The following is a 57,671-nucleotide window of genomic DNA, read 5'->3' on the forward strand; positions in this document are numbered from 1 at the left end:
TGTCCATTTTGCAATAGCTTTTCAATAAATGGAGAAGTAATATCATAATTTATTTCAAATATATATTCATTAGTATTTTCTTCTAAATTAATATCTAATATAAAACTACAATTATCATAACTATTAGATGTATTTGTTAATATAGGATATGGAAAATTTGCATCTTTCTTGTAAATCATATTACACCTCCACGTAGTACATAAATTTTAAAGCTTTATTATAGTTTTCTTTTAGCTTTAATTCTATTTGTACATTACCTTTAACTACTTTTACATCTTTAATTAAATTATCTTCTATTTTACATTTACGTCCTGTAGCTTTATCTATTACATATTCATAATTATCCTTCATATTAAACTCGTTATCATACTCTTGTCCCATTCCATCAATAACTGATAGTGCTATATCACAAAGCTTTACTTTCTTCATTTCATCAGTATATGTAAAATCAAATTTTACATATTCTTTATCTCTTATAATTAATCTCTCTACTCTATCAGGATGCACACTATAAGTTGTTAACTTTTCTGGACTTACTTCATTTACTTCTTGTTCAGTATCATTTTCATCATTTCTTGGTTTCTTTTTTACCTTTTTTAAAGGCTTCTTTTTCTCTTTATTCTTTTTCTTCTTATCTTTAGGATCTTTTTTCTTTGGAATATCCTGTTCAACCTTAACTACAGTTTTATCTTTATTTCCATTACTTAATTTTACCGTTCCAAGTGAATCTGCTAACTCTTGCTTAAATTGACTTTCTACATAATATAATACATCCTCAGTATTCATAACCCCATCTGTGGGATTACTCTTTTTAATTTCATCTTCAATGATTTTTGCCATTACTTTAGATATATTATTTATAAATCTCTTAGCATTTCTTTGTAATCTTTGATCTTTTATATGCTCAAAAGAAAGTTGTGTATGTGATTCATTTTCAAGAGATTTTAAAAATGCATCTTCTTTAGTTGAATCTGGTATTAAGACTGCATTAAAAGGTTTGTTTACATTTCCCTTAACCTTTTTATCTTCAATTTTCATACCTATAGTTCTAATTATGGCTACACGTCCTTTTGGAATAGACTCATCATAATTAAAATATAAATTGAAATTGTATTTCTCTTTTATATCTTCTATTGTAATTTGCATAGGTTTTTTCTTCATATATGTACTTAAATATAATGGAGTAAATTCTTCTTTCATTTCTGCTACATCTTGAACATAATACTTTTTATTTTCTATATACTTTTTAATAGTTTTACTGTTTATATTTTTATCATTTACTATAACTTCTAATTTATTTTCAAGTATTGCAATGAAAAAACTATCGCATATGCTCTTTATAATATCTACTTCATTATTAAATTGTTCTCTTAAAAATGGTATTATTATTTTTAAACCTCTAGTATCCTTTTTAAATATTTCACTAAAAGTATTTTCATAAGGATAAAATCTTTCTTCATGATTTTCAATTTTCTTTATATCTGTAAAGTAACCTGTAGAACGATAATACTTATCTTTATACTTATGCTCTACTAGTTGTACCGTTCCCCCTAAATGTTTATTTCCTTCTTCATCGCAGTTAGCAAAATACATCATATGTAACTCTGAAGCAGCATTAGAAGCTATTTTTCCTATCCCATGTGATCCACCTCTAGCTTTCTCTAAAGTACTATCTTCTTCCTCTGAATGAACACCTTTGTTATATGCATAAATCCCCCATGTATCTTCAGGTCTATAGCTTTGTCCATTTTTAGCCCCTCTTAAGCCTTTTGTGTTATAATCCTCAAAGGATATATAATCAACTTCCTCTTGATTCATTTTATTTTGCATATGTTCTATCGTCTCTTTAGTATAACTATTATGCCCTACAAGACACTCTATTCTTTCTTTTATATTATCTAATCCTGGTATATCACTTTTATTTACTTTTCCTGTTTTTATTGTCACTATAACAGGCTTAGTTTCTCCTGGTATTTTCCCATCCAATGAATTTTGTATATTTTCTCTAACAAGACCAGCTATTCCTAAGTCATAAAATCTTTCTAGTACTTTGTTAAATGTAGATTCTTCTATACCTGGAATAGCTGAAAATTTCCAAAGAGTTTCATTATTCTTCTTAAATATATTTATCATATTTTTCTCCTTATCTATTCCCCATTCAATGCTTTATAATTATGTATACTATAAATTCAGATAATTTATTTATATTTTTATTATCTTTTATTATATAATATTGAGCTTTCTGCTTTTGTCGAATATTGTTATATAAACTCATGTATATTATTGAAATATATCTATTTAATTCCAATAAATTCATTTGTTATTTAAAATTATTAAAAGCACCTACATTTAAGTAAGTGCTTCATACAAAATATTAAAATCCATATTAATTTATGTATTATCCAATAAACACTAATTATTTAATAAACCTACACTTAGGAAACCCACTACATCCAATAAACTCACCATGTTTCCCCTGCCTTTTAACAAGAGCCTTACCACATCTAGGACATATATTATTATTAATATTATTTTCCCTTTCCCTTAAATTCTTTCTTATACTATGTACATGTTCTTTCCTTGTATCCTTAGAATCAATATTGCTCATAAGTAAATCATAATATATTCTCTTTACATCATCTTCCGAAATTAACTTATTATTATAACCTCTAATATAACTTACTACATTACTGTCATACATAACTGGTGTTTTAGTATTTACCCTTAAGGATGCCCTGTTAGTAAAAGCAATTATAGATACAATTAATAAATCTTTCTCTAAATTTAACCTTTCTTTTAATGCAGCTACATGACCATAATTTTGTTTAATAGGATTTCTAAATCTTTCACTTCTTTTATAAATAACTTGTTTCCAATTATCATCATACTCATTTCCAAATATCAATCCCTTATAATTTTTAGTTTCAATTACAAAAATTCCATAAATAGATATAACAACATGGTCAATTTGAGTAGTTCCTCTATCTGTTCTAATCATTACGTTATTAATTACTTTATATTCATTATTGTCTAAAGTATTTAACGCCTTTGATACTTTTCTTTCGCCAATACTTCCTTTAATATTTGGGCTTTTAAACTTAACTATTAATACAATAACTACTAATACTATTATTAATTCCACAGTTATTCCTCCATTTTAAATTATTTTATCTATCAAATAGTATTATAAAGTATTAATATATTTTTATTTGTCGAATTTAGTAGGTAACTCTCTGTAAAAAAATAAAGGCCCTACAAAACGTAAAGCCTTTATTCTTTATAGTTATTTATAAAAAACTTTCAATATTACTTCTTACCTTTTAATGTAACTCCACCAACAGCTGTTACAACTGCTCCAATACATAATGTAAATATTCCACTCATTGCACCTGTTTGTGGTAACTTAGATCCATTGTTGTTTGGTTTTGAAGTTACAGATTCATCCTTTTTATCAGTATCAGAAGAAGTTCCTCCATTACTTTCATCCTTATCCCCTTCCTTATCTCCATTATCTTCAATAACTCCATCATTCTCATCTTCAGTCTTTACTTCACTATTATAAAGACCTTCAACTTCCTTATCAGACAATGCTGTATTGAAAACTGTAATATTATCAAATTTAGCATTTGATATATCCATATCTCCCCAAATGTTACCACTTCCAACTCTAACATCTGTCATTAAAGCTAAGAAATTATCCTTAAAACAAACTGATATATCCTTATTATCTCTACCTACTTCATCTCCATTAACATATACAACAATTCCATCAGGCTTGACAGTATAAGTTACATATTCCCACTTATTGCTTTCTAATGGATTAGATATGCTTGTTACATCTGACCATGCCCCATTAGCATTAATTCTTCCAAATAAATTTGCACTTATTCTTGTAATAGGATAAGTTGGTGTTCCATTTTCCTTTGTCATACTAGCTTCAAACAATGCACTATGCTCAAAGTAATTTGGATCATCTTTATCTACATTAACCCACATGCTAACTGTATACCCCTCTTCAGTAACACTTTCAAAAGTATTATTTGGTAAGGCTAAATAATTAGCTTTTAAAGCACCTTTTTCATTAATTATTTCTAATACATTACCTCTTGTTTCATCTTTAATTACTGTTGCATAACCTACTAATGTTGCACTTCCATCATTACTTCCACTATTAGCAACTAACTTATCTTCTACATTTTCAAAATCATATTTATAAATTGGTTCTACTCCAACCTCTACAGCATTTCCCTTAACAATAACTTTAAAATCTTTTGTCCTAGTTACTTCTCCTTTTGTTAAAGTTGCAGTTAAAATAACTTCTGTATTTTCTTCACCACGTGTAACTTTACCTGTTGAGCTTAATACTTTCTCATTATTAGATTTCCATGTAATTTTAATATCATTTTTACCTTCTGTAGGTAAGTTTATATTTACTTTTGTTTGACTTGGTATTACTTTTTCTAAGTTCTTTTCTTCATATTTTACAAGCATTTCATCAGTTAATTCTACCTTGCTTCCCCAAATTGATTCATTATTATCTCCAATTAATGAAAAAGTCATTGTTTCATTATGCTCTTCTGATTCATCTAATTGCTTAAAGAATACACCCTTATAAGTTACATTATCAATTTCCATTGTACAGTAATAATTTCCATTACCTTGTGACCATGTTCCTTCATAATCACCACTTATTGTTCCATCTTCATTTAAAGTTACATTATAAGTAGTTAGCATTGTACTATAAGTAGTTTCTGCTTCTAATCCATGATTAATAAATTCATAGTCACCTAAAATTTCATCCATTGAATAACCATCTTTTGATATTTCACTACCTAAATATTCATAAACAGCTGTTACTGGCCATCCATCTTCATTTAAGAATTGTTGATGTACTCTAACTTCATGAGTTTCATTTGGATTATTAAAACGAGTATGATAAATAAGATAACGTGATCCATCATCATCAATTAATGCAGAGTTATGTCCACCACATTTATAGCCATTAGAACTAAATTCATTTTCTCCAACTAAATCTAATGATGAGAATTTATAATTTCCAAATAACTTAATTCCCATATCTGTTTGATCTGGATTTAGCCCTGTGTTAATTGATGAATTTCCTTTGGCATCAACATATGGACCTGTAATATCTTTAGATCTAAATAATCTAATTTGATAATTACTAAAACTGTCTGTACCATTTAATCCACAGTAAGATTCATAAAGATAATAATAATCAGATTCTTCATCATAAACAATATATGATCCTTCTCCAGTACCTCCATATCCACCAGAAATTAATAATCCTAAATACTCATCACCAACACCTCTTTCAGTAGGGTAAGTATAACTATAATCTCTAAGGCCTGTTTCATTATCTAACTTCATTAAAAATATACCACCAAACCAAGATCCATAAGACATCCATAGTTGTCCATCTTCATCATATACTACACATGGATCAATTGCATTTGGTCCATAAGTATAATTCCATCCATCATTTAATAAGTATCTATCTGCAACATCATTTGTTCCAGTAACTTTAGAAAAATCTGTTTCAGAGGCTTCTTCACTATTAGTAAATCCTGAATAAACTACTGTACCTTCATAAGTGTATGGTCCATTAATATCATCTGCAGTTGCCAATGCTATTGATGAGTAATAGTTTTGTCCATTTACACTCATATACATACACCATTTACCCATTGCTTCATTATATATAATATCTGGAGCCCATAAGTTCCCTTTTGTTTCATAGTCATCACTTCCATGAGATGCCCATTTAACTCCATCCTTAAAAATATATTCATAATCTGTATTTACTGTAGTAGTATAACTATCCCAATTTCTTAAATCTAAACTTTTAGCATTAGTTAAATGTGTTCCAAAAAGGTAATAATCATCCCCATCTTTTACTATTGATGGATCATGTACTGATATACGTTTTGTAAGACTTTCCTCAGCATTTACTATGTTAATGTTAGAAAAACTTACAGTTGAAACTAACATACTTGCTAAAGTAAATGCCACCACCCTTTTAATCAATTTTGTTTTCATAAAACTCTTATCCCCCTTATACCTTATCTTACTTTTAATCTTGAAGCCTATCCCCTGATTTTAGAATATATATTAATATTAATCCTATTGGTAAATGTTTACAAATCCTCTTTTACTTATCTCAACTTCTTACAGAATTCCACCTTTATTTTCCTCTCTTATTCTCTTTATCTCTTATTTTTTTAGAATAGTACAAGAATATTAGAATAATATTTTTTATAGCCTTTAACTATTTATTTATAAATTTTTTAATATAAAATAAATCAGTTACAAAATAATATTCTGTAACTGATTTATACTACTATACCTATCATATTAAATATTATAATTACCATTATATCTATTCTATATACCTAAACACTATATCCATATTACTTAGCTTTTTATTAACTCTAACCTTATACTTAAAATTCTTACTTTCTATAAATATTAAAGTCATAACTTCCCATAGTAATACAGTTCCTCCTGAATTCAATAATGATGTAAGTAAAGATTCGCCTTTAGCATTTTTAATAAAATACCAACAAGATAAAAGAATTGCTGCGGCAATCATATAATAACAAATTCTTCTTACACCCATAAAGCTTAATTTCTTTTCTCTTGCTAAAAACTCTTTATATGAATTTATTATACTTATTTTAGATACTTCCTCTTTTTCTTCATCTCTAACCTTTGCTGGCATATTTACTATTAGTTCTACGTCAAATTTTTTTAATTTATATGGTACTCTTAAAATATATTCTTGAATCCATCCATCTAAATCAGCATTAATGCTTCGCTCTTTAACATCCCTATAATCAAATTCTCTAAATAACTCTTCATAAGAATCAACTTTAATTGGTATTGTACATTTAATTTTTTCTTTAAGATTATCACTCATAATTTTTACTCCTAACTATCATCTTCCCCTATTACATTTTTTCTTATTAGTATCACTTTTTATTCATTTTCTTTTTATTATCTAACGCAAGACCAATAGCAACGCCTAAACATAATCCTATGGCTAACTGATCAAATATTATCCCAAAGACAAGTCCCATTCCAGTAAAAAGTGGAAAATAGTAATTATTATTATCATTCTTTTTATCATTGTTTTCACTCATAAATTTCACCCCTTATAAATTAACAACTATTATCTTATTATACATAATTTATATATTATAATTACAATTATTATGTAATAAAATAGGATTTATAAAAAATAAAGTAGTTGTAAAACAAACTTTTACAACTACTTTATATTATAATACTTATTATTCTAAATATATTAATTACCTACACAAAAAAATAAACTTAAATATCAAAACTGCTAACATATATATAGCTGTAGTAACTAACATACATGTTCTTAAAATTCTATTCTCCTCTTCAACATCTCTTGCCTCTAATTTATATTCACCTTTAACTAACCTTTTCTTCACTGTAGTTCCTATTATTATTTCAGATAATAAATACCCTATAAGTGGAGCAATTAATCCTCCCATAACAAATTTATAATTATCCTGTGATCTATGGCTGAAAAATAAAATAATTATTGTTAAAACACAACTAATATAATGTGTTATTAGTTGAAATTTAATATTATCATATTCTCTTGCCCAACTTTCATCTGCAAATGAAGCTGAAATACTATTTTTTCAATATCCTCATAAGGAATTATTATTTGCTTTTTTAACTTATTATGATTTATTAATGTCTACTATACTATTTGTACTCATATCCCCACCCCTTATGATAATTATATAATTTTCGTTACTATTTTGTAAATATTTATCTATACAGTTATAATATTGCTGAAAAATATTATTAAATGTAAAAGTATAATTTTAAAACTAAAATGTGTTAATATATAATAAATCACAAAAACTTATATTAAAATATTCAAATATAAATTAATTGGTTAAACAAAATATAGGAGAATTTAAATGAACATTAATAATCTAAAAATACGTAATGCAAAAATAAATGACATAGAAAAAATATTAGAAATTGAACATAATTCCTTTGATAAAAATATCTGTGAAGATAAACAAGTATTTATTGATAGGATTGAGACTTTTAATAAAGGTTTCTTAGTGGCTGAATATAAAGGCGAAATAATTGGATATATTTGTTCTGAAATATGGCTATATAATGAAAACCTTAAGGAAAGTGACTTTTTATTAAATCATTCTATTAAAGAAAGCCATAAAGCTAATGGTGATGAATTATATATATCATCTTTTGCTATTTCATCTAAAGCAAGAAAATATGGTATAGGTAAAATACTGTTTAATTACTTAATTGATAATGTAGATAAATTAATTGCAAACCCTAAATCTCTTTTATTAGTAGTTGCTGAAAATTGGACATCAGCTAGAAATATATATCTTAAGAAGGGATTTCTTGAAGTCTGTATATTGACAGATTTTTTTGATTATGGTAATGTTGAGCCATTTAAAGCAGATGGCATAGTAATGAGAAAGTTATTATAGTGTATAATTTAATAATAAAAAAAGAAAAACTTGAGGTGAAAATAAAATGAAAAATAAAACTTTAAAAAAGCTTGGTTTTATATTACTAGGTTTAATTATTGTTGCTCTTATATTTATAGTTGCATTTTTTACAACTTCTTATGGTCCAAGCACTCAAGCTATGGCTAATTTAGAAGATTCTACATTAGTAGATGTAACTGAAAATAACTTTATAAGTTTTACTCCAGAAAATACAACTGCAACAACAGGCCTAATAATATATCCTGGAGCTAAAGTAGAACCTGAAGCATATGCCCCACTTGCCAATAAAATTGCTCAAGCTGGCTATGAAGTTATTATAACTCCTATGCCATTAAACTTTGCTATATTTGATAGTAATGCTGCTGACGAAGTAATATCAAAATTCACTAATATTAAAAATTGGGTAATTTCTGGCCATTCATTAGGTGGAGTAATGGCTGCCAAATATGCTAGTGAAAATAGTAATATTAAAGGTGTTATTTTTTATGCTTCATATCCTCAGGGGGATGAACTTAAAGATTCTAATATTGAAGTTACTTCAATTTATGGCTCTTTAGATGGTGTTGCAGATTTAGAAAAAATTATTGGTTCTAAAGATCTTTTACCAACTTCTACGACCTTTGTTGAAATAACTGGTGGAAATCATGCACAATTTGGTAGCTATGGTGAACAATCTGGAGACAACCCTGCAGAAATATCTGCTGATGAACAAATAGAAAAAGCTGCTAATGCTTCAATTGAATTATTAGATAAAATTTCTAAGTAATATAATAAACCAGTTGTGAAATATTTCTTTGCAACTGGTTTTTTAACATTAATATATTTCTTTTAGACTTATTTTTAAATCACTAAAAACAGTACTTACATACTCATCATCATTTTTATATACATCTGCAATAACATATTGGTTATCCACTAAAGAATACTGTATAATTTTTCCACTCTGTTCTACAATATTATATTCCTCTACCTTAAACTTTTGATATACTGCAAGTTTAGTTATATAATCATGAGATGCTGTACTTTTAGAAACTACCTCAAATATAATTTTAGGAATTGAAGTAAAACTTTCACCTTTTCTAGTAGCATTCTCACACATAACAAAAATGTCCGGTTTATATTTATATAATTCATCCGTATTTTGAAATATTACTTCTATTTGTTCATCAAAAGGCTCACATTTTGATCCATTAAAGAAACTATCTAATTTAGCTAATATTTTTCTCTTTATTCTATTATGTTCAATAGATGTACTTAAAGTTAGAAATATTGACCCATTATCAAACTCTGCTTTACCATTAAAGTTTTTTTGAATTTCTTCAAAGTCTTCTTCAGAGTATATATAATCCTTAATAATATCCATTTTACCTCTCCTTATTACCTTTCTTCATTTCTTTTATTATAACCTAAAGATCTATTTTCTTAAACATATAATTAATTACTAGTATTAAATAAAACTTCTAAATAAATAAAAAAACAAAACAGTTGCAAAATATCTATTGGCAACTGTTTTGTTTTTTTAACTAAAAGTTATACAACATTTATATTATCTAATATAAAATTCATAATCTCCTCTTCAGACTCAATTTCACTTTTCACAGGGTAACTCTTCTTTACTTTTTCAAACTCTCCTAATACTTTATCTGCTTTTTTCTTATCCTTTAATACAATTAAATTATAAACATACATAAGCCTTTTTCTTGAAATATAACAATCAGTTACTTTTATATAGTTTTGTAACTCTCTTGTATAAAGCTCATCCACCTTTTCCATATTTCCATTTAATATTTCATAAAATAATAATTCACACTTTATTTCGTTTTCATATAATTTTACAATATGGGGAGTTGTATCTAATATATTTTCATAACATTCTTTTGTAATATCAAAATTCAACTTATCCTGATAGTAATTAGCTTCCATGATCCTTAAGCATGTTACCATAGGATTATTTAAATCAATTCCATCCTCTATATTAAACCACTCTATTGGCATATCCTTAATTCTAATTCCCTTGTATACAAGTCCATTTACCTTAAGTTGAATATAAAAACAATATTTTATAAACTTATCTCTTGAAATAGCTATTGTATTATATCCATCGTTAGAAATTCCACCGAACTTCATTGGAATTCCATTAGTTATAATGCATAAAACACCTACAAAAATTAAAGTAAATAATATAACTTTTATATATTTATTAGTATCTACTGACATTAATACTATTAAACTTATAATAGAAGTTATAGCATTCATTAATATTCCACCTAAATTATATAAAATATACCTTAGCTCTTCATAATTATTAGTTTTAGGCATCATTAAACATTGACCACCAGTGCCTTTAATTTTAAATTTTTTTAATTTAAATTTCCCTTCATCTTTTACAATAGTGATACTACCAACTCTAAAAGATATAAATTCATATCCAGAAATTAAGCCAAAAATTAAATGACCTGCCTCATGTATTACAACTTGTATAATAAATGAAAAGTAAAAGATTAAAATACATAATAGAATTGTAAATATAGATATTTCAAAGGATAATCCATATTGATCCATTCTTTCTCCTAATAAAAATCCTCCGAAAAAACCCAGTAATAGTAGTGCTAAACTAAAGCAAATAGTAAGTATGCTCTTTTTTCTCTTTTTTCCCATGTTTCCCTCCTAAATCCCCATACATATTATACCATATTCTACTAAACAAATAAAATGTAAGTTACAATATTTTATTCTAAAAATAATACATAAATTAATTTAATTTTACTTTATGATCCTAATGTGTTAACAATAAAGCAGCTACAAAACATTATTTTTGTAGCTGCTTTATTATCTTCTTTTAACTATATCTCTACTTTTAGTTCTTCTACTTCTTTTTCAATTTCTTCTAATCTCTCGTATATAGCTTCACATCTATATTCCGCATATTTTAAATTCCCAACATACTCTTTAAACTCTTCTTTAGAATATCTCTTGAAATCATATTCTAAATCTGCCTCTGCTAAACTAACAGCCTCATAAAATCCAGCAGTACAAGGAGCTATTCCTCTCATTTCAAGCTCAAATATTGAACTTATTTTATTAATTGGATACTCTTTTATCCCCTCAAAATCATCATCTACTTCAATTACTTCTCCACCATTTTTTATACTTATTGATCTTAGAGGGTTTGTCCCTAATATTTCAGCCTCTTCTCTAAATTCCTTAATTAAATCTACTGCTTCATTTGATAATTTCATTAGTTTCTCTAACTTGTTCATTTTTATTCCTCTTCTTGATATTATTTATAATTGTAATTTGTTTCATTCTCAACTGTAATTTGTTCTATTTTATCTCTTTTTATAAATTATAGCAAATTTTTCTTGTTTTTGTTGTCGAAATCAGTCATTGGATATAATTTTTTTATTATTTCTCTCATGAAATATAAGTAATAAACTAATATAATTTTATTGATTAAAATAAAGACCAGCTATTACTGGTCTTTAAACTTATTTAATTAATTATTTAACATTTCTTTATATTTATCATACCATTGAATATTCCATCCTTTTTTAAAACATAAACTATATAATTGCTCCTCATCATTTACAGCTTCACTGGTTATTATATTATGAGTTTCCTTATTAACTATAAGTCCATTCCATATAAACTCTGAAAATTCTGGATACATAGTAACACTTCTTATATGAGAAAACTCTGCTCTTTTTTCATCTAGTTTTTCATTTGTAAGTTCATCTTTTAATATTTTTAAATTCTTTATTCTTTGTTTTTTTAACTTCTTAATATTTTTCTCCTGTAATTCCTTTGCTTTATCTTGTAATACTCTAACATCATTAGAATTATTTATCTCATTTAATATGCTTAAAACAAGCTTTAAATAATCATTTTTAGGATTTTCCTCAATTCTTTTACCTACTATGGCTAATAAACTTGACCATCTAACATATGTTCTACTATTATAATCAACCTTATATTTGTTATCAATTTTCTCTAATATATATGCAGCATCATTTTTAGTTTTAACTCTTAGTATAGTGTGCAACCTATTGCAATCAAACCATATAAATCCCTTACTATCAACTATTCCATCTCCGATTGCATTTGATATACTCTTGATTGTTCTTTTATTTAACTCTTCAGCTTTTTTAGGCATTTCATACCTTATATTCTTTATATAAGAACTTATAATTATTAATTGTTTATTTTTATTCATGATTTACCATCTTATTATAAATGCTTGTCAATTCAGCCATGGCCTCTTGTGCCTTTTCTGAGTTACAAATATCAGGATGAATATTTTTAGCTATATTCATATACCATTCTCTTGCAGCATCTTTGTTTATATATAAAGATCTATATATTTTTAACTGCTTCATTCTTTCTTCTCCACTTAATTCTAATAAACAGAAAATATATTTATCAGCTTTACTTTTAAAGTAGCTTGAATTATCTTCATCAGCCTGTACACCATTATTAAATACATTAATTATTTTCTTTAAAGATAGTATTTTATCGTATTGTCCTCTCCAACTATTACTTCCCATTTTTATAAATCCATCTAAATTCTTTTTTCCTGTTAATTTTCTTATATCTTTATTAATCTCCATTTTAACTGTTCTTAAAGATCCTATTTCTCTTAATTCTTCAATACTATTTGCTTCATACCATTTCATTTTAACCACACTCCTTAATATAAATATATTAAGAATTTTTATTAAATATAAAAACTTTTTAATCATATATTATTGTTTATAATCTGTAAATTATATCTATCTAAAAATAAAATATTAGAATAAAAAAAGCTACTTCAAAAATAACAGAAATATTTTTCTTTTACCTTGAAGTAACTAATTTTAAAATCTAGAAGGCTCCTGAGTCTCCTCCACCTCCACCAGTGAAATCTCCTCCACTGAAGAAATCATTTCCACCACTACTACCGCTATCGCCACTATCACCACTACCACTATTAAATTCAATTGAAGGTCTTTGTCGATTTGCTATATGTAGTGCATCATTAGCAATATTATTAAACATTGCTAGATATAATAAGTAATTATTCATATAAATATATTCTGTATTACTAAAAGAATTAATATTTTCACTAACATTAGATGTTATTGAATCTATAATCCCTTTTAATTTATCTTTACCTACCTGTAATGCAGAAGCATAAATCACAGTTAATTCAATTAATGAAGTATTATTTACACCATTAAACTTATATCTATTTTTTAAATACTTCTTATAAGCAATCCATTTACATTTTTCATTATACCAAGTATTTTCAAGAATATTTTTATTTCTTATTTTAGTATAAAATCCTATATTTTCCCCATCATTTCTAACTTTTATTAGCCAATAATTTAAATTATCTATAAATACTTTAGCTCTTCTACTTGAAGAAAGTGAACTCTTTATTTCTTCAATAGAGAAACTACCTCTAACTTCATAATTCTTAAACCACTCTAATATGAAATTTAAATGACTATATTCACTTTCCTTATTATAATCAGTTCTAATAAATACTAAATCATTATTATCTTTAGTTGTTTTTTCTTCTATAGTATAATATCCCTTATTAACTAAATAAAATAATGTTATATTTAACATCTCTTTAGATACTGCTTTTTCATTCATTAATAGATTTACTAATGCTGGTGGCAAATCTGATGGTGGTTCCATAATAAATTCTTCTTTAGTAAATTTACATTTTCCTCTATATTCATTCACTTCTTTATTAAAGTTTCTTCTGTCTACTGCAAGTGCCGCCAAAACCACACCTATTATTACAAACAATGTTATGGCAAAGCCAACATCATTACTATTTGCCTCTTTTCCATAGTAATTTAAGTCTTCCATAATATAATCATCTTCATGTGATATCTCATCAGCCATTGATAAATATTCTTTCTGGAATTTTAAGTCTATCCCTATTAAAGTAGTTAAATTTCTAAATTTAATATCTATAGAGTCTTCTGTATTAGATGCTGTAATATCTCCATCTCCATATATATCATAACTTAAATTATCTATAGAAAAACTTGTATCTTTTAATGTAATTTTAAGAGTACCTTCTTTAACAGAATCAATATTTTTAACATTATAAAAGCTCCAATATAACTCTGAATAATCAGTGTACTTTTTAGCTGCACCTTTTATAGTGTAATTTAAATTAATCTTTTTGCTTTCATTGCTACTTTTACAAAAGAGCTTAATTTGTGTTTCATCATAATCTTCATTTATCTCATATGTATTATTTTCTTCATTATATCCTTCTGTAGCTTCTATAATATTTCCTAAAGAATCAATTATTGAAACACTATTAATTAAATATTGATCTGTTCCATTTAATTTTAAATTTCTATAAATTCCATTAAACTCTCCCTGAAATCTATACTGTAATATTTCATTTACTACTACATCCCCATTTGCAAGTATTTGTGCATCAATATTTAGATTATCAATAAAGTATTCTCTACTATCTGCTAATACACTTTTGGGTAATATTAAAACAAAGATAATAGTTAAAATTGTAAGTAGTTTTTTCATCTTTATCCCCCTCTTTCTCATTTTTAATTATACCATATTTAACCTTTTTATATTTTAAATAAACAATTTCAGCTATTATTTATCAATTTTATTAAAGTTATTCATATAATAAAAGCAGATATGAAATTTAATTCATACCTGCTTTTATTCTTAATTTTTTTATTACTAGTTTAACCATTAAAAATTAACATTCTTTGATTCATCTGCTTCATATTGAAAGAAATCAAAATCTGCATAGTGTTTATGTTTTACACGATCTGCACAAGTAAGTCCTACAAATGTACCTGTAAATTCGCCATACTTACAATATTCATCTGAAAACTTAGTTGTATCAAATACTTTTCCTATTTTATTGTAATTCTCTCCATCATAGCTCCATTCAAAATAAGACTGACGCCCTTCTATTTTTAAACGAAGATATATTGGAGAATCTTCTATAGGTATTCTGGTATTTAAAAACTCAGTTTTTTCACCATTTTCAAGATGAATTACAGATAAAGCACTTTGACCTAGTGTTTCACTATAATACTTTCTTAAATAAATATAATTCATATTATCATAATACATAATAAGTCCTGCACTATGTTGATGTACCTCTGGTTTAAATTCCATTTTTGTTGTAACTGTTGTATAAACTGATGTTAATTTCCTCGCTAAAATACTCACCTTATTTAAAGAACATCTAGATTCTTGCCCCCTAATTCTTACATATCCTGGTCTAGCTTTAATGTCTGCAAATGATGATGGCATAATTCTTGGTGAGTAATATTGAATTCCTAATTCTTCTCCATCAAAATCATCAAAATTAGGTATTTGAGGTACTTTATATTCTGGTAGTTTACTTTCTTCTATATATTCCTTAGCTAAATTTGAATCATCATACATTCTTAGCCATCCATCATCTGTCCATTTCATTTTTTGAATTGCAGTTTCACGTCCAAGTGTACATCTTAATTCTGGTACAAATGGTCTTGCCGTTAAATGTACCATATAAACTTCACCTAATTGTGTTTCCACATAACTTCCATGACCCGATTTCTGAAGTAATGATTCTGGATTAAAATACTTAGTCTTTAGATGATCAGGATCATGTCTTTCATAAAAATCACCTGGTATAGATGTTAGTATTGGATTTGTAGGATCTCCTTTATAAGGTCCCCAAACCTCTTTAGCTCTTCCCATAGTTACACTATGTCCATATCCAGTTCCACCTTCTGCACACATTATATAATAATAATCTCCACGTTTAGTTAAATGTGGTGCTTCTATGCATCCCCTATTTGTTCCCCCAGACCATATTCTCTTTGGATATCCTACTATTTCCTTCTTTTCTGGAGAATATTCAACCATACATATAGCTCCTGGTTTTTCATATCCTTCTCTTGTTTCCCATTCTAATGAAACAATATATTTTTTTCCATCATCATCATGTAATATTGATGCATCAAATCCTGATGAATGAATATAAACTGGTTCACTCCAAGGTCCTTTAATATCTTTTGCTGTAATTAAGTAGTTGTCCACATCAAAATATCTGGCATTCATAGAATTCATTACACCATAAACTACATAAAATAAATCTTCTTCTTCACAATATGTTAAACAAGGAGCCCAAATCCCCTTGGCTGATGGTAACTTTTTTAGATCTACAACTGTATCGTCAGTTAATACATGGGTATAAAGTTCCCAATTTTTCAAATCCTTTGAATGATAAATTGGAATTCCCGGAAACCATTCAAAAGATGATACCGCCATATAATAATCATTACCCCTTCTACAAATGCATGGGTCTGGATTAAAGCCTGGTAATATTGGATTTCTAATCATAATAAATTCTCCTCCTCTTTATCCTATACTTTTATACTCTATATTAATCACCTGCTAATTTTCTTTTTATTGTTCTTCAAGTATTTTTACATCCCAATCATGTATTGATATAATATCTCCTTTTTTATAACTCTTACCTGTTAATATATCTTTTACATTATCATAAGGACATTTTAATATACTATTTTCTTCACTATAATGAAGCACATAATGTAACTTATTTCCCTTGGAATTTTCTCCACTTCTTATAATTACAGGCCATGAAGCTTCTGGTATCTCCTTTAATAAATCAGCAGCTTTAAATGCATTTATATATATTTCTTTAATAATTTCTTTATTGGTATAACATCCAATATAATATGCATATCCTTGTCCGTATTTATTTTTAGTTATAGCTGAATATTTACTCCAATACTTATGCTCATAACTATATAGACTTTCTGCTCCTTCTAAGTTTATCAATTCAGCCCAGTACTCTACCTTATTTCCATCAATTGTTGCTTTTCCTGGTTCAGTAAACTGATTATAAGTAATTCCAAAACATTCGTTTAATATGTGTGGCTGTTTATCATGGTAAACACTTAAATGTTCATCCGATACAAAAGATTTAAATGAACTTAATAGTACTCCTCCATTTTTTACAAATGATTTTAATTTATATATAAATTCTTCATCTATACTATAAAGTGCTGGAGTTATTATTACTTTATACTTTTCAATATCTAAATCTTTAGCAAATACGACATCACATTCTATATTAATTTCGTATAAAGAGTCATACATCCACCTAACTACATCGTTATAACTTAAATCCTTATCTATTGGAAACCACTTAAAAGCTGTTAATGATTCATTATCAACAATAAATGCTACTTTATTTTTCTTTTTTAAACTTATTAAATCTTTGCTAAGTTCTTTTAACTCTTTTCCTAATACACATGCTTCTTCATAAGTAGGATTGCTTTGTAAATCATGACTTAATAATCCCTTCCAATAAGTTTCATATCCATTATGAATTGAATGCCAATTCCAATATATTATTCCATTAGCCCCACTTGCTAAATGGCTATAAGCATGTAATCTAAGTTGTCCTGGATATGGAGTCCAATATTTAAATGCTTGTGCTTGGCATTCAAGTACAAAATAATTATCATTCTTTAAGGCTCTTATTTCATCTCCACAAAATGCTATTTCTGCACCTGTTAAATTATCCTGTGTTGGATGGTATATATCTGTTCCTGCAATAGTAACTGCCTTCGCTGCTTCATTATGACTTATATCTGGCTGTACACCATAAGAATATCCATCTTGTGCAATATCAGCTCCAAACTTCTTCCATTGAAAATCAAAATTATGTGTTATAAATTGATCTTCTCTTTTATACTCTTTTATAATTTCTGCTTGCCAAATTAAATATTTAGCTGCTAACCTTCTTTGGAATTTTTCAAATTCACTAGCAAGCCCTCCATTTATACATCCTCTCATATCAGGTAAGTCATCCCATCTTTCAATAGAATTACTCCAATATGCTAACCCAAATACTTTATTGAGTTTTTCTGTTGTTTCAAATTTTTCTATTAAATAATCTTTAAATAACTTTTGGACATATTCATTTGCTATACCATAATGCTTAGTTTCATTATCTATTTGAAATCCTATAACACAGCTTCTATGCGCAATATGCTGTATTAACTTTCTAATTATACGTTCTGAATAAAATCTAAAGGTCTTGTTTACAATATTCATTAACTGTCTATGACCATATTTAGCTTGTCCATCTTTAGTTGTAACCATAATATCATTATCTTCATTAACAAGCCATGAAGGGATTGCATAAGTGGGTGTACCTATAATTGCTTTCATTCCCTCTTTTTCTAACATATCTAAAACTCTATCTATATATGTAAAATTATATTTTCCATTACTAGGTTCTAAAGTACTCCATGTAGATTCTGCAATTCTTACTATATTCATTCCCGCATCCTTCATCATTTTTATATCTTCTTTTAATCTATCATAAGGCATATATTCCAAATAATATGCACTTCCGAATAAAATATCTGAACCCATAATCCTTACCTCGTTCTTTTATTTTTTATAAAAGATGCCAGAAAATTTATCTGACACCTTTTTAATAATTTTATTTATTAAATAGTATCTTTATACTTACCAGCATCTAAATCAGCTACCACTTTGTCATACTTTTTATCTAAGTCATAGAAGAAAATACATACTACTCCAATGAACATTGTTATTGCAGGTATCCATGCAAATGATACCCCTATTGCAGTTATTGCAGCTGATGATTGTTCTGCTAATGTTGCATTAAATTTACCAACTGAAAGAATCCATCCTAATGCTGCCGTACCAATACCAGATCCAACTTTCATACAAAAAGAAGAGGCTGCATTACCCATTCCTGAACTACCATATCCATTTTGCCATTGTCCATAAGTAATGCTATCTTGTAACATTCCAAACATTACAGCTGCTGAGCATCCAAATCCAACACCTTTTATAATAGAAGCAGTAATTTGAACCGGTAAGCCAATACCTGCAACTCCTGTTAAAAAGAAACCAACTGTTGCAACTATTGTCCCAATTAACATTGTATTTCTTTTTCCCAATTTTTTCATAACGAATGGTGTAATAAACATAGTAACAATCTGTGAAACAGATAAAGCATTAGATAATGGTGCATAATAACTAATATCACCCATTACGTATTGTGCATAATATGCAGCAGAACCAAAGAAGCAAGACATCATAAAATACATAACAAACATTACTATAACTATTAATACCCAATATTTATTTGTTATAAGTCCTTTTATTGATTTTATAAAAGAAACTTTTTCTTTTTTCTTTTCATCTTCTGTATGACTTTCAACAACACGCTCCTTACAAGTGGCAAACATAAATAAGTTTAATATAACAGTTGCAATTCCTATTATTATAAAAGCTTTAGTCCAACCAGCACGATTATATTGACTTCCATCACCTAAAGCAACAACCATTTTTAATACAAATGTATTTACTGTCATTGTTCCTGCAGTTGCTAATAACATACGAAAATTTCCTAATAACCCACGTTCATATTGATTAGTTGTCATAAGACCATTCATAGCAGCATATGGTACATTAATACCAGTAAAAAATACCGTTGATACTAAGTTATAAGTTAGAAACATGTAGATAAACATATACTTTCCACTTAAACTTTCTGGTACTGAAAACATAAGCACTGATGATATTGCAAAAGGAACACATAATCGTAATATCCATGGTCTTGCTTTACCATATTTAGATTTAGTATTATCAACAATTCTCCCCATTATAAGATCTGAAATACCATCAAATACTTTTGATATAGCAATTATTGCTGCTGCCATTGCTGCATCTGCATTAATAACGTTTGTGTAATAAAGTAATAAAAATGCACTAATTGAAGAATATATTAAATTTCCTGAATAATCTCCTATCCCATATCCCAGACGTTCTTTAAAAGAAAGCTTTGCATTTGGATTCATTTTCCCATCTACGCTACTATTTAATTTTACTTCCATAATTATAACCTCTCACTTTCATCTCTTAATTGTTCTTAGAATAACTAATTATCTTTCAACCGGAAACCATCCTTGTGCTACACATTTTCCTAAATCCCAGCTATCCCAACCACTCCATCCTGGTTCATTAACTGTATCTAATAATAATTTGTAATTCCAATAAAAATATCCACTACCTTTTTTCCATGCATTAAGCTGTGCTTCTGCTATTGAAGAATATAATTTCTTTTTTTCCTCTGCTGATAATACTTCTTCCATTGCCTCTACTCCATTTAAAGGAGATTGTCCACCTTGCGTATCTATTCCAGTTCCATAAGAATTAAATAAGCTCCATTCTCCACAAATAACTGGGAAATACTCTTGCATTTCTGCAATATCCCTTTCATAATTTTCTTTGATATATTTTAAATATCCTTCAATACTTTTTTCACATCCAAAAGCTTCTGCTACCATTAAATATTGATGAGTATCTAAAACTACATTTTTAAACTCCTCTTCTCTCATAAAATCTTTCCACGCTTTTAATTCAAATGCATCATGAAAAACAATAGCTTTATCTTCTGGCATATGTTTACGCATTATTCTATATGCATCAATATAGAATTCACGTAAAAATTCTAAAGAAATAGGTTTACTTCCTTCTGCTAATTCTGGCTCTACAGGCTTGTATCTATTTTGTACATTAAATGTATCCCACATTTTTTCTGTAACAGGTTCATTTAGTATTTGAATTCCCCAAAGTCCCTTTCTTTTACCATATCTTTGCGCTAATCTTTCTAATACACTTAAAGCAAATTTAATACTTTCTGGCTGTTGTGCCCATTTACAAACTCCTGAAATTCCACCATTATCAAATCCATTTTGACTTCCTGGCACAGTATGAAGATCAATTAAAATACTTAAATCATACTTTTCTGCCCAACTAAATGCCTTATCTAACTCTTCTACACATCCTATAAAAGGTTCGCAATCACCAAAAATGAAATATGGTACAGGTATACGTACTGAATTTAATCCCATAGACTTTATTGTTGCAAAATCTCTTTCCGTTATATATTCACTACGATGAATTTTAATACGAGATTCATAAACATCTCTTGGCAATCTTCTTGGAAGATAGTATTCATCTTCTGCATCTGTTCCAAAGAATAATGTGGGACTCATCCATTTTTCTAGTACTAACCAATTCCCTAAATTTACACCTTTTAAATACATAATTATTACCTCACCTTTCATTACTTAAAATATGACTATTTTATATTTTCAGGAATCTACAAATATATATTCTTTTGCTTAATATTTCTTGTAACCGTTGTAAATTCTTTATCTACACTCATTGTATACAATTACATCGATTTAATTAAGTATCTTTATTATCTAATTTATATGTCAATATTATCTTTTTTTAAATTGATTTATAAATAAATGTATTTTATAATTCTGTAAAAGGAGTGAGAATTTTGAATAAAGAGAATTTTATGCATGAGATAATACAACCAACTGAAAATTTAGATGCAGTTTTAAAACTGTTCAATGATCCTGGAAGTTATACAGCTAGTCATTGGCATAATTCAATAGAAATTTTATATATAACATCTGGTAGTTTGCAGGTTGATATTGGAAAATACTCTTATAGTTTAGAAGAAGATGATTGTATATTAATTAATTCAGGAAGAGTTCATTCAACTCATTGTATTAATGGAAATACATCTATTTTGCTACAAATACCACCTGAATTATTAAAACGTTATATACCAAATTATAAAAACTATTATTTTGATTTAAATATTAATTCAAGTGATAATGAATCAAAAAAGAATTTAAATATAATAAAAAATATTTTAAAAAGTATGAGAGATTTAGAAAATAATCCTTGTGGTGTTTCTCATTTACGCTTTGCAAGTCTTTTATTTGAATTTCTTTATCAGTTATATACAAACTTCAGTATTTCAATAACTAATAATAAATTACAACACTCTCATTTATCTTTTTCTAATCTAGAACCTGTATTAGAGTTCACTAAAGAAAATTATTATAGACATATTTCTATTAAGGAAATTTCAGAAATAGCTCACCTGCAACCAGAATATTTTTGTAGAAAATTTAAACAATATATGGGACAAACCTATTTAGATTATTTAAATGAACTAAGACTTTCTCATATCTATATGGATTTGCTTAATAGTAATGAATTAATATCTAATATTATGGAAAGACATGGCTTTAGCAACTATAAGTTGTTTTATAAAACCTTTAAGAAAAAATTTAACTGTACTCCTAAAGAAGTACGTAAAATTAATAAATCTATTTAATTTAAGTATTAATTTTTTATTTATATATAATCTTCGAAATTGAACAAAAATACCGCATATTTCCAAACTGAAATGCGGTATTTTAAAAAAATCTTAATTTACTATTCTATAAATCATCTGTTTTTAATCAAATGTAATTTCATATTCTATAGGCTTAATTCCCAATAATTCAATACTTCTATTATCTGGCTGTGATATACCTACATATAACTTGTACCTTTTACTATCAATTAATCTATTACCTTTGTTATCAACAACTTCAAAAGATTTTTTATCAATTTTTAATGTAACTTTCTTAGTTTCACCAACTTTTAAAGAAACTCGTTTAAAAGCAACTAAACTATGATTCTTAACAGCATATTTTGATTCCAAATTCTTGATGTAACATTGTATAACCTCTTCAATATCATATCTCCCTATATTTTTAATATCTACTGTTACAAAAATTTCATCAAAATAATTTGTATCTTTTTTCACAGTTAAGTTAGTTAATTCAACATTAGAATAAGTTAATCCATATCCAAATGAATATAAGCTTTCATCATTCATATATCTATAAGTTCTATTTATCATTGAATAATCTTCAAAATCCGGTAAATTTTCTATTCCTTTATAAAAAGTAATTGGTAATTTTCCGCTTGGTGAATATTTACCAAATATTATATCTGATACAGCTCTTCCGCCATGACTCCCTGGATACCATACATTTAAAATGGCATCACATTTTTCTTCAAGTCCATTAAATGTTAAAGCACTTCCAGTCCCTAGTACCACTATAACTGGAGTTCCAGTTTTAATTACAGCTTCTAATAACTCTTGTTGTTTTCCTGGTAAACTTAAATCATTCTTATCTCCCGCTGCTTGACTATTTCCTGTATCACCTTGTTCTCCTTCAATAGTAGAATCTAATCCTAAGCATAAAATAGCAACATCTGATCTCTTTGCCACTGAAACTGCCTCAGATATTCTATCTCCTGGCAATGCTAAATCTTCTACTTTATCTTTATATAAATGACATCCTTCTGAATAATATACTCTGATTTCTTCGCCTACTTCATCATGTATGCCTTCTAATATAGTAGTATATTTAGATGCTGTTCCATGATAATTACCTGAAAGCATTATTTTACTATCTGCATTTGGTCCTATTACTGCTATTGATTTAATCTTGGATTTATTTAAAGGTAATACTCCATTATTCTTTAATAAAACCATAGATTTTCTTGCTGCTTCTAATGATAATTTATTATGTTCCATACAATCATTTTTTTCATATGGTATTTTATCATATATACAATCATCATCAAACATTCCTAATCTTATTCTTGTAGCCATTAGCCTTTCTGTAGCACATGTTATATCATCTTCACTCACTAAACCTTCTTTATATGCCAACATCATTTGTAAATATACATTTCCACAATTTAAATCACATCCATTCTTTATTGCAAGAGCTGCTGATTGCGTTGCAGTACTTGTCACTCTATGATTATTATGAAAGTCTGCTATTGCCCAACAGTCTGAAACAACATGCCCCTTAAATCCCCATTTTCCTCTTAATATATCTACTAATAATGACTTACTTCCACAACAAGGTTCTCCATTTGTTCTATTATATGCTCCCATAACAGACTCAACATCAGCTTCTTTTACACATGCTTCAAATGCAGGTAAGTAAGTTTCATATAGATCCTTATCATTAACAATTGCATTAAACTCATGCCTTAATCCTTCTGGTCCACTATGAACTGCAAAATGCTTAGCACATGCTGCAAGCTTCAAATATTTCTCATTTCCCTGTAATCCCTTTATAAAGGATACACCTAATCTTGAAGTTAAATATGGATCTTCTCCATAAGTTTCTTGCCCTCTTCCCCACCTAGGATCTCTGAATATGTTTACATTAGGTGACCAAAATGTTAGCCCCTTATATATATCCCTATCCTCATTTTTTGAGTATTCATTATACTTTGCACGCCCCTCTGTTGAAATTACTTCAGCAACTCTTTCTATAAAATCTTCATCAAATATGGCTGCTAGTCCTATAGCTTGTGGAAAAACTGTTGCTGTTCCTGCTCTTGCTATCCCATGTAATCCTTCATTCCACCAATTATATCTTGGAATATTCAATCTTTCATTAGCTGCTGCATTATATGTTAATTGTTCTGCCTTTTCTTGAAGTGTCATCTTTGAAACTAATTTTTTAGCTCTTTCTAAAGCTTCTTCATGACTTATCATTTTTCCTCTCCCCTTCTTTTACCTTTAACTCATTTTTATTTAATTAATAAAATATAATTCTTTATATTGATATTTAAATACTACCCACTACAAACCTTCTATTAGCCCTTTATTTTAACTATTAACCTCTCTAAACTCTTTTGGTGTTAAACCTGTTTGCTTTTTAAAAGTCAATGAAAAATAATTAGTATCTTTATATCCAACTACATCTGCTATTTTTCCAACCTTCATTGTAGTAGTCTTTAATAACTCTTTAGCTTTTTCAATTTTTTTCCTTACAATATAATTATTACATCCTTCTCCAGTTGAATTCTTAAATAATCTTGAGAAATATGTAGGATTAACATATAGTCTTTCTGCTATATTGCATACAGATATTGACTTATCCAAATTATCCTTTATATATCTTTTTGCCTCAATTATAATTTCTCTATTTTCTCCTTCTTCTAGACCATACATTTGAATAATAAAGTTTCTAATAACCTTTATAGCATCTTCTTTCTTTAGTCCTTGCAAAGATACTGCTAAAGAATTTATACTATCATCATTCTTACTTTCAAATTCAGAAATATAATCAAAGTATATTGTAGTTACTATATCAAAACAATATTTTCTGACTAATCCAATTGATAAATTATAGGAATCTATTAATTCGATAAACTTATCATATTCCTTTATTACTAAATCTAAATTATTAATATTTTCTGAAATAAATTGCTTTATATTATATATACTACAATTAAATTCTTTCATTTTTTTCTCATATTCACTGCTACTATTAATATCATTATTATTTATCTTCCTATATCCATCATTATACGAAATATCTATTTTTCTTATATTATTAACTATACTACCTAAAACATATTTTTGTTTTATATCATATTCTTCTTTTAAATACTGGATTAAAAATTTAATTTTATTTTTATAACTACTATCATTACGAATAAAAATTATAATAACAATATTTTTATTTATATCTTCAAATGTTATTCCATCATTATTACAATCAAATATTTCTATACAAACCTTCTTTATAGATAAGTTTAGTAACTTAAAGTGATTTTTCCATGATAAATTATCATCTAAAATTGGCGATAAAATCATAACTCTATATTTATATTCAATACATAAGTTATATTCACTTAATATCTTATTAATATCCTCATATGAACTTTTATTACAAATAATACTTTGCATAATACTTTCGAGCTTTATCTGTTCTTCTGTACCTTCTACTCTTAAAATCTTTTTTTGATTCTGAAGTTTTTCTCTCTCTTCATCTAATTCTTTTATTAAATTTCTAATAACATCTGTTAATTCATCTTCATCAATAGGCTTTAATAAAAAATCATTAACTTTCATTTTACAGCATTTTTGAGCATATTCAAAATTATCAAACCCTGTTAATACTATTATCTTTAACTCTGAATTAATATCATTAACTTCTTTAACTAATGATAATCCATCTTTTTCTGGCATACAAATATCAGTTATCATAATATCAAAATTATTACTTTTCATTATATTTATAGCATCATTTACTGATGATGCTGTAATAACTTCACTTACCCCTAATGACTTCCATGGTATTACATTTTTTATTCCATTTCTAATCATTTCTTCGTCATCTACGACAATTACCTTATACACTTATATCTACACTCCTTGGCAATGTAATATCTACTGTAGTTTGATTTTCTTTATTTCTTTTATAAAGTAAGCCATATTCTTTTCCAAAAATTATTTCTATCCTTCTATTTACATTTCTAATTCCATACCCACTATTTTCATCAAATATAGAAATAGAACTATTTATTTTATCTATATCTGCCTGAGTCATTATAATACCTGTATTACTTAATGAGATAATTATTCTATTATCATCACATATAATTTTCAGAAATATTTCACCCTTTAATCCATTTTTAACTTTTATTCCATGATATATTGCATTTTCTACTAATGGCTGCAAAGTCATCTTAGGTATTAAAATATTTTCATATTTTTTATCTACATCGACATTAAATTTAACAATATCACTATATCTCATATTTTGTATAATTAAATAATTTTCTACAAGTTTAATTTCATCTGATAATCTAATAAGACTTTTTCCTGAACTTAATGAAACTCTATAAAAATTAGCTAAAGCTTTTACCATTCTTGATGCTTTCTTACTTCCATCCCCTAGAGCCTGTAAATGAATACACTCTAATGTATTATATAAAAAATGTGGTTTTATCTGTGATTGAAGTCTATTTAATTCAATTTGTTTCATTTGCTTTTCTTCATTCTTTATTCTTTGCATAAGTAAATTTATTTCTTCAATCATTACATTAAATCCACGGGTAATTTGTCTAAATTCTGTGCCTTCATATTCATTTTTGATTCTAACATCTAGATTTCCTTTAGCAACATCACTCATTGAATTTACAATTACATCAATAGGCTCATAAAGCTTATTGATTACTCTATATAAAATAGCTAAAACAACTAATCCTATAATTGTTAATATTAATATAATAAATACTAGTGTAATATAAGTATCTTTAATTAAAAATACTCTTGGAACCTCGTTTACAATATACCAGTCCCAATGATCAATCTTCTTATAATTAATTATACTTTTACTTGTTTTTATCTCTCCTTCATTGCCTATAAAATCATTATATAAATAATAGATATCTCCTATATTAGAATTATTTTTATCTGAAATTACAACTCCATTATTGTTTATAATAAATTGATGGTAATTATCCTCACCTTCTATACTAGTATAAAAATCTTTTAAAGAATCAACTGCTATCCCAATTACTAAAAAGCCAATGATATCCTTTTCCGAATATTTACTTCCTATTGGTGTATAAATATTTATTACATTTTTATTTTTATAAAATATTTTTTTATCAATACTTATTTTAAAGTTATATAAGTTCATTTGTTCTGCATTATTGTAGCTTTTTAAAATTTCCTCTCTAAAGTCATTGTTTGTCCAAGTTTCTCCAACATATATTAATTGAGAATCATTAAACTTAATTAAAGAAATATAGTCAATAAAATTACTATTAGAATCTAGTGAATATCTAACCAAATTATATGCATCATTTGTTATTTCTAAATAGTTACCCTCTGAATCATGGTTATACATTATATAGTCTTTTACTCTTTGATCATAACTGATTAATAATGAAATATCCGAAAAATCTTCTAATTTATTAACTAACAATTTATTTACCATTTCGAATTGTCCCTTTATAAGTTCACTAGACTTATTAGTTATCTCATTTCCTGCTAACATTGAAATAGTAATAATAATGAATATATCAACTATTAAACTGATTGAAACTACAGATAAAATTATTTTTTTATTTAATTTCATTGAACTAAATCTTTTAATAGCCTTTTTCAAACCTCTAAGCATATATTTTATAAACCTTCCATTATATATTCTAAATATGTCATAAATCCTTGAACAAACAAATTTTATCCTTTAACTGCACCTGCCATCATACCTTTAATTAGTTTATCTTGCCCTATAGCAAATGCCACTAACATTGGTAACATAGATATAGTTAATACTGCCATAATCATAGGAACATTCATAGTATATTGACCTTGATATTCCCATAATGCCAAAGGTAAAGTTCTATTTTTAGTAGATTGTGTTAAAACAAGAGCAAAACTAAATTCATTCCAAATTGCAACTCCATTATATATCGCCAAAGTAACTAATCCTGGCTTTGATAACGGTAACATTACATTGTAAAAAATTTTATATTTATTACATCCATCAATTTCAGCAGCTTCTTCAAGTTCTTTAGGTATATTGGCCATAAAAGTAACTAGAATAAATACTGAAATTGGTAAGTTAAATGCTACATAAGGCCCTATTAATGCCCATATCTTATCATACATTCCTGTTTTTATTGTCATCATAAATATTGGTAATAATGTAACATGAATAGGAACTGACATACACGCCACTATTATACCATATATTGGCTTATTTAATTTAAATTTAAATCTTGATAATGGATATGCCGCACATGCACTTAATGATAATAAAATTACTAATGATACAATAAGTACTATTATGCTATTCTTAAAATATCCATATATATTTCCTTGAAATACTTCAATAAAATTTCCTAAATAAAGCTTTTGGGGTAAATCGAACACTCCTCCCATCATTAATTCAAATTGCTCTTTAAGGGCAGAAAATAACATAAACATAAACGGAATAAATGTAATAAGAAGCCAAATAACTGCTAAAATTCCAACTATAATACTGATTAATTTATTTTTTCCAGAAATCTTTTTTTTCATTACTTACTCATCTCCATTTTTATTTAATACTTTCATAGTAACTAAAGAAATTATTGTAATTAAAATAAACATTCCGCATGCAATTGTTGATCCATAGCCCATTCTTTGTGATAAAAAAGCATTTTTATACATATAAGTTGCCATTAACTCTGATGAAGAACCTGGACCTCCACCTGTCATAACATAAATTAAATCAAAATATTTTAGTGATCCAACCATAGATAATATCATTGCACTTTTAATAGATGGTTTCATCATTGGCAATGCTACCTTCCAGAAATATTGCCCTTTAGTTGCACCATCTATTATTGCTGCCTCATATACATCAGATGGTAAACTACTATATGCTGCTAAAAAATACACCATATAAAATGGGATAAACTGCCAACATATTGCTATTGAAATAGTAACAAGTGCGGTTTTAGGATTTCCTAATAGATCAATTGCTGGTCCTCCAAATAGTTTTGATAGACCTGATATTATACCTGAATTTGCATCTAATGCATATTTAAATAAATAACCTATTGCAACAGAAGACATTAACATAGGTATAAACCATATAATTTTAAATAAGTTCGCTTTCTTACCTTTAAAGTCCAAAAATGTTGCCAATGCCATTCCTACAGGTAATTGAATTACTATTGATAAAATCATAATAATTATATTATTAAAAAATGCCTTCCTGAAAGTAGAATCTAGTATTAACTCTTTCCAATTTTCAAATGCAATAAATGTTTTTCCAACAGTTATACCATTCCAATTATAGAAACTTGTCTTGAATGAATAGAATATTGGATATGCTATAAAAATAACTAAAAATAATAACGCAGGTAATAAAAAAATAATTGAAGCATTTCTTACTGATTTTTCTCTTTTTTTCTTCAAACTGACCTTATTAACTTCCATTATATATCCCCCTCTAAATTTTATGGGTAAAACATTTTTATAAGTTTTACCCATGATCATCCTAAATACATAAATTATTTATTATTACTATTTCTATAAGAATCCATTGCATTTTGTAACTCTTTATTTGCTTCTTCCGGTGTTATTGTTAACCCAAATATCTCCTGTGATGTAGATTTATGAATCTCCGCAACCTCTGCTGGCAATGATTGATCATACCATAATTGAACACCTGTCGCTTCATTAACTGTATCTAATATTTTTTGTGTCAATTCATCTTTAGCTTCAAAACTTTTTAATGGTATAATCTTACCGTAATCTTCACGTTCTTTTAGTGCTTTGTCATCTAATAGACTTTGAATTAACTTAAAAGCACCCTCTTTATCTTTACAACTTTCAGAAATAGAATATAAATTATCTCCAATAGTACCAATACATAGCTTTTGATCCGCTGTAGAGCTTTCTAACTCAGGAAATGGAAAGAATCCAAGTTTATCTATAAAATCTGGGTTTTCTCCTATAACTGTACCACTAAACCAAGATCCCATTAAATCCATAGCCGCTTCACCTTTATATAGTAATTGCCTAGCCTGCCCACTATCATCATCCATTCCATTAAATCCTTCATTAAAATATCCAGAATTAACCCATTCTTGAATTTTATTTCCTGCATACTCAAAAGCTTCATTTTCAAAACTTCCACTACCTGATACAGCATCTTCAAATGGAGTCAAGCCGCCATATCTTGTTGCTAAATACATGAAATACATTGAACCTGTCCACTTTGTTGAATTTGCAAGTGCAAATGGAGCAATTCCTTCTGATTTTAACTTTTCACAAATTATTTCTAAATCACTTATTGTCTTCGGTTCCTCTAAGCCATACTTCTCAAATACTTCTTTATTATAGAAAAATCCTGCAACTGACACATTTTCAACCGGTACCGCATATATTCTCCCATTATAAGTACATTGCTGTATTCCCGCATCAATAAATTGATCTTTATAATTATCCTTTTCCATAAATTCAGTTATATCTGCACATTGACCTGCACTAACATAAGTAGCTAAATTCGCCCCTCCCCATTGAACATAAACATCTGGTGTTTGATTTGAGCTCATTGCTAATGATAATTTTTGTTTGTATGAATCATTAGTCATATCCACTATTTCAACTTCGTATTGAGGATTTTCTTCCATAAATCTTTCAGCTGAATCATGAATAATATCTATAGCCTTTCCTGTTTGAATATGCCACAATGTTAACTTTGTCTTTTCTCCAGAAACTTCTGAACTTGAAGTACTTGAAGATGAGTTACTATTACATCCGACAAATATACTTGAAACCATTGCCATTGACAATAAAATAGCTGATACCCTTTTTAAAATTTTACTCATATACATCCCCCTATTATAACGTTTACAATAAGTTTTTTTCTTATTTGTAAATCTTATTTATATATTAATTCTATCATCTTAAATTTTAAATATATATAGAAAAAAATGACTTTTATCTATACTTTTTTGACTTTTTTATTTTTTACATTCTTTAAAGAAAAAATATTGGCTTACTTTTTATCCTTTACTGTATACAAAATCCATAAATCTTTCTTCCCATCCTGTAATAGAAATATTATCAGTATTTCTATTAACTAAATAATATTTCAATGTCTCAATCTCATACTCCGTAAGATTATTGACTAACTCCTCTATCTCCTCTTCCCAAATACAATTATTTAAAATCTGTACCAAATAATCCAAGCTTTTAACTTCATTATGAATTATAGCAACTTTATCTTTAGTAAACCTACAACTTCTTATTTCATCTATTAATTCTCTTAACTTTTCATCATCCATACTTTGATTATCTACAAAAACATCTAAAACTTCATTTTCCTCTGTTTTAAAGCTTAAAAATATATTTTCTAAATTATTAATTTTTATACCTTCTTCAATTCTTGGAAGTAAGTTTAAAGCTGTTGTTTTCATATATTCTATTTCATAATTTTTAAATCTTTACAAATATGATTGCATGATTCTATAATGCTTTCTTTTATTTCTTCTATATTCTTCTCTTTAAAAATATCTATTAATTAAATTTTCAATTTGAATATCAGATAAAGTAACTCCATATTTTATAGTAACTTCATTACATTTTTTGATATCCATTGCTAATTGTTTTTTCTTCATACTTTGTATAGCTAAAGTAAAATTTTCACTCATTACTATCAACTCTAATATAGCTTACTACTGTTATTAAATTAGTACTAGACTTGAAAATTTTGCGATTTCATGGTATTATAATAGTATAGTAAAAGTGCTATAAATCTTGATGTTTTCAAGACTTATAGCACTTTTATTTTTTTAGTAATAACCTAAAATATTCTATAAAAAAAGAACCTAATCTAATTATAGAACGGTTCTTTTTTATCTATTAAATTATTCAATAATAAAGCTATTCTTACCATTTTTCTTTACCCTATAAAGAAGCTTGTCTGCTTCTTCATAGTTAGATAAATAATCTTTACTTATATCTAGCTTTTTAATCCCTACACTTATAGAAAGCTTTGGATTAAGATTTATATTATTTAACATATTAAAAATATCCATAAATATATTTTTAACAAACTCACTACTATTTCTATCACCTTTATCTTCAATTAAAGCAGCAAATTCATCTCCACCTATTCTAAAGAAAGTTGCATTAGGTGTTTCTTTAAGAACACTAGCAAGCATATTTAAATAATTATCTCCTTTTAAATGTCCATACTTATTATTTAAATTTCTTAAATTATCTAAATCAATTAAAGCTAAAAAGAAATTCTTTTTTTCAGAATATATTTCATCAATAACTTTCATAAATTTATTTCTATTATATAAACCAGTTAAGGAATCAGTTTCAGAAATAGTAATAGCATTAACCTCATCTGTTATATCACGTGCTATACAAAGTAAGCCATTATCAATTCTTTCTTTAGATACTCTAAAATATCTATCTCCCATAGTTTCAATTCCATAATAATGACCTTCTTTTAAGGTTTTCATATCACCAACTAAACATTGTTCGTATAATACTTTAGAAAATAACTTGTCATTTACTAAATCCATATCACTTTTTTCAATTATGTAATCGGGCCTTTCAGAAATGAAATCAGCAAAACTTTTGTTTACATATTCATATTTTAATGATTTATTTTTAAAGAACATAATATCCTTAGATTTATTAGCTAATTTAGTTAAGAAAGATAACTTGTAATAAGTATTTGAAATATCTTCTATCTCTAAACTTATATATTTATCTAAATGCATAGATATAGTAATGGCAACCTTTAAGTTTAAATTATTTTTCTTAATTTCAAAATCGTACATTTTTTTACTTTTCTTTGATTGAATAACTTCTGAAATTGCTTTGTTTAAAGTACAATCATTACAGTATTTCCCAATTGAGCATATTGTTTTTTCTTTTCTTGAAAAATAACAGTTAATGTAGTTTCCAATAAGCTCATTTATATTATCTCCCAAGTAATTGCTTATTATCTTATTAACATATAAAACTTTTCTATTCTTATCTAATAAGATAAATCCAGATTGTGAATTTTCAATTATACTAAGTAATAAAGAATATTCCATGTCCCCAACACCCCCTATCTATTTTATAGTGCCAAAAGAAATTAATAATTTCGATACTATTATATAGATTTTTTTACATAATGATAATTTTAACAAATATTTAACATAATTTCTATAGAAAATCTCCAAAAATCAAATGAAATTATTATCATTCATAGTATTACTTCCAATTCTTATTATATATTATACTTTTACAATTAGCAGTTTGATACTTATTTTTTTATTTAATACCTATTTCTTTTTCTTCTTATACTTCTACTAAAATCATTTTTTCTCCTATTACCTCTAAATATAGGCTTATACATTCCGCTCCTAGCTTCATGTAACATTTCCTTACAACTTCTACACCTTTCACTTGGATAATCCCAAGATAATTTTTTCCCACAGTTAATACAAACTCTTTCATGATCTAAAAGATTGGTTAATAAAAGTTCATTTATTTTATTGGCAGTCTCTTCCTTCTCATATGATATATATCTATTATTTATCATCATATTAAAATTCTTTCCAAAAGAATAATTTAATTCTAATGACTTATAATAACTTTCAAGCTCATCAAGCTCCTTCTTTGAACTTACACTTTTCTTAAGAACAGGCTTCTTTAAATTTACTGCACCTGCACTATACATCTTACAATATTCTTCCCATAGAGCTTCTACTGCCTTATTATTTTCCTCAAAAGGAATTGTGGCCATTTTTAAAAGATCTTCTTTAGATGCATTTATATTAAGCTTCTTCAATCTATTTAAAAGAAAAATTATTCTTGTAACATCTGTTTTTTCATAATATCCTTTGATAGACATTACACTCCATGTTTTTAAAGCATCTATAATATCTATATTTATATCAATAAGTGACTCTGGTATTCCTATAAAACATTTTTCAATTTTCTTTGTCTGTGCAGTTAATGCATTCCTTATTAAGTTGCTATCACTCATAGTTGCAACGTATCCCTTATTATAAATACCCTTACGTCCTGCTCTTCCTGCTATTTGCTTTATTTCAGAAACATTTAATTTTCTTAAAGACACGCCATCATATTTTCTTGTTTCTAAAAACACAATACGTTTTATAGGAAGATTAACTCCCATTCCAATAGCATCTGTACATACTATTACTTCTGTTTCACCATCTAAAAATCTTTCAAATTGCTTTTTTCTTGTTGAGTATGGAAGTGAACCATAAATTATACTTGTTTTTATATTATTGTTAAGAAGCTGTGCTGAAACTGCAAGTGCCTTCTTTTTGCCAAAAACAACTAACGCATCTCCTGGTTTAACATCTTTATTTAAATCAAACTTCTTATCCTCAAATATTAACTTTGTATCTCTTTTATGTTCTACAATTTCATATGTGTCATTACAATCTTTTATTAACTTAATTACTACATCCTTTGCTTCTGGTGCCATACATATATGAATTTCTGGTGCCATTACCCCTATTATAGCTCTTGTCCATGCCCAACCTCTTTGTTTATCAGCAATCATTTGGGCTTCATCTATAACACATACATCATAAGGAGTCCCAAGTTGCAACTTTTCAATAGTTGATGAGACATGACCTGCATATGTAATAATATCCTCTTCCTCTCCTGTTAATAATGAACAAGGTATGTTTTGAGAATTAAGCTTATCTTGAATTTCAAGTGCTAATAATCTTAATGGAGCTAAGTAAACCCCAGAGTCTGCTTCCATAAGTCTTTCAATACTTGAATATGTCTTTCCTGTGTTAGTTTCACCAACATGAAGATAGAAATGTCTTTTCATATCTCTTGTTTCTTTATATTCATATATTGGATTATCTAAAATTATCTCTTGAATTTCGTCTTTTGCTTTATTTTTAATATATATGTTTTCTGATGTCCAAACTAAACCTTTTATACATATCCATGGAATACATTCTTTAAAATCTAACATTTCATTAATAGATGGTGCTTTTTCATTTTCTTTTAAGTATTCCTTATAAAGAATATTTTCAACTATAGCAATTCTTTTTATTATTTCATTTATTTTATCTTCCTTAGATATAAGGTTTCTTCTAAAGCCTGGTAAATTAACACTTTTATAATATCCAAAGACCATATTTCTAGCATCTTCTAAAAATAAATTCATATGTTCCTTTGTCTTATAAATATTCACATTAATAAGATTATCTAATCTTTTATCAATTGAATTAACAACCTTAACTTTAAGTCTATTTATTCCCTTTGTAGATGCGCTTGCCTCTTCACTACTTTTAATCATAAGTTGTATTAATTTTTCTTCATCATTACTATTATCTGCTTCTACAACTTCTGTATAGCAATCATTAACAATTCCTAATGCTGCACAACCTTTATCATAAATATCTAATAAAAGTTTTTCTTCTAGGATCACTACCTTAACTGCAACTGAAGCTCCCCATCTGCTTTTAAATCCATTTCCTATTTCAACTTTTATTTTTTCTTCTATACTTCTCTTTTTATCTTCACTTAACTCCTCTAAATCTAGGTCGTAATATACCTTACCATCCCTAGTTCTCTTGTACCACCTAACACTGTTCCATAGAAATTCTTCAGTATATCTACTTTTAAACCTTTTATATAATTCGCCCTTTTTCTGCTCCATTATTTTTTCTACTTCTTCATATAAAACAGTGGCAATATCCTTTGGCTCATACTTAAATACAGGTTTATCATTATTGCTACTTTCATCATCTTCTAACTCTTCAATATATGAACCTTCCCATGATAATTCATATATAAAATCTTTCACATAAGTATAATCATAAATATTAAATGGTCCATTATCCTTTAATTCAACTTTAGAATTTATATCATACTTATTGTAATTTGAATCATCTATTTTAACTTTATTAACTTCCTTTATGTATTTAACAATTTCTTTAATTGTTTCATTAATAAATTCATTATCTATGTATTTAGCTATTTCATTTTTTGTTTCTTTTCTTAAGGTACACTTAATCGAACCCATCCCATCACTTCTTTCTAAAAATATTTAATTTAAAGTAGTTTTTATATTTCAACTCATTTCTTGTCTCATTATAGCATAGATAATATTTTTAAAAGCAATTATTTAAATATAACATTAGATTTTGATAAAATATTCACTTTAGTTAAAAATAAATTTAATTAAAAAATTTGCAGTATAAGGGAAGAGTAAATAGATTATTGGGATAATAATCTATCTACTCTTCCCTCTTTTTTTAATAAAAAGTGCCTTTACAACACACTCCTAAAACATGGAATATCATCAACCTCTTCTAAATCATCATTAATAATAATAAGCTCATTTCCATCAGTAACAATTCCATATTTAACAGTATCATAATTACTCATATATTCTTTAAGATGAATTACCTCTCTTTCAGTACCTTCCCCTAATCTATTAGTTTTAATAAATATAAATGGTACCTTATCTATATTGTCATAAGTATAAACAACAACATCTATCTTTTCAGCCTTAGTTTCAATATTAACCTTAACTTCAACATCTATTAATTCTTTTGGATAACCATATCTATTTATAAGTTCATCAATAATCCATTGTCTTGTAATTTCTTCACTTTTATAAATATCAGCAATTTTATAAGCAAATAAATACTCATCAATATTAATTCTATGTAACTTTCTAAAATTACTTTTTGAATTAATCCTTAAATATTTACAACTTATATCTTTAATAAACTTAGAAGGATTTCCATCACTAGTTAAAAATAATTGCTCTGTAGCTCTAGTCATTCCTACATACAATAATCTTCTATCCATAGATTCCATAAAATCCACATCTTCAAATTCATTTTCAAAAGATTTTAATGGCATATATTTATCATTAAGTCCTACTATCATAACAACCTTAAATTCTAAACCTTTAACAAAATGCATAGTAAGTAATTTAACACAATCATCACTAAAATCTAACTCTTCATCATTTTCAATTTCTTTATAAGGAATATTATTTTTCTCTAAATAATTTTTTATTTCTTTTAATTGATTTTTAAACCTACTTATAATTGCAATGTCTTTATAATTATATTTTTCCTTCAATTCATCATTTATTATTTTAGTAATATATTCAGCTTCTAATATCTTATTTTTAAATCCTCTATATACAGGATAAACTCCATGCTTATCAATTAATGATGGCTTTACAAAGTTATCTTCCTCAATAATATTTTTATCATCTGCAATTAAACTATATGCTGCATATGCTATTTGAATTGTTGTTCTATAACTCTTGGATAATGATGTAGACTTACCTGTCATATCCAAGCCTATACTTGTAAAACTTCTTCCTTTTACTAACCATGCCTCTGGATAAATACTTTGTGCTGTATCTGAAACAAATAGCATACTAGAATAACTTCTATTCATGTATAATATTTTAATAAACTCTAATTGTACTCTTGTTAAATCCTGTGTTTCATCAACTATAATGTGAGTATATTTCTCTTCTACATGACTTTTAGCTTGCCTTAATGCTATTAATGAAATATCCTGTACATCTACTAACTTATCTTTTTTTAGATTTTCATTATACTGAAGCATAACTTCAAAAATAGCCTGTCTTATCTGAGAATTCTTTCTTAATTTATGTGGTGATTCTATATTATTATTTGATATCCTTCCTATTCTATCAATATTTTGATACTCTTCAATATCTGTATAATTACATGATTTCATCCATCTAATTTCTTCTTTGATAAATGTTATGTTCTTTTCATCTAATACATTTATTTTTTTATAATTTTCTCTTACTTTAATAATTGCATCTAATAGAGCCTTGGTAACTTGCTTATCATTAGCAAGTTTAAATTTTTCATTTTTCGTATTTAAAATAAAATATTTAAACATTATATTATCAATAGTTTCTATATATAGCTTGTCCTTATCTCCACTTTCGTATATTCCTAATGATAATTGTTCTTCTTTTTTATTTTTTTCTATTTCTTCATATATATATTTGACATAATTAATTAATGATTTGTTATATGTAATAACAAGTACTTTATCATCTTTTTCATAGCAATAATCTTTTAATAAGAATGGTATTTTATGTACTGCTACTGTAGTTTTTCCTGAGCCTGCAACCCCTTTAACTAGTACATGCCCCTTTGGCTTATTTTCAATTATTCTTCTTTGTTCATCATTCAACCTCATTATTTTTTCTCATTTCCCCTTTTATTTTCTTTATAGTGCAATTATACCATATTTTGTATATTGTTTTCATTTTAATATTTCTAAAATAATTAAAGCTACCTTAACTTAAAAGTTAAGATAGCTTTTCAATATATTAATATATTTCTTAATATTCTACTTTATTTATTGCTATATTTTATAATAATTTATTTGCTATTTTAATATAATACTTACCTTGCTATTTCCACTCTTAATCTTCACTAATGTATCATTACCATCTACATTAAACTCTGCACCTTCAATCGTTTCTACATTACTTATATCTTTTAATACTAAAGTCCATGCTTCCTCTGTTCCAGCTGATTCAACTTTTATTTCCTTATTATTCTTTAAAACTTCAACATAAAGTTCTTCATTATTATGAATATCTAAAACTTTTGTAGAGGTTTTAACTCCTTCTTTTAATTCATATGCTAATAATGATACATCTTTTCTATAATCGTAATCTGGTTTTGTATCTTCTGAGCCAATAGCAATAATACTATTTTCTTTAATCATCATAGGTATACTTAAATAGTCATGCTTTTCTTTAATCCATCTTCCACCTTCATACTTTCTACCAGTAATAAAGTTTGTCCATTTACCTTCTGGTAAATAATATTTTGCTTCATTTTCATCATTAAAAATTGGAGCTACTAAAATTGATTCTCCAAGCATATATTGTTTATCTAAATAAGCACATGCATCATCATCTTGATATTCTAAAACCATTGATCTCATTACAGGAATCCCGGTTTCATGAGTTATATTTGCCATTCTATATAAGTAAGGCATGATTCTACATTTTAATTTAGTGAAAAATCTAACTACATCACAAGCTTCTTCATCATAAAGCCAAGGTACCCTGTAGGACTTACTTCCATGTAATCTACTATGAGAGGATAATAATCCAAATGCAACCCATCTCTTATAAACATCAGCCGTAGATGTACTTTCAAATCCACCTATATCATGACTCCAGAATCCAAAACCAGACATACATAATGATAATCCACCTCTTAAACTCTGTTCCATAGATTCATAATCGGCTTCACAGTCTCCCCCCCAATGTACTGGAAACTGCTGTCCTCCTGCTGTTGCTGATCTAGCAAATAATACTGCTTCATCCTCTCCTTTATATTTCTTTAGTGTTTCAAATACTACTTTATTATACATATAAGTATAGTAATTATGCATTTTATTAGTATCTGACTTATCAAAATATTCTACATTTTCTGTAGGTATACGCTCACCAAAATCAGTTTTGAAACAATCTACACCCATATCAATTAATTCTTTTAATTTCCCAGAATACCATTCACATGCTGATGGATTTGTAAAATCAACCAATGCCATTGCTGGTTGCCACATATCCCATTGCCATACACTACCGTTTGGTTTCTTTAATAAATACCCATATTTTTTACCTTCCTCAAATAACTTTGACTCTTGCCCTATATAAGGATTTATCCATACACATATATTTAATCCTTTTTCCTTTAATCTCTTAAGCATCCCTACTGGATCTGGAAACACCTCATCATCCCATTCAAAATTACACCAATTATAATCTTTCATCCAAAAACAATCAAAATGAAATACTCTAAGTGGAATATCACGCTTCGCCATTCCATCAACAAAACTTGTTACTGTTGCTTCATCATAATTAGTTGTAAAAGAAGTTGTAAGCCATAATCCAAATGACCAAGCTGGTGGTAACGCTGGTTTTCCTGTTAATGCTGTATAGTTTTTAACAACTTCCTTCATTGATTCCCCACCAATTATAAAGTAATCTAGATTTTCTCCTGGAACACTAAACTGAACCTTATTAACACTTTCTGATGCTACTTCAAATGATACTTTCTCTGGATGATTTACAAATACACCATATCCCTTGTTAGTAATATAAAAAGGGATATTCTTATAGCTTTGCTCTGTACTTGTTCCTCCATCTTCATTCCAAACTTCAACTGTTTGACCATTTTTAACAAAGGCAGTAAACTTTTCACCTAATCCATAAACCAATTCACCTACGCTTAATCGTAGTTGCTCTCTCATGTAGACTCCTTCTTCTACAATATTTATAAAGTTCTCTTCTTGTATAGTTTTTACATAAGCAAGCCCCTTATTTTCACTACAAGTTAACTTCTTCTTACCTTTATAAAATGCCATTTCCCATTTATCTTTATTAAGAATCATTTTAGTATTTCCTGATTTAAAAACAACTTCATTTTCATTATTTTCAATAAATACTTTTGTATTATTATTTTCATTTATTTTAAAATTAGGTACTTTCTCTTCATCTCCCATGAAATGATAAGCTCTAACTCTAATTACATCTTCCATTGGTGATGTGATTTTATATGTTATTACTGCCCCACCTAATGTATCTCCTCTTGACGTTATTTTAGTACAAGGTGCATATATAGTTAAAACATTATCTTCTATTCTTACTCTATGAACTTCTTTTGGGCCGTATATTTTCACTCCCTCTTTATCTAACCAACATCCATTACTGAATTTCATAAAAATACTCTCCTTCTCAAAAACTTATTATTTTGTTTAATCTTTTAATAAATTACCATATTAGTTTCTACCCTTTTACAGATCCCGCTGACACTCCACCAACAATATACTTTTGTCCTAAAATAAATACTATTAATACAGGAATTAATGTTAAAATTATATCAGCACTAACTAAGTTCCATGAATTTTCAAATGCACCAAAGAAGTTATAAACTGCTAAAGTCATTGGCCATTTTGTAGAATTATTTAAGAAATATAGTGGCATAGTAAAATCATTCCAAATAGCCATAAAATTTAAAACAAATAATGTCGAAATTATTGGTTTTAATAATGGTAAAATTATATTTATAAACAATCTTATAGGTCCACATCCATCTATTACTGCTGCTTCATCTATTTCTCTTGGAATAGTTGAAATAAATCCATAACATAAAAATAAACTAAGTGGTATATTTATAGCTGCATAAAGTAATATAATCCCTAATCTTGTATTAACAAGATTTAATGCTTGCATAACTTTCATTAATGCAACGTTATTTATTGGGATTGCTATACCTGAAATAATGAAGTAATATATCCAATTATTTATTCCCTTTCTATTTCTAGAAATAACAAAGGCTGCAGCAGATACTACAAATACAATTATTACAACACTTAAAGTTGCATATAAAAGACTGTTAAAGAATGAAGATAAAAGTTTTCCTTGCTCTATTACAATCTTATAATTTTCAAACTGCCATGTACTAGGCAAAGAAAGGGACATATTATTTGCCTCTCCTTGAGTTTTAAATGAATTAAGAAATAAAACTACTAATGGAACTAAAATTACCAGACTTATAAAAACTGTAACAATATTTGCTAATAATGACCTTATTATTTTTTTTGATTTTCTCATTATGCTTCAACCTCCTTATTCTCCATTGATTTAATAATAAAATATAATAGTAATAATAATATGAAGAATAAAATACTAGATAAAGTTGTTCCCATTGCATAATTCCCCTTAGAAAACTCTTTATAAACTGCTGTATTAATTACTCCTGTAGCATTTCCTGGTCCACCATTTGTTAATGAATAAATCATATCAAATACTCTTAAACCATATGTTACATTTAATATCGTAACATTTACTATTATTGGTTTTAATAATGGCATTGTAATATTTTTAAGCTTTTGCCAGAAATTAGCCCCATCTATACTTGCCGCTTCATAGTATTCTGGTGCAATAGACATTAAACCAGCTATAATAACAACCATTATATAACCCATACCTTTCCATGTATCTACTGCCATTACAGTCTTAAAAACTATATCTAAATCAGTTAACCAACTTCTTGTAAAAACCTCTAATCCTATTGTGTTCAGAAAATTATTTAGAAAACCTGTTGTTGGATGTAGTATACTTTTAAAAACAAGCCCAACTACTAGATAAGACATTACTTGAGGTGAAAATATAATCATTCTATGCAAATTCTTGAATTTAATTATTTTTTGTGTTAATAAAAGTGCCAACGCTAATCCTACTACTGTCTTTAATATTGTTGTAACTACTGTAAATGAAATAGTATTCCAAATATACAACCTATATTCTGGTCTGCCTTTAAATACTTCTATATAATTTTTAAATCCTACGAAATTCAATTCACTTGAAAAGTTATTCCAATCAGTAAAAGAATAAAAAATACCTATAATTCCTGGTAAGAAACAAAGTAAGAAAAATATAATTAATGCACCACTTGTAAAGTACCATGGATATAACTTTTTCCTGTTCATAATATTACCTCCAATTTTTATTAACATTATAATAATTATTTCTTTTATCTTCTAATTCTATTAATAATGGAGGAAATAAAAATATTTTTCCTCCATTATTAATTCACTTAAAAACTACTATTATATAAATGATTAGCTTTTATCTATATTTCAAATTTATTCTGTCCAATATTCATCTTTTTGTAATTGTGCTTGTTCTGTACGTCTATCTATAATTGTTTGTACCACTTCTTCTGGAGACATTGCACCAGTATACATAGCTTCTAAATCTTTTCCAATATCCATCCATTGACTATCTATATACTTAACGCCTACTTGAACTACCATTCCTTTTTCTAAAGAATCAATATATGCTTGATCTTCTTCAGAATATTTTCCTTCTATTTCCGGCCAGCATACTTCTGATAATCCTGGTTGTCCATCTAAGCGTTTTTGTAAATTTTCTGGTCTTGCTAAAAACTCAAAGAATTTTAATGCAGCATCTACATTTTTACTATTTTTATTTATAAAATAAGCATTACTAGCAGGGTTTACACCAATTGTTTGGTTATCTCCCCAAGGCATTGCAAAAATACCTAATTTGTTAATATCGAAATCTGGGAAATCTACTTTTACCTCATCTTTCCATGCCGCTTCCGCTATAAACATAGCTACTTTTCCATTAGCCATAGCTTCCTTTGCATTTTCAACTGAATTACTTAAATAATCATCACCATAAAAACCTAAATCAGCAAATTCCTTTAATTGTTCTATTATTGTTAATAATTCTGGAATATCATCTAAATCCATTTCATTTTTATTAAGCTTTTCATATAAACCTGGATATTTATCTTGATACATAGCTCCTGTTTCAAATAAAGGTAGAACTTGATGCCATCCATTTTGAGTGCCTTCATATATAGGAGTTACCCCTGAATCTTTAATTTTTTGACATACATCTTTAAACTCATCATATGTTGTTGGAACATCTAAACCTAAATTTTCAAATATTTCTTTATTATAAACATAGAAATACATCTTTTTCCCTGGGAATGTTATACCATATACCTTTTCATTATATGATATTGATGGAATAACATTTTCATCCATCCTTGAAACCCATTCTTCATCTGTTACATCTAAACAATATTTTTCTGGATTTACTCTTGTTACTAAATTTAATGGATCCGCATCTGCACAAAATATATCTGGAGCTTCACCCGAATCAAGTTTAACTTTTAAAAGATCTCGCCATTGAGCATCTGGAGAAATTTGAAAATCTACCTTTATTCCTGTTTCCTCTTCAAATTCTTTTGCTAATTCTTGTACTATTCCCGATGTTGGAAGCCCTGATTGATGTGATCCAAAAGTTAATGTTACAGAATTTCCATTACCTGAAGTCGATGAACTAGAGGAATCTCCACATCCTATTAAAAAACTTCCTGCCATTATCCCCATCATAACAGCACTTAAAACTTTCTTTACACCCTTTACCATACTGAATACCTCCATCTATTTGATAATTTTGTCTATATGTTAATATTTTCTATACATTTATGATATCATTTACATTAGCTATATTACATAGATAAAACTGAACTATCATTTGCACTTTTTTGAACTGTATTGTATAATCCTTTTATAAGGAGGATAATAATGGAACATAAATTTTGCTACTCTCAAAAAACGTATTTATTCTTTATTTATGGAGTTTTAGTAACTGTTTTACTATCAATTTTCTTTATAGTTTTTTATTCATTTTACAAAAATAATATTGTCAACGCTGCTAAAATAAAATCTGAATCTTTAAGTGCATCTATAGAAAATTCATTAACTACTGAATTAAATAACCTATCTACTATATCTATGAATGTAGTTTACTCTAATGCAATAAAAAAACACTTTACTAGTTTTTCTAATGAATATAATACGACTAAAACAAATAAATCAACATTTTTAAACTTAAGAGAAAACGTTTTATTAATATATGATATTATAACTGCTATTTTAGGTCCATTTCAGTCTGCTATGCAGGTTAATCTTTACGACTTAAACGGTAGTTGCATTGGATCAGGTTATTTTCAAGGTATAACTCAAGTTAATTTAAATAATTTAACTTGGTATCAAGCTACAATTGATAAAAATGGGTCTAAATATATCTCAAAGTTGGACAAACTCCCTAATAACCCTAATTCATATATAGGAAGTTCAGAATATATAACTTTAACTCGTTTATTTTTTAATAGTTCTAATGAACCTGAAGGAATAGTTGAAGTGATACAAGATTGTGATACTGTTTTTTCTTTAATCTTAGAGTTACAACAAAAAAATCCTGCTACCTCCTTTTATATATACAATGAAAATAATGAATTAATTTACCCATATAAACTTATAGATAATACTGTAATAGATTACTTAAACTTAATTGCAAAAAACTCACTTACATCCTCTTCTGCTGAATTTATAAAAGTAAATAACTCAGATGAATATCTTATAACCTATGAAGAGATTGAAGGATACGATTGGACAATAGTAATAAGTGAACCTAAAAATATAGTATTTCAATCATTAAACTCTTTTAAATTAATTTTTATAATTATAATAGCTTTTTCAATTGGCTTTACATTAATTTTATGTTTTGTTATTTCTAGTAAAATTACATATCCTTTAAGTAAGTTAAGTCATGCAACTAATAAAATAACTATTAATAATGTACTTTCTGAAAATGATAATATAATTACTCCTATTGATTCAAATATTAAAGAAATATCAGAATTATCAACAGCTTTTATTGATATGTATAATAAGTTAAGAGATTCATCCCATGAAATTTTGCTATTAAAATCTGAGGAAACAAGAGCAAAGCTACAAGCTACTCAATCATTATTAAACCCTCACTTTTTATATAATAGCTTAACAAATATTAGTGTTATGGCAGAAGAAAATATGAATGCCGATATAATACGAATGTGTGATTCTCTTTGTAGTTATTTTAGGTATATATCTAATAATTCGGAAACTATACTTTCTCTCGCTGAGGAAATTTCATTTACTGAACAGTATATAGAATGTATGAAAATAAGATATGGCAATGATTTTATATACCATTCAAATATTAAAGAAGATACTAAAAACATATTAATCCCTAAGCTAATACTTCAACCCTTTGTAGAAAACGCATTTAAGCATGGTTTTAGTACTTCTCCACCTTGGTACCTTAAAATAAGCTCTGATACCAAGAATAATAAATGGATAATTAAAATTGAAGATAATGGTGGTTGTTTAACTTGTGAAAAACGTGATGAATTACTTAATAAATTTGATACATTAGATAAAAATAAAGAAATTTACTCTTTAAAAATAGGAGGAATGGGATTAAAGAGTATATACCTCCGTTTAAAACTTCTTTATGGAGATAAAAGCATTTTTTATATAGATAATTCACTTTGTGGTAAAACAATATTTATAATTGGAGGACCAATTTATACAAATAAGGAGGATTTTTATAATGACCATACACAAATATAAATTCATTATAGTAGAAGATGAATATCTTATAAGAAGAAATTTAATAAAAAAAATTGAATCTTTATCTTTACCACTTGAATTAGTTGGAGAAGCTAGTAATGGAGAAGATGCAATGCAACTAGTAAATAAACTATGTCCATCTCTTATTATTACAGATATTAAGATGCCTCGTTCAGATGGATTAGAATTAATAAAATACATTAATCATAACTATCCTTCTATAAAATCAATAGTCCTTAGTGGATATGATGAATTTAAATACGCTCAGACCGCATTAAGGTTTGGAGCAAAAGATTTTCTTTTAAAACCAGTAAAAATTGATGATTTGAAATCATCTCTTCAAAATGTTTTGGTTATTCTCGATGGTGAAAATAAAAATAGTAATTATTTCTCTATTGATGCACATAATTTAAAACCAGAAGATTTAAGTAAATTACTAGAAAAATATTTAATTAACAATTATTCATCTATAACTTCAATAAATGATATTGCCGATAAATTTGGATTTACTAATGAATATTTAAGCAAAATATTGAAAAAATTTACTGGTGAAACTCCACTAAAATATCTAACGAAAATTAGGATAAATAAGGCAAAACAACTTTTATTAAACAAACCTGAATTAGAAATAAAAAAAATTGCTGAATTAGTTGGTTATAAAGATGCCTTTTATTTTAGTAGAGTATTTAAATCTAATGTTGGTATATATCCAAGTGACTATAGATTTCAAAATAATATTATCTAAGATAATAACTATAAAAAATAGCCACAAGACTAAATCTTGTAGCTATTTTTAAAGCTCTCTTCTCCACTTTTAAATATAAAATTTATTTTTTATTTTTTCTTATAAACAAACATACCTGTTACCACAGATACAGCTCCTAATACTGCTACTAATCCACTTCCTACAACAGCACCAGTTTGAGGTAACTTAGAGCTAGATGGTTTCTTTGAAGAATTTGATGTATTATCTCCATTATTTGTTCCTGAACTTTCTGTAGAATCTGATACTAAATCATTATTACTATTATCTTCATTGCTATCACCAGCTACTGTATCATCAGAAACTTTTTCATTTAATATTTCTACTACTTCATCAGCATTACCATATGCAACGCCTCCTGTTAATATAGATACTGATGACAATTTTTTATCTTGAATTTTTTCATCACCTACATATACTTCTACTACATTGCTATTGGCAATTACTTTTAAAGTTTTATCTTCCTTTTTAATTAAGAAGTATGGATTTTCTGTATCATCAGTATTAACTGTTAATGTTGCACCTTCAGCTTCTACTTTACCTTTTATATCTTGATATAAAATTTCACTTGCAGAATCTAAATTTAATCCTAAATTGCTTGCTATATATTGAGGTAACTCTGTATTATCAACTGTACCTCTTAACTTTTCAACTCCTGCAGGAGCATAAACACCTAAATAAACATCTCCACCTGTATGTCCGCCAGTAGTATATCCAAGCTTCGCACGAATTTTCATTACTTCATTTATTTGACCATTTTTTGCATATTCAAGCTCTTCATCAGTAATATCTGTATAACCATAGTATTCTTTTATCAACCCTTTAATTTCTTCATCAGACTTTCCTTCTGCTAAAGAAGTAAACTTTTCTGCACTTAATTTGAAATCTTTCATTTGCATTATTGATTCTTCAAAAGTTAAATCATCATACCCACTTGTTGTACTTTCATTACCTATACTAAATCCACTATTAGCATGATCTGTTGTGACTACAACAAGAGTATCTTGATTTTCTTTTGCATAGTCTAATGCAACTTGAACAGCATCATCAAAAGCTAAAATATCTCCAATTGCTCCTGCTGGATCATTTGCATGAGCTGCCCAGTCGATCTTACTTCCTTCTATCATTAAAAAGAATCCCTCTTCATCTTTTTCTAAGACTTCAATAGCTTTCTCTGTCATTTCTGCTAAGCTAGGTTCTTCCTCATTTCCTTCAGCAACTCTATCAAAATCATATGCTAAGTCTTTTTCTGCAAATAAGCCCCAAAGCTTATCGGAAGTGCTTTCATTCATTTCTGATTTAGTTGTAACGTAATCATATCCTAAAGACTTTATCTCTTCTGTTAAATCTTTACCATCATTTCTTTTTCCGCCACCAGTAGATTCAAAGAATAAGCTTCCTCCACCTAATACAACCTCTATATCTTTATATAATTGTTGTTTCATAATAGAATTGTAATCTTGTCTATTTTCAACATGGGCTGAAAAAGCTGCTGGTGTTGCATGAGTTATTTCAGAAGTAGCAATTATACCTGTAGATAATCCATTTAATTCTGCAGCCTCTAATATTGTAGCTTGTGGCGTTCCTTCCGCATTTAATCCTACAACACCTGAATTAGTTTTATATCCTGTTGATAATGCTGTGCCTGCTGGGGCTGAGTCTGTAATTGGCCCATTTGCCCATGCAGTTTTAACAAATCCACTTCTAATACTATCCATAGCTAATTTATCATTGCCTAAAGTTCCATCTTGAATGTCGTTATAATATTTTGCTGCAGTAAGTATTCCATCACTCATTCCATCTGCAATTAAGTAAATAACATTTTTAACCTTTTTCTCATCTGCCTTAGTAGTAAGAGGATTAATTGATCCAAATATAAGTGTACATCCTAATATTAAAACTCCTGCTTTTGAAATTAATGTATTTCTAGTTTTCTTTGAAATCATTAGTTTTCCCCTCCTACTACTTCTTCAATATCTTTAGAATTAGTATTTTCTTTTAAATTTGAAACTATATCTATTAACTCTTGTGGTATAAAATATTTGCCATTTATATATGGAACTACAGTTTTTAATTCCTTTTCTTCTCCATTAATTCTGTAATTATTAGTATATAAATCTACTTCAATAACATTCCCTAATCTTTCTATAGTAAGCTTTGGAGAATACTTAATAGTTTCATCTATAGAAGCTTTAGTTCCTTCTATTTTATTTAGTATAACTTCACCATCTTGATAAATTTCCTTTGTATAAGAACTCAATATTTCTTCTCCAAATAAAACTCTTTGCATATATTTATTTACTTCTGTATTATCGACAACACCTTCTAAAAGTTCTACATCAGATGGTGCATATACTCCAAGATAAATTTGCTCTCCTGTGTGCCCACCAGTTGTATAGCCAATTCCAACTCTTCTCGCTATGACTTCTCTTATTCCTACTTGTCTTCCTTCCCCTTGCTCACCCTTTACTATAGCTAATTCTTCATTATTTAAATCTATTCCATAGTATTTTTTAGCTAATGCTTTTATTTCATCATTACTTTTACCTGATGCTATTTCATTAAATCTCTCTTCAGTAATTGTTGCATTTTTTAATAAGTCGGTAGTATTTGCATATGTTGCTTTATCATATGATTCAATATTTTCATTATAGTAACTACTTCCAATAGTTATACCACTATTACCATGGTCTGTTGTTACTACTACAACTGTATTTCCATCAGCTTTTGCAAATTCAATAGCTTCTTTAACAGCTTCATCAAATGCTAATATATCTGATACTATTCCTACAGTGTTGTTAGCATGAGCAGCCCAATCAACTTTACTACCTTCTACCATTAAGAAAAATCCATCTTCATCTTTATTTAATACTTCAATAGCTTTATTAGTCATTTCTGCTAATGACGGCTGAACATTATCATTATCACTTTGTCTATCAAAATCATATTTTAAATCTGCATCTGCAAAGCTTCCCCATAATTTATCACCATCATAACTTGTTAATTGGTCTTTTGTAGTGATAAAATCAAAGCCTTCTTCTTTAATATTATTTACTTGTTCTTCATAGTAAGATTCAAATTCGTCAGTTGAAACTTCTGATGAAAATCCACTTGGCTTATTAAATCCACCACCTAAAACAACTTCCATATCTTGATTTATTTGTTGTTGTAATATTTGATTATAATACTTTCTATTGTTAGTATGTGCTGTAAAATCACCTGGTGTTGCATGAGTTATTTCACTAGTCGCTACTATACCTGTGGCCTTTCCAACACTTTCTGCCCCCTCTAAAATACTAGCCATTGGAGTATCATTAACTGATGTTCCAATATATTTATTATTAGTCTTTTCACCAGCTGCATATACAGTTCCCCCTGGTGCAGAATCAGTTATTGGCCCATTTGCCCAACTTGTAATTACACTCCCTACAGATATCTCATCCATAGCTAAACTATCACCCTTTGTATGTCTTGCTAATGTAATAGCTTCAGTACTCATTCCATCAGCTATAAGCATAATTACATTTTTAGCTTTCCCTCTCTCATTTGCATAAGCTACATCACTTTTGGATGAATGTATATTAGTAGTAACCCCTGCTACTACTAAAAAAGCAGCTATTATACCCCTTATTCTTTTACTCATTAACTTATCCTCCCTATGTATATTTACATATATTACATAATTTACTATAAATGAGATTCTTTAAATTGATATTAAGATCTTGCTAACTATTGTTAAAGCACTGTTAACAATATATGGGTGTTCCTCCGGGGAACATCCTTTTTATGGATGCTCCCCGGAGGAACACCCATTTTTTTACATCAACTATTACACTTTTACCCTTCCTTTAATCAATTTTCTTTTAATATTATTTTCTACAATATCTATAAAGCTATGCCTAACTCCTATACTTAAAACATTAATATATTTAAAATAAACCTTATATTTATTAATTTTTTATTTTTAATGATTTTATTTTAAAAATTATAAAATTTAATAAAAATTAATTTTTATTAAATTCAACCTTTAATTTTCTCACTGTGAGTTAATTATTCTCATTCTTATGACTTTGACTTTCTTTGACCTTAATCATATAATATAAATATACAAAGAGATAAAAAATATCTATTAATTAGTTAAATGAAACTCCTCCCCACTATTATTCTAGGAGTAAGCTAATTTAACTTGATTAAAATCTAAAAATTCATTTAAAGGAGGTCTTTGTATGTTTGCTTTAGTACCTTTCAAATTTAATAATGGAGAAAATAACAGAGGATTAAGCATTAATGACATGTTCAATGATTTCTTTAATGATGACATGTTATCAGCTTTTAATTCAAATGGAAGTTTTAAAACTGATATAAAGGAAACACCTGAAGGATATATTGTTCATGCCCAATTACCAGGAGTTAAAAAAGAAGATATAAACATTGACTATAATAATAACTATTTAACTATTTCTGCAAATAGAAATTATGAAAATGAAGAAAAGAAGGATAACTATATTAAACGTGAAAGAAGTTATGGATCAGTTTCTAGAGGCTTTTATATAAGTAACGTCGATAGAAGTTTAATTAAAGCTAAATTTGATAATGGCGTTTTAAGTATTGAGTTACCTAAAAAAGAATTAACTGCAAATAATAATAGCAGAATTTTAATTGAATAGATTATTATTACTCCTAAAAGAAGGTGTTATAATAAATTTTAAAATAAAGCAGCTACAAAACTAAATTTGCAACTGCTTTATTTTATATCCATTTTATGGGTGTTCCCCGGAGGTGCATACATTTTTTTACAATCAATTCAAATTCTACTCCACAAAAGTAACTACTTCTTCTAAACTCTTACGTGGTGGTGAGTTTGGAGTATCATCTTCTGCAACTCCTAGAGATATCATTGCCATTAACTTATATTCATCCTTTTCAAAATTAATAAGCTCTTCAATTTCAACCTTAGAGTGAGTAGGTCCTGTCATATAACAAGTTCCATATCCTAACTCTGTTGCTGCTAACAAGAAGTTTTCTATAGCAGCCCCTATACCTTGAGCTGTTGAATTTGGAAATCTTAACTCATTTAATACTTCTTCACTTGCATTATTATCTTTAAGAATAGTTTCCTCTATCATGTAATATTCTTTTGAATATACTACAACTAATACAGGTGCATTTTTAAAACATGTGTAATAAGGTAATAAAGTCATCATTAACTTTCTTTGCTTTTCTACCTTAGCCATTTCTGCCAAGTTAGTATGATTTTTTTCTACTATATCAGCAATTTTATTTATTAATTCTTTATTTTGAATTACAACAAAATGCCATGTTTGCTGATTCTTTGGAGATGGTGCATGTATTGCAGCATCAAGCATTTTTATAATATCTTCTCTTGGTACCTCACTATCTTTAAACTTTCTAACACTTTTTCTATTATAAATAAAATCTAAATTTTTCATCTGTTACCTTCCTTAAAGCTCTCATTATTACGAAGCTATTTTTATTTTGTTCTTTTTTAACTACATACATACTTACATACATACTTACTTACTATATCTATAATTGCTACATCTATAGTTACTCCATCTATAATTGACGTATATACAAATTACCACTTATATAAATTACTAGCATTATAAATTACTATTACCCTAATTATTATAAATCTGAATCTCTTGGTTCTCTTTTAATCTTTTTAGGGAATCCTAATTCAAATTTTTCTAATTCTTCATCACTAACATTAAATGTTTTATCAAAATCATAAATTCCACTATGATTAGCTAAATATCCCTCTTCTAATTCCATTGCCATAAAAAATTCTGCTTTATCTTCTATAGACATACCTGGTAAAGTAATACCATACTTATATGCAGCCTCAAATCCTAGAGGTTTGTAGAATTTATCATTTCCAGTTATAAGTACTGCCTTATATCCTAATTCCTTAGCCCTTTCTAATGATACTTTAATTAATTTCTTCCCTATACCTCTTCCTTGATATTCAGGATGAACAGAAATTGGACCAAAAGCTATAACATCATTAAGCATTTCACCCTTTTCATTATACATTTTTGTGTATATAATATTTGCTATAATTTTGTTATCTTCTATAACAACATAATCTAACTCATTAATAAATGATTTAGTATCCCTTAATTTATGTAGTATTAAATGCTCATCACACCCTGGTTTATATACATCCCAAAAAGCTTCTCTTGTTAAATTTTCTACTTCTTTATAATGTTCTTTCTTTTCTAATGTTATATTCACAAATTTACCTCATTTCTTTTTAAAGTTTCTAAATATAAAATCTATACTAATTTAATTATATACTAATTTAATGTATCTTTCTTACTATTTGAGAGAAAACAATAATTAATAATACTTTTATTTTACATAATATATTTTTATAATAGGAGTTTAATATGGAAAATATTATTAATTACGCAGAAAAAGAGCTGGCTACTTTAAATGAAAAAGAATTTAATGCTATAGATTCTTTGATACTATCCCAAATTAGCAATATACTACTTAATAACTTGGTTGGATGTATAAATTCAAATAGAGAACCAGTAAAATTTAAAGATTTATTGAAAGCAGAGTTGTTTCCTAGAATGTTTGATAAGGTTCCTTATGAAGAATCTACTAAACAACTACTTTTTTGTCTTGCTGCAAGTCCTAGATTTAGAGATATAAGAATTAACTATCATATCTCCAAAACTGATACTATTTCTGAAAAACAGTTTTCTGCAACAACATTTATTTTAAATAATACATATGCTTATATAGCATTTCGTGGCACAGATTACAGTGTTGTAGGATGGAAAGAAGATTTTAATATGGCATTTACTGATGCTATTCCTTCTCAAATAGAAGGAGTTGAATATTTAAATACTATTGCAAAGTTGATTCCTCACAGCCTTTATGTTGGAGGTCATTCTAAAGGTGGAAATATTGCTGTTTATGCCTCTATGAATTGTAATTATAGAGTTGCCCCGAGAATAAAAAAAATATTTAGCCATGATGGACCTGGATTTAGAGAAGAGATAATAAAAAGTGATTCTTTTGCTAAAATAAAAGATAAAATACATAAAACATTACCTCATTCTTCTCTTATAGGAATGCTTCTTGAAAATCATGAAGATTATCATATAGTCAAAAGTAATAGACTTGGTGGATTAAGACAACATAACCCTTTTTCCTGGGAAATAACAAATTTTGATTTTAATTATTTAGAAAAATTTTCTGCTGGCTCTAGATATACTAATGCTACTTTACATAGATGGTTAAGTGAAGTATGTGATGAAAAACGCAAATTATTTATAGAAGCCCTATTTGATGTCTTTGATTCCACTAAGTCTGAAACTTTTATTGAAATAAATCAAAACTGGAAAAAAAACATTCCTATTATTTTAGATGCACTAAAAAATATGGATACAGAAGTAAAATCTATGATTATTGAATTAATTAAAGAATTTTCAATATTTCATATTAAAAATATTACTCATAATAATAAGAAAAATATATCTTACCTTAATAAAACCTCTAAATAAATAAGAGGATACATATACACATCCTCTTATTTTTCTATAGATAGATAACTTTTATATTATCTCTTAATCTAAAAATTAAAACTATCTACTTTCAACTCCATCCCAATTTTACTCGCTTTTCTTTTAAATCTTCTATTATTTTATTTGCTAAACTTATTGGATCAGTATCTACAGTCATAGTTGATCCTAAAATATCCTTTGTTCCTGTTTTCAGTGAAAATTTTTTATAGCTTTGCTCCCTTTTATTATTTTTAGATATAAAAAAACACTTCTTAAAATAAGAAGTGTTAATTTCAAATAAACTTTAATTAAACAACTATTAATCCTCAAATTTTTAGGAAATGAAATCTTAATATCTTAAGTTAACTGTAGATTATTGGATTTCATAGGGCTAGTCCCTCCATCACTCTTTATAACTAATTACATATTTTGGAATAATTATATCAATATATTTATCCTTCTGTCAAGCTTTTAATTTACTATTCCTCAAACATAGAAACTGTACATTCATCAATAACTTTAGTTGAGCCACCATCTATCAAGCAAAAAGTTCCTTTAAAGTTTACCAATTGTTGTATATCATTTTTAAATGTCATTTTCTCATAAACTCTAGCCTCAGCTTTAATATTACAACTAAAAGTTGGCTCTGTTATAACTCCATCTACATATACATCCTTACTTTGAACTATAACATTATTATTTAACTTATTTTCAATACATAAATTTAAATTTATTTCATCCTCTTCATTACGGCTTATTCTAATAAAATAAATCTTCATTTTATCTGTATTTACTATTATGTCTCCATCAACATCACTATTAACATCATCTTCAACTAATGCAGTATTCTCTTCTTCTGATAATTCTTCAGCAGTTACCTCGTCATCCTTTGAATTTTCCTCTATTATTTCTTCAACTTCCTCAACTACTGGTTCTATTCCTGTAAAGTCCTGAATTGCTTTATCATCACTTAAAATTTCTTTAACATTAATTAATTCACTATTACATAATTTATAGCAAGAATTTAGTCCATCTCTTACCTCTTCATTTTCTGAATATAAATCAAGAGAATTATTAAAAAGTACTACTAGTGCATCTAAAGAATATGAAAAACTCTCATTTTCTTTTCTTGAATCTTTAACAGTTACATACTCATTGTTATAATATTCATCCAATATTTTTCCAAAGCCTACTAGTGCTGATTCTAATTCTGCTCTTACCTTATTAATAAGAACTATTTCTTTTCCTTCTTTACTATATTTATCTAATAAATTATCATCAATAGAATATCTTGATGCTAAATCAATTATTTCACCTAATAATTCTCCAGTTTCGCTGAAACACTCTTCTAGTCTAGACGCTTTTTTATTCTTATTTTTATTAAACATATCAAATAATCCCATTTTAATAGCTCTCCTTTTCTTTGTATAACATTTAATTTATTATAACATACACACTAACTTAAAGTGAATCACTCCCTTTCTCCTATTATGCCTTAGTATAAATTAATATTTTATGAATAAACATTGTAATGATAAAGGAATAAAAAGGCTGGTGGATTTAAATGACATTAGACGAATTAGAAGTAGGAAAAAGTGCAACTATTGTAAATGTTGGTGGTGTTGGTGCATTAAGAAATCACTTTCTTGATATGGGCCTTACCCCTAATACACAAGTGACACTTATTAAAGTTGCTCCTATGGGTGATCCTATTGAATTATGTGTACGCGTATATGAACTTACATTAAGGCTTGCAGATGCTGCAAAAATAGAAATTAAAGATGTCACCGATATAAAATGTGTTAAAAATTATAAAGAAAGAATTAATGATATACCTCATCCACAAGTTGGCGAAATGGGAATTTATCACGTACATAAAAAAGGTGATGAATTATCTGCTAGCGCTCCTTTAACCTTTGGATTGATTGGTAATCAAAATTCTGGAAAAACCACTCTATTTAATCAGTTAACTGGTAGTAACCAGCATGTAGGAAACTTTCCTGGTGTGACAGTTGATAGAAAGGATGGAATAATTAAAAATCATCCTGAAGCTACAGTTACAGACCTTCCTGGAATATACTCTCTTTCACCATATACTAATGAAGAAATAGTAACTCGAGATTTTATTATTGATTCCCACCCTAGAGGAATAATAAATATTGTTGATGCAACTAATATTGAACGTAATTTATATTTAACAATGCAACTTATAGAAATGGATCTACCTATAGTTCTTGCTCTAAATATGATGGATGAAGTTCAAGAAAATGGTGGAACTATTAATGTTAATTTATTAGAGGAATTGCTAGGCATTCCTGTTGTCCCAATATCCGCCTCTAAAAATATGGGAATTGATGAGCTTATTGAACATGCTATTCATGTTGCTAGATTTGATGAGTGCCCTGGAAGATTAGATTTTTGTGATGAAAATGCCTCTGCTGAGCAAGCTGCCATCCATAGATGTATTCATGCAATAC

At 27.3% G+C, this 57,671-nt stretch carries 45 protein-coding genes and 1 riboswitch (2 of these 46 cut by a window edge); of the genes, 8 read left to right on the plus strand and 37 right to left on the minus strand.

The window, feature by feature from the left end:
* The 7 genes from EJJ37_RS06760 to EJJ37_RS06790 form a co-directional block, all read right to left on the minus strand.
* Positions 1 to 179: the 5' end (the start) of a hypothetical protein gene (locus EJJ37_RS06760; RefSeq protein WP_133014837.1), read on the minus strand. The gene continues 673 nt to the left of window position 1, outside the view; 179 of the gene's 852 nt are visible here — the first part of the coding sequence; it begins with the start codon at positions 177 to 179; its stop codon lies off the left edge, out of view.
* 1 nt (position 180) lies between these two features.
* Positions 181 to 2,133: a hypothetical protein gene (locus EJJ37_RS06765; protein ID WP_133014838.1), complete on the minus strand. Its 1,953-nt coding sequence runs from the start codon at positions 2,131 to 2,133 to the stop codon at positions 181 to 183.
* 283 nt (positions 2,134 to 2,416) lie between these two features.
* The gene (locus EJJ37_RS06770) at positions 2,417 to 3,142 is read right to left on the minus strand and encodes an NERD domain-containing protein (RefSeq protein WP_243124847.1); all 726 of its coding nucleotides are present in this window, start codon (positions 3,140 to 3,142) and stop codon (positions 2,417 to 2,419) included.
* Between the two features lie 164 nt (positions 3,143 to 3,306).
* Positions 3,307 to 6,057, minus strand: coding sequence for a family 43 glycosylhydrolase (locus tag EJJ37_RS06775; RefSeq protein WP_133014840.1), 2,751 nt, complete (start codon positions 6,055 to 6,057; stop codon positions 3,307 to 3,309).
* A 340-nt stretch (positions 6,058 to 6,397) separates the two neighbouring features.
* Positions 6,398 to 6,937 carry a hypothetical protein gene (locus EJJ37_RS06780; RefSeq protein ID WP_133014841.1) on the minus strand — a complete coding sequence of 180 codons (540 nt, stop codon included), beginning with the start codon at positions 6,935 to 6,937 and terminating at the stop codon, positions 6,398 to 6,400.
* Between the two features lie 52 nt (positions 6,938 to 6,989).
* Positions 6,990 to 7,160 (minus strand): glycine zipper domain-containing protein, encoded by a 171-nt coding sequence (locus EJJ37_RS20690; protein WP_204572650.1) that lies wholly within the window; start codon positions 7,158 to 7,160, stop codon positions 6,990 to 6,992.
* Between the two features lie 168 nt (positions 7,161 to 7,328).
* Positions 7,329 to 7,541, minus strand: coding sequence for a hypothetical protein (locus tag EJJ37_RS06790; RefSeq protein ID WP_133014842.1), 213 nt, complete (start codon positions 7,539 to 7,541; stop codon positions 7,329 to 7,331).
* Positions 7,542 to 7,982: 441 nt separating this feature from the next.
* On the opposite strand from EJJ37_RS06790, the gene EJJ37_RS06795 reads away from it, so the two are divergent.
* Positions 7,983 to 8,531 (plus strand): GNAT family N-acetyltransferase, encoded by a 549-nt coding sequence (locus EJJ37_RS06795; protein ID WP_204596854.1) that lies wholly within the window; start codon positions 7,983 to 7,985, stop codon positions 8,529 to 8,531.
* 46 nt (positions 8,532 to 8,577) lie between these two features.
* The gene (locus tag EJJ37_RS06800) at positions 8,578 to 9,318 is read left to right on the plus strand and encodes an alpha/beta hydrolase (protein ID WP_133014843.1); all 741 of its coding nucleotides are present in this window, start codon (positions 8,578 to 8,580) and stop codon (positions 9,316 to 9,318) included.
* Positions 9,319 to 9,366: 48 nt separating this feature from the next.
* On the opposite strand, the gene EJJ37_RS06805 is transcribed toward EJJ37_RS06800, so the two are convergent.
* From EJJ37_RS06805 to EJJ37_RS06850, 10 genes are all read right to left on the minus strand, one after another.
* On the minus strand, positions 9,367 to 9,915 hold the full coding sequence (locus EJJ37_RS06805; protein ID WP_133014844.1) for a Uma2 family endonuclease: 549 nt from the start codon (positions 9,913 to 9,915) through the stop codon (positions 9,367 to 9,369).
* A 167-nt stretch (positions 9,916 to 10,082) separates the two neighbouring features.
* A complete protein-coding gene (locus EJJ37_RS06810; RefSeq protein ID WP_133014845.1) occupies positions 10,083 to 11,210 on the minus strand; it encodes a site-2 protease family protein in 1,128 nt (375 codons plus the stop codon).
* A gap of 185 nt (positions 11,211 to 11,395) precedes the next feature.
* Positions 11,396 to 11,812 carry a hypothetical protein gene (locus EJJ37_RS06815; RefSeq protein ID WP_133014846.1) on the minus strand — a complete coding sequence of 139 codons (417 nt, stop codon included), beginning with the start codon at positions 11,810 to 11,812 and terminating at the stop codon, positions 11,396 to 11,398.
* Between the two features lie 236 nt (positions 11,813 to 12,048).
* Positions 12,049 to 12,765, minus strand: coding sequence for a hypothetical protein (locus EJJ37_RS06820; RefSeq protein ID WP_133014847.1), 717 nt, complete (start codon positions 12,763 to 12,765; stop codon positions 12,049 to 12,051).
* Entirely contained in the window at positions 12,758 to 13,225 is a 468-nt protein-coding gene (locus tag EJJ37_RS06825; protein ID WP_133014848.1) for a hypothetical protein, read from the minus strand. Before EJJ37_RS06825 ends, EJJ37_RS06820 begins: the two co-directional genes overlap by 8 nt.
* A gap of 187 nt (positions 13,226 to 13,412) precedes the next feature.
* A complete protein-coding gene (locus tag EJJ37_RS06830) occupies positions 13,413 to 15,101 on the minus strand; it encodes a DUF2207 domain-containing protein (RefSeq protein WP_166484681.1) in 1,689 nt (562 codons plus the stop codon).
* Positions 15,102 to 15,278: 177 nt separating this feature from the next.
* On the minus strand, positions 15,279 to 16,928 hold the full coding sequence (locus EJJ37_RS06835) for a glycoside hydrolase family 43 protein (RefSeq protein WP_133014850.1): 1,650 nt from the start codon (positions 16,926 to 16,928) through the stop codon (positions 15,279 to 15,281).
* 66 nt (positions 16,929 to 16,994) lie between these two features.
* Complete coding sequence (locus EJJ37_RS06840) at positions 16,995 to 18,998, minus strand: beta-galactosidase (RefSeq protein WP_133014851.1); 2,004 nt, start codon at positions 18,996 to 18,998, stop codon at positions 16,995 to 16,997.
* A 77-nt stretch (positions 18,999 to 19,075) separates the two neighbouring features.
* Positions 19,076 to 20,494 carry an MFS transporter gene (locus EJJ37_RS06845; RefSeq protein WP_133014852.1) on the minus strand — a complete coding sequence of 473 codons (1,419 nt, stop codon included), beginning with the start codon at positions 20,492 to 20,494 and terminating at the stop codon, positions 19,076 to 19,078.
* 48 nt (positions 20,495 to 20,542) lie between these two features.
* Positions 20,543 to 21,709 (minus strand): glycoside hydrolase family 5 protein, encoded by a 1,167-nt coding sequence (locus EJJ37_RS06850; RefSeq protein WP_133014853.1) that lies wholly within the window; start codon positions 21,707 to 21,709, stop codon positions 20,543 to 20,545.
* A 245-nt stretch (positions 21,710 to 21,954) separates the two neighbouring features.
* Between EJJ37_RS06850 and EJJ37_RS06855 the strand changes: the two genes are divergently transcribed.
* Positions 21,955 to 22,806, plus strand: coding sequence for an AraC family transcriptional regulator (locus tag EJJ37_RS06855; RefSeq protein ID WP_133014854.1), 852 nt, complete (start codon positions 21,955 to 21,957; stop codon positions 22,804 to 22,806).
* Between the two features lie 123 nt (positions 22,807 to 22,929).
* On the opposite strand, the gene EJJ37_RS06860 is transcribed toward EJJ37_RS06855, so the two are convergent.
* The 15 genes from EJJ37_RS06860 to EJJ37_RS06925 form a co-directional block, all read right to left on the minus strand.
* A complete protein-coding gene (locus EJJ37_RS06860; RefSeq protein WP_133014855.1) occupies positions 22,930 to 25,044 on the minus strand; it encodes a glycoside hydrolase family 3 C-terminal domain-containing protein in 2,115 nt (704 codons plus the stop codon).
* Positions 25,045 to 25,158: 114 nt separating this feature from the next.
* Positions 25,159 to 26,697, minus strand: coding sequence for a response regulator (locus EJJ37_RS06865; protein WP_133014856.1), 1,539 nt, complete (start codon positions 26,695 to 26,697; stop codon positions 25,159 to 25,161).
* Positions 26,690 to 28,468: a sensor histidine kinase gene (locus EJJ37_RS06870; RefSeq protein WP_133014857.1), complete on the minus strand. Its 1,779-nt coding sequence runs from the start codon at positions 28,466 to 28,468 to the stop codon at positions 26,690 to 26,692. Before EJJ37_RS06870 ends, EJJ37_RS06865 begins: the two co-directional genes overlap by 8 nt.
* Before the next feature lie 62 nt (positions 28,469 to 28,530).
* On the minus strand, positions 28,531 to 29,373 hold the full coding sequence (locus EJJ37_RS06875) for a carbohydrate ABC transporter permease (RefSeq protein WP_133014858.1): 843 nt from the start codon (positions 29,371 to 29,373) through the stop codon (positions 28,531 to 28,533).
* Positions 29,374 to 29,376: 3 nt separating this feature from the next.
* Positions 29,377 to 30,279, minus strand: coding sequence for a carbohydrate ABC transporter permease (locus tag EJJ37_RS06880; RefSeq protein WP_133014859.1), 903 nt, complete (start codon positions 30,277 to 30,279; stop codon positions 29,377 to 29,379).
* Between the two features lie 74 nt (positions 30,280 to 30,353).
* Positions 30,354 to 31,676 carry an ABC transporter substrate-binding protein gene (locus EJJ37_RS06885; protein ID WP_133014860.1) on the minus strand — a complete coding sequence of 441 codons (1,323 nt, stop codon included), beginning with the start codon at positions 31,674 to 31,676 and terminating at the stop codon, positions 30,354 to 30,356.
* Positions 31,677 to 31,853: 177 nt separating this feature from the next.
* A complete protein-coding gene (locus tag EJJ37_RS06890; RefSeq protein ID WP_133014861.1) occupies positions 31,854 to 32,267 on the minus strand; it encodes a hypothetical protein in 414 nt (137 codons plus the stop codon).
* Positions 32,268 to 32,354: 87 nt separating this feature from the next.
* On the minus strand, positions 32,355 to 32,501 hold the full coding sequence (locus tag EJJ37_RS20105; protein WP_166484682.1) for a hypothetical protein: 147 nt from the start codon (positions 32,499 to 32,501) through the stop codon (positions 32,355 to 32,357).
* A 216-nt stretch (positions 32,502 to 32,717) separates the two neighbouring features.
* A complete protein-coding gene (locus EJJ37_RS06895) occupies positions 32,718 to 33,908 on the minus strand; it encodes a diguanylate cyclase domain-containing protein (protein ID WP_133014862.1) in 1,191 nt (396 codons plus the stop codon).
* Between the two features lie 224 nt (positions 33,909 to 34,132).
* Positions 34,133 to 36,880, minus strand: coding sequence for a helicase-related protein (locus tag EJJ37_RS06900; protein ID WP_133014863.1), 2,748 nt, complete (start codon positions 36,878 to 36,880; stop codon positions 34,133 to 34,135).
* 248 nt (positions 36,881 to 37,128) lie between these two features.
* A complete protein-coding gene (locus tag EJJ37_RS06905) occupies positions 37,129 to 39,066 on the minus strand; it encodes a 3'-5' exonuclease (protein ID WP_133014864.1) in 1,938 nt (645 codons plus the stop codon).
* Positions 39,067 to 39,258: 192 nt separating this feature from the next.
* Positions 39,259 to 41,610, minus strand: a complete 2,352-nt coding sequence (gene yicI, locus EJJ37_RS06910) for an alpha-xylosidase (RefSeq protein ID WP_133014865.1) — start codon at positions 41,608 to 41,610, stop codon at positions 39,259 to 39,261.
* A gap of 67 nt (positions 41,611 to 41,677) precedes the next feature.
* A complete protein-coding gene (locus EJJ37_RS06915; protein ID WP_133014866.1) occupies positions 41,678 to 42,505 on the minus strand; it encodes a carbohydrate ABC transporter permease in 828 nt (275 codons plus the stop codon).
* On the minus strand, positions 42,505 to 43,383 hold the full coding sequence (locus EJJ37_RS06920) for a carbohydrate ABC transporter permease (RefSeq protein ID WP_133014867.1): 879 nt from the start codon (positions 43,381 to 43,383) through the stop codon (positions 42,505 to 42,507). The genes EJJ37_RS06915 and EJJ37_RS06920 overlap by 1 nt, the downstream gene beginning before the upstream one ends.
* A gap of 156 nt (positions 43,384 to 43,539) precedes the next feature.
* A complete protein-coding gene (locus EJJ37_RS06925; protein ID WP_133014868.1) occupies positions 43,540 to 44,859 on the minus strand; it encodes an ABC transporter substrate-binding protein in 1,320 nt (439 codons plus the stop codon).
* Between the two features lie 159 nt (positions 44,860 to 45,018).
* Here EJJ37_RS06925 and EJJ37_RS06930 point away from each other — a divergent pair, with 159 nt between their 5' ends.
* Together EJJ37_RS06930 and EJJ37_RS06935 are read left to right on the plus strand one after the other, a co-directional pair.
* Positions 45,019 to 46,890 (plus strand): sensor histidine kinase, encoded by a 1,872-nt coding sequence (locus tag EJJ37_RS06930; protein ID WP_133014869.1) that lies wholly within the window; start codon positions 45,019 to 45,021, stop codon positions 46,888 to 46,890.
* Positions 46,871 to 47,635 (plus strand): response regulator transcription factor, encoded by a 765-nt coding sequence (locus EJJ37_RS06935; protein ID WP_420808526.1) that lies wholly within the window; start codon positions 46,871 to 46,873, stop codon positions 47,633 to 47,635. Before EJJ37_RS06930 ends, EJJ37_RS06935 begins: the two co-directional genes overlap by 20 nt.
* An 89-nt stretch (positions 47,636 to 47,724) precedes the next feature.
* On the opposite strand, the gene EJJ37_RS06940 is transcribed toward EJJ37_RS06935, so the two are convergent.
* On the minus strand, positions 47,725 to 49,599 hold the full coding sequence (locus EJJ37_RS06940) for an alkaline phosphatase (protein WP_133014870.1): 1,875 nt from the start codon (positions 49,597 to 49,599) through the stop codon (positions 47,725 to 47,727).
* Positions 49,599 to 51,296 (minus strand): alkaline phosphatase, encoded by a 1,698-nt coding sequence (locus tag EJJ37_RS06945; RefSeq protein WP_133014871.1) that lies wholly within the window; start codon positions 51,294 to 51,296, stop codon positions 49,599 to 49,601. The genes EJJ37_RS06940 and EJJ37_RS06945 overlap by 1 nt, the downstream gene beginning before the upstream one ends.
* Positions 51,297 to 51,879: 583 nt before the next feature.
* Here EJJ37_RS06945 and EJJ37_RS06950 point away from each other — a divergent pair.
* The gene (locus tag EJJ37_RS06950; RefSeq protein WP_133014872.1) at positions 51,880 to 52,320 is read left to right on the plus strand and encodes an Hsp20/alpha crystallin family protein; all 441 of its coding nucleotides are present in this window, start codon (positions 51,880 to 51,882) and stop codon (positions 52,318 to 52,320) included.
* A gap of 144 nt (positions 52,321 to 52,464) precedes the next feature.
* Here the strand turns inward: EJJ37_RS06950 and EJJ37_RS06955 are convergent, their stop codons facing one another.
* Together EJJ37_RS06955 and EJJ37_RS06960 are read right to left on the minus strand one after the other, a co-directional pair.
* Positions 52,465 to 53,103, minus strand: a complete 639-nt coding sequence (locus EJJ37_RS06955) for a nitroreductase family protein (RefSeq protein WP_133014873.1) — start codon at positions 53,101 to 53,103, stop codon at positions 52,465 to 52,467.
* Between the two features lie 199 nt (positions 53,104 to 53,302).
* Positions 53,303 to 53,911 (minus strand): GNAT family N-acetyltransferase, encoded by a 609-nt coding sequence (locus tag EJJ37_RS06960; protein ID WP_133014874.1) that lies wholly within the window; start codon positions 53,909 to 53,911, stop codon positions 53,303 to 53,305.
* Between the two features lie 155 nt (positions 53,912 to 54,066).
* Here EJJ37_RS06960 and EJJ37_RS06965 point away from each other — a divergent pair, with 155 nt between their 5' ends.
* A complete protein-coding gene (locus EJJ37_RS06965) occupies positions 54,067 to 55,194 on the plus strand; it encodes an Mbeg1-like protein (RefSeq protein ID WP_133014875.1) in 1,128 nt (375 codons plus the stop codon).
* Between the two features lie 313 nt (positions 55,195 to 55,507).
* A riboswitch (SAM riboswitch) is annotated at positions 55,508 to 55,613 on the minus strand.
* 60 nt (positions 55,614 to 55,673) lie between these two features.
* Here EJJ37_RS06965 and EJJ37_RS06970 read toward each other — a convergent pair.
* Positions 55,674 to 56,597, minus strand: coding sequence for a hypothetical protein (locus tag EJJ37_RS06970; protein WP_133014876.1), 924 nt, complete (start codon positions 56,595 to 56,597; stop codon positions 55,674 to 55,676).
* 161 nt (positions 56,598 to 56,758) lie between these two features.
* Here EJJ37_RS06970 and feoB point away from each other — a divergent pair, with 161 nt between their 5' ends.
* Positions 56,759 to 57,671, plus strand: partial view of a ferrous iron transport protein B gene (gene feoB / locus EJJ37_RS06975; protein WP_133014877.1) — the beginning only. Its footprint extends 1,451 nt past the window's final position; 913 of the gene's 2,364 nt are visible here — the first part of the coding sequence; its start codon is at positions 56,759 to 56,761; the stop codon falls past the right edge of the window.

Origin of the sequence: Clostridium cuniculi (assembly GCF_004353185.1) — a bacterium.
GTDB classification, from domain to species: Bacteria; Bacillota; Clostridia; order Clostridiales; family Clostridiaceae; genus Clostridium; species Clostridium cuniculi.

Coding starts and splice junctions, on each gene's coding strand:
- EJJ37_RS06845 (WP_133014852.1), bottom strand. CDS start 20,494: ATGGAAGTAAAATTAAATAGTAGCGTAGATGGGAAAATGAATCCAAAT.
- EJJ37_RS06885 (WP_133014860.1), bottom strand. CDS start 31,676: ATGAGTAAAATTTTAAAAAGGGTATCAGCTATTTTATTGTCAATGGCA.
- EJJ37_RS06765 (WP_133014838.1), bottom strand. CDS start 2,133: ATGATAAATATATTTAAGAAGAATAATGAAACTCTTTGGAAATTTTCA.
- EJJ37_RS06775 (WP_133014840.1), bottom strand. CDS start 6,057: ATGAAAACAAAATTGATTAAAAGGGTGGTGGCATTTACTTTAGCAAGT.
- EJJ37_RS06895 (WP_133014862.1), bottom strand. CDS start 33,908: ATGGAATATTCTTTATTACTTAGTATAATTGAAAATTCACAATCTGGA.
- EJJ37_RS20690 (WP_204572650.1), bottom strand. CDS start 7,160: ATGAGTGAAAACAATGATAAAAAGAATGATAATAATAATTACTATTTT.
- EJJ37_RS06860 (WP_133014855.1), bottom strand. CDS start 25,044: ATGATAAGTCATGAAGAAGCTTTAGAAAGAGCTAAAAAATTAGTTTCA.
- EJJ37_RS06875 (WP_133014858.1), bottom strand. CDS start 29,373: ATGAAAAAAAAGATTTCTGGAAAAAATAAATTAATCAGTATTATAGTT.
- EJJ37_RS06825 (WP_133014848.1), bottom strand. CDS start 13,225: ATGAAATGGTATGAAGCAAATAGTATTGAAGAATTAAGAGAAATAGGA.
- EJJ37_RS06970 (WP_133014876.1), bottom strand. CDS start 56,597: ATGGGATTATTTGATATGTTTAATAAAAATAAGAATAAAAAAGCGTCT.
- EJJ37_RS06840 (WP_133014851.1), bottom strand. CDS start 18,998: ATGGGTTCAGATATTTTATTCGGAAGTGCATATTATTTGGAATATATG.
- EJJ37_RS06940 (WP_133014870.1), bottom strand. CDS start 49,599: ATGATTTCAAAGAAAACTAGAAATACATTAATTTCAAAAGCAGGAGTT.
- EJJ37_RS06950 (WP_133014872.1), top strand. CDS start 51,880: ATGTTTGCTTTAGTACCTTTCAAATTTAATAATGGAGAAAATAACAGA.
- EJJ37_RS06945 (WP_133014871.1), bottom strand. CDS start 51,296: ATGAGTAAAAGAATAAGGGGTATAATAGCTGCTTTTTTAGTAGTAGCA.
- EJJ37_RS06790 (WP_133014842.1), bottom strand. CDS start 7,541: ATGGGAGGATTAATTGCTCCACTTATAGGGTATTTATTATCTGAAATA.
- EJJ37_RS06870 (WP_133014857.1), bottom strand. CDS start 28,468: ATGCTTAGAGGTTTGAAAAAGGCTATTAAAAGATTTAGTTCAATGAAA.
- EJJ37_RS06920 (WP_133014867.1), bottom strand. CDS start 43,383: ATGAACAGGAAAAAGTTATATCCATGGTACTTTACAAGTGGTGCATTA.
- EJJ37_RS06850 (WP_133014853.1), bottom strand. CDS start 21,709: ATGTATTTAAAAGGTGTAAATTTAGGGAATTGGTTAGTACTAGAAAAA.
- EJJ37_RS06900 (WP_133014863.1), bottom strand. CDS start 36,880: ATGGGTTCGATTAAGTGTACCTTAAGAAAAGAAACAAAAAATGAAATA.
- EJJ37_RS06835 (WP_133014850.1), bottom strand. CDS start 16,928: ATGATTAGAAATCCAATATTACCAGGCTTTAATCCAGACCCATGCATT.
- EJJ37_RS06830 (WP_166484681.1), bottom strand. CDS start 15,101: ATGAAAAAACTACTTACAATTTTAACTATTATCTTTGTTTTAATATTA.
- EJJ37_RS06805 (WP_133014844.1), bottom strand. CDS start 9,915: ATGGATATTATTAAGGATTATATATACTCTGAAGAAGACTTTGAAGAA.
- EJJ37_RS06905 (WP_133014864.1), bottom strand. CDS start 39,066: ATGAGGTTGAATGATGAACAAAGAAGAATAATTGAAAATAAGCCAAAG.
- EJJ37_RS06955 (WP_133014873.1), bottom strand. CDS start 53,103: ATGAAAAATTTAGATTTTATTTATAATAGAAAAAGTGTTAGAAAGTTT.
- EJJ37_RS06810 (WP_133014845.1), bottom strand. CDS start 11,210: ATGGGAAAAAAGAGAAAAAAGAGCATACTTACTATTTGCTTTAGTTTA.
- EJJ37_RS06815 (WP_133014846.1), bottom strand. CDS start 11,812: ATGAACAAGTTAGAGAAACTAATGAAATTATCAAATGAAGCAGTAGAT.
- EJJ37_RS06935 (WP_420808526.1), top strand. CDS start 46,871: ATGACCATACACAAATATAAATTCATTATAGTAGAAGATGAATATCTT.
- EJJ37_RS06890 (WP_133014861.1), bottom strand. CDS start 32,267: ATGAAAACAACAGCTTTAAACTTACTTCCAAGAATTGAAGAAGGTATA.
- EJJ37_RS06930 (WP_133014869.1), top strand. CDS start 45,019: ATGGAACATAAATTTTGCTACTCTCAAAAAACGTATTTATTCTTTATT.
- EJJ37_RS06820 (WP_133014847.1), bottom strand. CDS start 12,765: ATGAATAAAAATAAACAATTAATAATTATAAGTTCTTATATAAAGAAT.
- EJJ37_RS06915 (WP_133014866.1), bottom strand. CDS start 42,505: ATGAGAAAATCAAAAAAAATAATAAGGTCATTATTAGCAAATATTGTT.
- EJJ37_RS06795 (WP_204596854.1), top strand. CDS start 7,983: ATGAACATTAATAATCTAAAAATACGTAATGCAAAAATAAATGACATA.
- EJJ37_RS06965 (WP_133014875.1), top strand. CDS start 54,067: ATGGAAAATATTATTAATTACGCAGAAAAAGAGCTGGCTACTTTAAAT.
- EJJ37_RS20105 (WP_166484682.1), bottom strand. CDS start 32,501: ATGAGTGAAAATTTTACTTTAGCTATACAAAGTATGAAGAAAAAACAA.
- EJJ37_RS06780 (WP_133014841.1), bottom strand. CDS start 6,937: ATGAGTGATAATCTTAAAGAAAAAATTAAATGTACAATACCAATTAAA.
- EJJ37_RS06880 (WP_133014859.1), bottom strand. CDS start 30,279: ATGGAAGTTAATAAGGTCAGTTTGAAGAAAAAAAGAGAAAAATCAGTA.
- EJJ37_RS06925 (WP_133014868.1), bottom strand. CDS start 44,859: ATGGTAAAGGGTGTAAAGAAAGTTTTAAGTGCTGTTATGATGGGGATA.
- yicI (WP_133014865.1), bottom strand. CDS start 41,610: ATGAAATTCAGTAATGGATGTTGGTTAGATAAAGAGGGAGTGAAAATA.
- EJJ37_RS06800 (WP_133014843.1), top strand. CDS start 8,578: ATGAAAAATAAAACTTTAAAAAAGCTTGGTTTTATATTACTAGGTTTA.